The organism is Lactiplantibacillus plajomi (assembly GCF_005405405.1).
Lineage (GTDB): Bacteria > Bacillota > Bacilli > Lactobacillales > Lactobacillaceae > Lactiplantibacillus > Lactiplantibacillus plajomi.
Window position 1 is genome coordinate 1 of record NZ_BJDZ01000018.1, and the last position, 55128, is coordinate 55128.

General features: G+C 51.5%; 54 protein-coding genes, 2 pseudogenes, 2 riboswitches and 1 other annotated feature. Of the genes and pseudogenes, 20 read left to right on the forward strand and 36 right to left on the reverse strand.

Annotation, left to right across the window (positions count from 1 at the left end; genetic code table 11):
• Positions 1–526: 526 nt before the first annotated feature.
• The 3 genes and pseudogenes from FFM82_RS08410 to FFM82_RS13945 form a co-directional block, all read right to left on the reverse strand.
• Complete coding sequence (locus FFM82_RS08410) at positions 527–1042, reverse strand: ECF transporter S component (RefSeq protein WP_225425653.1); 516 nt, start codon at positions 1040–1042, stop codon at positions 527–529.
• A gap of 132 nt (positions 1043–1174) precedes the next feature.
• Positions 1175–2431 (reverse strand): tyrosine--tRNA ligase, encoded by a 1257-nt coding sequence (gene tyrS, locus FFM82_RS08415; RefSeq protein ID WP_137645398.1) that lies wholly within the window; start codon positions 2429–2431, stop codon positions 1175–1177.
• Positions 2432–2488: 57 nt separating this feature from the next.
• Positions 2489–2688: a binding site (T-box leader), on the reverse strand.
• Positions 2689–2724: 36 nt separating this feature from the next.
• Positions 2725–4106: pseudogene (locus FFM82_RS13945) on the reverse strand (MFS transporter).
• Positions 4107–4259: 153 nt separating this feature from the next.
• Between FFM82_RS13945 and FFM82_RS08425 the strand changes: the two are divergent.
• The gene (locus tag FFM82_RS08425) at positions 4260–4721 is read left to right on the forward strand and encodes a MarR family winged helix-turn-helix transcriptional regulator (protein ID WP_137645399.1); all 462 of its coding nucleotides are present in this window, start codon (positions 4260–4262) and stop codon (positions 4719–4721) included.
• 147 nt (positions 4722–4868) lie between these two features.
• On the opposite strand, the gene FFM82_RS08430 is transcribed toward FFM82_RS08425, so the two are convergent.
• Together FFM82_RS08430 and FFM82_RS08435 are read right to left on the reverse strand one after the other, a co-directional pair.
• Complete coding sequence (locus tag FFM82_RS08430; RefSeq protein ID WP_137645400.1) at positions 4869–5531, reverse strand: hypothetical protein; 663 nt, start codon at positions 5529–5531, stop codon at positions 4869–4871.
• Between the two features lie 229 nt (positions 5532–5760).
• Positions 5761–6576, reverse strand: coding sequence for a C39 family peptidase (locus FFM82_RS08435; protein ID WP_137645401.1), 816 nt, complete (start codon positions 6574–6576; stop codon positions 5761–5763).
• 268 nt (positions 6577–6844) lie between these two features.
• Between FFM82_RS08435 and FFM82_RS08440 the strand changes: the two genes are divergently transcribed.
• Complete coding sequence (locus tag FFM82_RS08440) at positions 6845–8119, forward strand: sensor histidine kinase (RefSeq protein WP_137645402.1); 1275 nt, start codon at positions 6845–6847, stop codon at positions 8117–8119.
• Positions 8120–8208: 89 nt separating this feature from the next.
• Complete coding sequence (locus FFM82_RS08445) at positions 8209–8709, forward strand: YueI family protein (protein ID WP_137645403.1); 501 nt, start codon at positions 8209–8211, stop codon at positions 8707–8709.
• A 123-nt stretch (positions 8710–8832) separates the two neighbouring features.
• Here the strand turns inward: FFM82_RS08445 and FFM82_RS08450 are convergent, their stop codons facing one another.
• The 3 genes from FFM82_RS08450 to FFM82_RS08460 all read right to left on the reverse strand — a co-directional run bounded on the left by FFM82_RS08450 (position 8833) and on the right by FFM82_RS08460 (position 11585).
• Positions 8833–9510: a DUF554 domain-containing protein gene (locus FFM82_RS08450; RefSeq protein ID WP_137645404.1), complete on the reverse strand. Its 678-nt coding sequence runs from the start codon at positions 9508–9510 to the stop codon at positions 8833–8835.
• A 33-nt stretch (positions 9511–9543) separates the two neighbouring features.
• Complete coding sequence (locus FFM82_RS08455) at positions 9544–10827, reverse strand: cation:dicarboxylate symporter family transporter (protein WP_137645405.1); 1284 nt, start codon at positions 10825–10827, stop codon at positions 9544–9546.
• 260 nt (positions 10828–11087) lie between these two features.
• Positions 11088–11585: a YagU family protein gene (locus FFM82_RS08460; protein WP_137645406.1), complete on the reverse strand. Its 498-nt coding sequence runs from the start codon at positions 11583–11585 to the stop codon at positions 11088–11090.
• 158 nt (positions 11586–11743) lie between these two features.
• On the opposite strand from FFM82_RS08460, the gene FFM82_RS08465 reads away from it, so the two are divergent.
• Positions 11744–12808, forward strand: coding sequence for an ABC transporter permease (locus tag FFM82_RS08465; RefSeq protein ID WP_137645407.1), 1065 nt, complete (start codon positions 11744–11746; stop codon positions 12806–12808).
• 13 nt (positions 12809–12821) lie between these two features.
• Positions 12822–13511, forward strand: coding sequence for an ABC transporter ATP-binding protein (locus FFM82_RS08470; RefSeq protein ID WP_137645408.1), 690 nt, complete (start codon positions 12822–12824; stop codon positions 13509–13511).
• Between the two features lie 54 nt (positions 13512–13565).
• On the opposite strand, the gene ribH is transcribed toward FFM82_RS08470, so the two are convergent.
• The 7 genes from ribH to FFM82_RS08505 form a co-directional block, all read right to left on the reverse strand.
• Entirely contained in the window at positions 13566–14027 is a 462-nt protein-coding gene (gene ribH, locus FFM82_RS08475; RefSeq protein WP_137645409.1) for a 6,7-dimethyl-8-ribityllumazine synthase, read from the reverse strand.
• A 12-nt stretch (positions 14028–14039) separates the two neighbouring features.
• The gene (gene ribA, locus FFM82_RS08480) at positions 14040–15239 is read right to left on the reverse strand and encodes a GTP cyclohydrolase II (protein WP_170178257.1); all 1200 of its coding nucleotides are present in this window, start codon (positions 15237–15239) and stop codon (positions 14040–14042) included.
• Positions 15239–15841, reverse strand: coding sequence for a riboflavin synthase (locus FFM82_RS08485; protein ID WP_137645411.1), 603 nt, complete (start codon positions 15839–15841; stop codon positions 15239–15241). The genes ribA and FFM82_RS08485 overlap by 1 nt, the downstream gene beginning before the upstream one ends.
• Positions 15842–16903 carry a bifunctional diaminohydroxyphosphoribosylaminopyrimidine deaminase/5-amino-6-(5-phosphoribosylamino)uracil reductase RibD gene (ribD, locus tag FFM82_RS08490; protein WP_137645412.1) on the reverse strand — a complete coding sequence of 354 codons (1062 nt, stop codon included), beginning with the start codon at positions 16901–16903 and terminating at the stop codon, positions 15842–15844. It lies immediately after the preceding gene.
• A gap of 149 nt (positions 16904–17052) precedes the next feature.
• A riboswitch (FMN riboswitch) is annotated at positions 17053–17183 on the reverse strand.
• Positions 17184–17242: 59 nt separating this feature from the next.
• Positions 17243–18004 carry a MerR family transcriptional regulator gene (locus FFM82_RS08495; protein WP_137645413.1) on the reverse strand — a complete coding sequence of 254 codons (762 nt, stop codon included), beginning with the start codon at positions 18002–18004 and terminating at the stop codon, positions 17243–17245.
• A gap of 111 nt (positions 18005–18115) precedes the next feature.
• On the reverse strand, positions 18116–18667 hold the full coding sequence (locus FFM82_RS08500; RefSeq protein ID WP_137645414.1) for an ECF transporter S component: 552 nt from the start codon (positions 18665–18667) through the stop codon (positions 18116–18118).
• The gene (locus FFM82_RS08505) at positions 18655–19647 is read right to left on the reverse strand and encodes a nucleoside hydrolase (protein WP_137645415.1); all 993 of its coding nucleotides are present in this window, start codon (positions 19645–19647) and stop codon (positions 18655–18657) included. The genes FFM82_RS08500 and FFM82_RS08505 overlap by 13 nt, the downstream gene beginning before the upstream one ends.
• 21 nt (positions 19648–19668) lie before the next feature.
• A riboswitch (PreQ1 riboswitch) is annotated at positions 19669–19713 on the reverse strand.
• 180 nt (positions 19714–19893) lie between these two features.
• Here FFM82_RS08505 and FFM82_RS08510 point away from each other — a divergent pair.
• Both FFM82_RS08510 and FFM82_RS08515 read left to right on the forward strand, forming a co-directional pair.
• The gene (locus FFM82_RS08510; protein WP_137645416.1) at positions 19894–22662 is read left to right on the forward strand and encodes a cation-translocating P-type ATPase; all 2769 of its coding nucleotides are present in this window, start codon (positions 19894–19896) and stop codon (positions 22660–22662) included.
• Between the two features lie 148 nt (positions 22663–22810).
• The gene (locus FFM82_RS08515; RefSeq protein ID WP_137645417.1) at positions 22811–23350 is read left to right on the forward strand and encodes a dihydrofolate reductase family protein; all 540 of its coding nucleotides are present in this window, start codon (positions 22811–22813) and stop codon (positions 23348–23350) included.
• Here FFM82_RS08515 and FFM82_RS08520 read toward each other — a convergent pair.
• Positions 23347–24525, reverse strand: a complete 1179-nt coding sequence (locus tag FFM82_RS08520) for a cation:proton antiporter (protein ID WP_137645418.1) — start codon at positions 24523–24525, stop codon at positions 23347–23349. The genes FFM82_RS08515 and FFM82_RS08520 overlap by 4 nt on opposite strands.
• A 203-nt stretch (positions 24526–24728) precedes the next feature.
• Here FFM82_RS08520 and FFM82_RS08525 point away from each other — a divergent pair, with 203 nt between their 5' ends.
• Together FFM82_RS08525 and FFM82_RS08530 are read left to right on the forward strand one after the other, a co-directional pair.
• Positions 24729–25400 carry a DUF6198 family protein gene (locus FFM82_RS08525; protein ID WP_137645419.1) on the forward strand — a complete coding sequence of 224 codons (672 nt, stop codon included), beginning with the start codon at positions 24729–24731 and terminating at the stop codon, positions 25398–25400.
• Positions 25401–25495: 95 nt separating this feature from the next.
• Positions 25496–26422 (forward strand): AEC family transporter, encoded by a 927-nt coding sequence (locus FFM82_RS08530; protein WP_137645420.1) that lies wholly within the window; start codon positions 25496–25498, stop codon positions 26420–26422.
• 58 nt (positions 26423–26480) lie between these two features.
• Here the strand turns inward: FFM82_RS08530 and FFM82_RS08535 are convergent, their stop codons facing one another.
• From FFM82_RS08535 to FFM82_RS13555, 4 genes are all read right to left on the reverse strand, one after another.
• On the reverse strand, positions 26481–27104 hold the full coding sequence (locus FFM82_RS08535) for a DUF47 domain-containing protein (RefSeq protein WP_137645421.1): 624 nt from the start codon (positions 27102–27104) through the stop codon (positions 26481–26483).
• Between the two features lie 12 nt (positions 27105–27116).
• Positions 27117–28094: an inorganic phosphate transporter gene (locus FFM82_RS08540; protein ID WP_137645448.1), complete on the reverse strand. Its 978-nt coding sequence runs from the start codon at positions 28092–28094 to the stop codon at positions 27117–27119.
• Positions 28095–29777: 1683 nt separating this feature from the next.
• Positions 29778–30971 (reverse strand): MFS transporter, encoded by a 1194-nt coding sequence (locus tag FFM82_RS08545; protein WP_137645422.1) that lies wholly within the window; start codon positions 30969–30971, stop codon positions 29778–29780.
• Positions 30972–31018: 47 nt separating this feature from the next.
• Complete coding sequence (locus tag FFM82_RS13555; RefSeq protein ID WP_225425654.1) at positions 31019–31156, reverse strand: hypothetical protein; 138 nt, start codon at positions 31154–31156, stop codon at positions 31019–31021.
• Positions 31157–31338: 182 nt separating this feature from the next.
• On the opposite strand from FFM82_RS13555, the gene FFM82_RS08550 reads away from it, so the two are divergent.
• Together FFM82_RS08550 and FFM82_RS08555 are read left to right on the forward strand one after the other, a co-directional pair.
• Positions 31339–32820 carry an MDR family MFS transporter gene (locus FFM82_RS08550; RefSeq protein WP_137645423.1) on the forward strand — a complete coding sequence of 494 codons (1482 nt, stop codon included), beginning with the start codon at positions 31339–31341 and terminating at the stop codon, positions 32818–32820.
• Positions 32817–33314, forward strand: a complete 498-nt coding sequence (locus FFM82_RS08555; RefSeq protein WP_137645424.1) for a DUF4811 domain-containing protein — start codon at positions 32817–32819, stop codon at positions 33312–33314. The genes FFM82_RS08550 and FFM82_RS08555 overlap by 4 nt, the downstream gene beginning before the upstream one ends.
• A gap of 37 nt (positions 33315–33351) precedes the next feature.
• Here FFM82_RS08555 and FFM82_RS08560 read toward each other — a convergent pair whose 3' ends face one another.
• Positions 33352–34359, reverse strand: coding sequence for a YeiH family protein (locus tag FFM82_RS08560; RefSeq protein ID WP_137645425.1), 1008 nt, complete (start codon positions 34357–34359; stop codon positions 33352–33354).
• 111 nt (positions 34360–34470) lie between these two features.
• On the opposite strand from FFM82_RS08560, the gene FFM82_RS08565 reads away from it, so the two are divergent.
• A complete protein-coding gene (locus tag FFM82_RS08565; protein WP_137645426.1) occupies positions 34471–35304 on the forward strand; it encodes a LysR family transcriptional regulator in 834 nt (277 codons plus the stop codon).
• Between the two features lie 63 nt (positions 35305–35367).
• Here the strand turns inward: FFM82_RS08565 and asp1 are convergent, their stop codons facing one another.
• Complete coding sequence (gene asp1, locus FFM82_RS08570; protein ID WP_137645427.1) at positions 35368–36876, reverse strand: accessory Sec system glycosyltransferase Asp1; 1509 nt, start codon at positions 36874–36876, stop codon at positions 35368–35370.
• Positions 36876–38417, reverse strand: a complete 1542-nt coding sequence (locus FFM82_RS08575; protein ID WP_137645428.1) for a glycosyltransferase — start codon at positions 38415–38417, stop codon at positions 36876–36878. Before FFM82_RS08575 ends, asp1 begins: the two co-directional genes overlap by 1 nt.
• Before the next feature lie 312 nt (positions 38418–38729).
• On the opposite strand from FFM82_RS08575, the gene apf reads away from it, so the two are divergent.
• From apf to FFM82_RS08595, 4 genes are all read left to right on the forward strand, one after another.
• Positions 38730–39803 carry an aggregation-promoting factor gene (apf, locus tag FFM82_RS08580; RefSeq protein WP_137645429.1) on the forward strand — a complete coding sequence of 358 codons (1074 nt, stop codon included), beginning with the start codon at positions 38730–38732 and terminating at the stop codon, positions 39801–39803.
• Positions 39804–39881: 78 nt separating this feature from the next.
• The gene (locus tag FFM82_RS08585) at positions 39882–40394 is read left to right on the forward strand and encodes a methylated-DNA--[protein]-cysteine S-methyltransferase (RefSeq protein WP_137645430.1); all 513 of its coding nucleotides are present in this window, start codon (positions 39882–39884) and stop codon (positions 40392–40394) included.
• Positions 40395–40437: 43 nt separating this feature from the next.
• A complete protein-coding gene (locus tag FFM82_RS08590) occupies positions 40438–41337 on the forward strand; it encodes an ABC transporter ATP-binding protein (RefSeq protein WP_137645431.1) in 900 nt (299 codons plus the stop codon).
• On the forward strand, positions 41330–42547 hold the full coding sequence (locus FFM82_RS08595) for an ABC transporter permease (protein WP_137645432.1): 1218 nt from the start codon (positions 41330–41332) through the stop codon (positions 42545–42547). Before FFM82_RS08590 ends, FFM82_RS08595 begins: the two co-directional genes overlap by 8 nt.
• Before the next feature lie 382 nt (positions 42548–42929).
• On the opposite strand, the gene FFM82_RS08600 is transcribed toward FFM82_RS08595, so the two are convergent.
• Positions 42930–43250 carry a carboxymuconolactone decarboxylase family protein gene (locus FFM82_RS08600; protein ID WP_137645433.1) on the reverse strand — a complete coding sequence of 107 codons (321 nt, stop codon included), beginning with the start codon at positions 43248–43250 and terminating at the stop codon, positions 42930–42932.
• 12 nt (positions 43251–43262) lie between these two features.
• Positions 43263–43664 carry a cupin domain-containing protein gene (locus FFM82_RS08605; protein ID WP_137645434.1) on the reverse strand — a complete coding sequence of 134 codons (402 nt, stop codon included), beginning with the start codon at positions 43662–43664 and terminating at the stop codon, positions 43263–43265.
• Between the two features lie 154 nt (positions 43665–43818).
• On the opposite strand from FFM82_RS08605, the gene FFM82_RS08610 reads away from it, so the two are divergent.
• On the forward strand, positions 43819–44253 hold the full coding sequence (locus FFM82_RS08610; protein ID WP_137645435.1) for a MerR family transcriptional regulator: 435 nt from the start codon (positions 43819–43821) through the stop codon (positions 44251–44253).
• A gap of 152 nt (positions 44254–44405) precedes the next feature.
• On the opposite strand, the gene FFM82_RS08615 is transcribed toward FFM82_RS08610, so the two are convergent.
• The 3 genes from FFM82_RS08615 to FFM82_RS08625 form a co-directional block, all read right to left on the reverse strand.
• Positions 44406–45641, reverse strand: coding sequence for an ArgE/DapE family deacylase (locus tag FFM82_RS08615; RefSeq protein ID WP_137645436.1), 1236 nt, complete (start codon positions 45639–45641; stop codon positions 44406–44408).
• A gap of 68 nt (positions 45642–45709) precedes the next feature.
• Entirely contained in the window at positions 45710–48286 is a 2577-nt protein-coding gene (locus tag FFM82_RS08620; protein ID WP_137645437.1) for an ABC transporter permease, read from the reverse strand.
• Positions 48287–48295: 9 nt separating this feature from the next.
• Entirely contained in the window at positions 48296–48997 is a 702-nt protein-coding gene (locus tag FFM82_RS08625; protein WP_137645438.1) for an ABC transporter ATP-binding protein, read from the reverse strand.
• Between the two features lie 139 nt (positions 48998–49136).
• Between FFM82_RS08625 and FFM82_RS13560 the strand changes: the two genes are divergently transcribed.
• The gene (locus FFM82_RS13560; protein ID WP_170178259.1) at positions 49137–49295 is read left to right on the forward strand and encodes a hypothetical protein; all 159 of its coding nucleotides are present in this window, start codon (positions 49137–49139) and stop codon (positions 49293–49295) included.
• Here FFM82_RS13560 and FFM82_RS08630 read toward each other — a convergent pair.
• Positions 49292–49903, reverse strand: a pseudogene (locus tag FFM82_RS08630) (sugar O-acetyltransferase). The gene FFM82_RS13560 and the pseudogene FFM82_RS08630 overlap by 4 nt on opposite strands.
• A 201-nt stretch (positions 49904–50104) precedes the next feature.
• On the opposite strand from FFM82_RS08630, the gene lepB reads away from it, so the two are divergent.
• A complete protein-coding gene (gene lepB, locus FFM82_RS08635; protein ID WP_137645439.1) occupies positions 50105–50719 on the forward strand; it encodes a signal peptidase I in 615 nt (204 codons plus the stop codon).
• Between the two features lie 105 nt (positions 50720–50824).
• On the opposite strand, the gene FFM82_RS08640 is transcribed toward lepB, so the two are convergent.
• From FFM82_RS08640 to FFM82_RS08670, 7 genes are all read right to left on the reverse strand, one after another.
• The gene (locus tag FFM82_RS08640) at positions 50825–51031 is read right to left on the reverse strand and encodes a hypothetical protein (RefSeq protein ID WP_137645440.1); all 207 of its coding nucleotides are present in this window, start codon (positions 51029–51031) and stop codon (positions 50825–50827) included.
• Positions 51018–51488 carry a hypothetical protein gene (locus tag FFM82_RS08645; protein WP_137645441.1) on the reverse strand — a complete coding sequence of 157 codons (471 nt, stop codon included), beginning with the start codon at positions 51486–51488 and terminating at the stop codon, positions 51018–51020. The genes FFM82_RS08640 and FFM82_RS08645 overlap by 14 nt, the downstream gene beginning before the upstream one ends.
• Positions 51489–51576: 88 nt before the next feature.
• Positions 51577–51828, reverse strand: coding sequence for a hypothetical protein (locus tag FFM82_RS08650; protein ID WP_137645442.1), 252 nt, complete (start codon positions 51826–51828; stop codon positions 51577–51579).
• Between the two features lie 16 nt (positions 51829–51844).
• On the reverse strand, positions 51845–52153 hold the full coding sequence (locus FFM82_RS08655; protein WP_137645443.1) for a hypothetical protein: 309 nt from the start codon (positions 52151–52153) through the stop codon (positions 51845–51847).
• A gap of 42 nt (positions 52154–52195) precedes the next feature.
• Positions 52196–52834: a histidine phosphatase family protein gene (locus tag FFM82_RS08660; RefSeq protein ID WP_137645444.1), complete on the reverse strand. Its 639-nt coding sequence runs from the start codon at positions 52832–52834 to the stop codon at positions 52196–52198.
• Between the two features lie 138 nt (positions 52835–52972).
• On the reverse strand, positions 52973–53416 hold the full coding sequence (locus tag FFM82_RS08665) for a universal stress protein (protein ID WP_137645445.1): 444 nt from the start codon (positions 53414–53416) through the stop codon (positions 52973–52975).
• A 75-nt stretch (positions 53417–53491) separates the two neighbouring features.
• Positions 53492–54061 carry a sugar O-acetyltransferase gene (locus FFM82_RS08670; protein ID WP_137645446.1) on the reverse strand — a complete coding sequence of 190 codons (570 nt, stop codon included), beginning with the start codon at positions 54059–54061 and terminating at the stop codon, positions 53492–53494.
• Between the two features lie 275 nt (positions 54062–54336).
• On the opposite strand from FFM82_RS08670, the gene FFM82_RS08675 reads away from it, so the two are divergent.
• Complete coding sequence (locus FFM82_RS08675) at positions 54337–55023, forward strand: YjjG family noncanonical pyrimidine nucleotidase (RefSeq protein WP_137645447.1); 687 nt, start codon at positions 54337–54339, stop codon at positions 55021–55023.
• Positions 55024–55128 lie beyond the last annotated feature (105 nt).

Consider the following 55128-nt stretch of genomic DNA (forward strand, 5'->3'; position numbering starts at 1 on the left):
CGTTCGTCCTGAGCCAGGATCAAACTCTCAAATTAATGATGAGTTCTAAAAAGCTCATTTAAAGTTGTTCAAAAATTTATTTGCTAGCGAATTGACTTCACAAATGTTTGCTCTTGATTCAAAATCGAGAGACCCTACACATTTGATTCGTCGAAACTTTGTTCAGTTTTCAAAGGTCTAATTCGTTACATCGATAACTCAATGCAGTTTAGTCATCATAGCATTTAAAGCGCTTACTGTCAATAACTTTTTTCAAAGCATCGAGCGCCAATAACAATGACGTTGTCGTTGCGACAACAGGAAATATCATAACAATTATCAAACAACCTGTCAACAACCAATTTCAAATTAATTAAATAATCATTTAACACTGGTCGAAACAACAACGTTTATTACTATATCAATTCGTATAGCACCCGTCAACACTTTTCTACCCGTTTTCCAAAATAAAAGTGCGTCAGTCTAATCACTGCCGCACCACTCTCTTACTTTAACCTACTAAGGAAATACCATTCAACCTTCAAACCTAAGCGTTCAATTCAGGACCAACGTGATGTTTGATCCGTGCAACAACGGGACCCGCAATCAGTGCACCGACCGCCGCTTGAAACGCGTTGGTTGGAATGCCGACTAACCCAGTCTGCACTGTATATAGTAATGAATCAGAAATAAAGTAGCCGACGACCATCACTAAGCAAGCTGCGCCCAGGGCAATCGCTTGACGCCCCTTACGCTGGTCCGCACCGAATTGGCCGGCCACCCAGCCCTCTAATCCGTGAACAATCAGTGAGAAAACCATGTACTGAGTATACCCGAGTAACAAATCCAATAATAATCCGCTAGCACCACCCACGATGGCACCCCCGCGCCGACCGAACGTCAACGCGGCAATAAAGATGCCCGCATCGCATAAGTTGATATAGCCCTGAGTCCCCGGAACTGGAATATGGAAGAATAGTGAAATCACAACCGTCACGGCAATTAAAATCCCTAAAGTCGTAACGGTTTTCGTTGTAAAGCGCGTTGTTTGCTTTTGTGCCACCCTAACCATCCTCTCTCAAACTTAACCTAATCAATGGCATCCCCTTATTGGCTTTCATTTTACTACAAATAACCGTTTAATTATTAAGAAAAAGGCCGACCCAATTAGGGTCCAGCCTCTTGAACAGAATATTTATTTAACGCGTGCGAGGAAGTAACGTTTCTTCCCGCGCCGAACAATCACAAACTTGCCATCAAACGCGGCTGATGGATCGATTTCAGCGTCAACATCGGTCACTTTCTCACCGTTGATCCGAATTGCACCGTTCTTAACGTCTTCACGCGCCTGCCGCCGCGACGGTTCAAACTTGGTTGCGTCTACTAACCACAGAACAATGTTTTGCTTTTCAGCTGACACTTCTGCGGACGGCACCCCTTTAAAGCCCTGTTCAATTTCTTCAGCGTTCAGGTTTTGGACATCCCCCGTGAATAACGCCTTGGTAATGTTTTCGGCTTCAACCACCGCTTCCTTACCATGCACGAATGCGGTCACTTCTTCAGCCAGCCGCCGTTGTGCTTCACGCTTTTCCGGCGCCGTCTTAACGGTTTCAGCTAAGCGGTCAATTTCTTCGTGACTCAGGAACGTAAAGTACTTGAGGTACTTCACAACGTCACGGTCATCCTGGTTGATCCAGAATTGGTAAAATTCATATGGTGACGTCCGTTCAGGATTTAACCAAACGGCACCACCGGCCGTCTTGCCAAACTTAGTTCCGTCAGCCTTCAACATCAACGGGATCGTTAACCCGTATGCCTTGGCGTCGTTACCTTCCAAGCGGTGAATTAAGTCGGTTCCGGCCGTGATGTTCCCCCACTGGTCAGCGCCACCGATTTGAAGGTGAACGTGTTCCGCTCTGTATAAGTGTAAGAAGTCAACTGATTGTAGAATCTGGTACGTAAATTCCGTGTACGAAATCCCGACTTCCAAACGACTGGCGACGACTTCCTTGTTCAACATATTGTTCACACTGAACAACTTACCGTAGTCGCGCAAAAATTCGAGCAGTGAAATCTTTGATAACCAGTCGTAGTTGTTCACAATTGAAAAGTTCTTATCCGAACCGAACAGCTTATGCATCTGCGCGTTCAGAGCTTCCTGATTATGCTTAACCTGGTCCATCGTTTGTAATTTCCGTTCAGAATTCTTACCCGACGGATCACCGATCGCACCAGTCCCGCCACCGACAACCACGTAAGGATGGTGGCCGGCTAATTGGAACCGTTTCAAGATCATGAACGGAATCAAGTGCCCAATATGCATACTGTCACCAGTCGGGTCAATCCCACAGTAGAGGGCGACTGACTGGTTCTCAGTCAATTCTTTTAAGCCGGCTTCGTCGGTCTGTTGGTTAATGGCGCCACGCCATTTTAAATCGTCAATAATGTTCATCCGTTTTCCTCCTCAGATTAGGACCGGATAAAATAAAAAACTCGCCCCTGTCATTACAACAGGGACGAGTTTTCCGCGTTACCACCCAAGTTACTACCAGCAAACTGGTAGTCGCTCATTGATTGGTAACGAAATCATCCGGCCGATTGGCAGTTCACTTTATGTAATTCACGTCCGACCACAGTCCGGTTTCCATCAACCACCGGCTCGCTGTGCTGTTGGATCGGCCGCTACTCATTAAAGATCACTACTTTTAATTATTACAATCATCATAAGCACCGAGCTACAAAAAGTCAATCACGTTTTCGGGTTTGCATCGCGCGCACCTGTGCAACTAGGTTCAGTAAAATCAAAATCATCAGTCCAATTAGGGCAACCGTCGAACCAAGGGCAACGGCGTGTGCTTGGGCGCCACCGACCCGCTCTTGAACCAGGGTGATGGTAGCGGAAACTAGCGAAGTACCGGTCGCGCCGGCAAACTGTTGTAAAGTGTTAAAGACCGCGTTACCATCCGCTTGCAGGTCGGTAGTTAATTGTCCCAGACCGCTAGTCATTGTGTTGCCCATTGTAATGCCCATTCCGAGCATCAGTAGAATATAAAAACCAATCACCAACGGCCCCGTTAGCCGCATGCCAAAAATCGTGAACAGCGTCACCGCCAACGCCAAGATAACTGAACCCGTCAAAATCGGTTTAGCAGCACCAAAGTTATCCAGAATCCGGCCACCAAACGGCGCGAGCACCGCTCCGATCGCGGCACCGGGTAAAATAAAAAGTCCGGCTAATAAGGCACTCTTACCATCAACCAGTTGTAAGTAGTTCGGTAAAATGAAAGCTAGCCCGAGTGCGTTGACCTGAACTAAGAAGAACCCCGTCAGGTGCCAGTTAAACGAACGAACTTTGAACAAATTCAGGTTGATCAGTGGCCGCCGCGAGTGGCGGGTCACGGTGATGAAGCCAATCATCCCCACGATACCAACCACCCGCAAACGAGCAACGGATTATTGAACAAATGCTGTAAATTGCTGAACGCAAAGGTGAAGCCAACAAAAATTAACATCACCATCAGCCAGGCCGGCACGTCGAAACTCGCTTTAACCGGCGGAGTTGCTTGACGAATCGAAAAAATTCCCATAAAAAGCGAGATAACGAGTAGCGGCAGCAGCAAGATAAAAATCCAGTGCCGATCCATATTGTTGACCACGATGCCACCAAACGTCGGTCCCAGCGCTGGAGCAATCGCGGTAATCAGGGTCCCAATGCCCATTAGCGTTCCCCGCTGATTATCGGGGACCCAATCCAAAATGATGTTAAACATTAACGGTAACGCGATCCCCGTACCAAGGCCTTGGACAACCCCGCCGGCCACTAATATCGGAAAGGCCGTCGCGGTTGCATCAATGACCAGTCCCGCAATAAAAAGTAAGTTAGCGGTCACAAACAGGGTCTTGGTTTTAAACCGTCGCTTTAAGAAGGCGGAAATCGGCACAATGATGGCCACCACCAGTAAATAGGCGGTCGTCATCCACTGAACGGTCGCCGTGTTCAGGTCAAACTCGTTCATCAGGACCGGGAACGTTATGTTCATCGCCGTTTCAACGATGACCCCGCAAAAGGACAGTAGCCCCGCTGCCAGTACGGACAAGATCAACTTCGCATCGACTTTTTTAGTCATTTAATCACTCCATTTTCGTAATAGTTCTAATACGAACTAGTTTGATAATCTAACACATAATCAGCGTAAAATAAACTATTTAAACAATTGACTTTATCTATTTAGCTCCCTATAATGCGAATTAGTTAGAACACGAACTAAAAGGAGAAAACCATGCAACATTCACTTGGCGTTGCCATTCAAAGAGCGAATAACGCGCTTGCTCGCGATACGGACCAGTTTGCCAAAACGCTGGGCCTGACCGGTCGACAAGTTAGCGCCATCAACTACATCGCCGACCACGAAACCGAACGCGACGTTTTTCAGCGCGACCTTGAACAAGAATTCAACATTCGTAAGGCCACGGCCTCCAGCCTAGTCACCGCCATCGTCGCCAAGGACCTGATCATCCGGGTGCCGGCTACTAACGATGCTCGTTATAAGCGGCTCTTGCTCACCCCTAAGGCCCACCAAATAGCCCAAAAAATCGCCGCTTTTTTCGCGGCCAGCGAACGCCGGATGCAGGCCCTGCTCGCCAACGACTTCGAACCGACCCGTCAGCACCTGCAACTAATTAGTCGCACCTTCACGGCCAATACCACGGCCGACCACGATAGCGACAACGATTTCAACTAGCATTAAAACACAAGGGGCGGTGACTAATGTCACCGCCCCTTGTGTGTCTCCGAATATTGGTAGTCGAAACGTGCGCCAAAAGTCAGCTGGCTCCGCTTAACCAACTTTTGTCACACGCTCTGTGCATCCTCGAAACGCAGCTTTTCTTTATTGATCAGCCTTCGCCGCAATCTTCAAAACGGTATTAGCTTGCTGGCCCTTAACCTGAGCAACTTGGTCAGCTTGTTGCCACTTCACCGAATTAGCCTGACCACTCTGGGTCTGGTTGTAAACGGTGACCGCACCAGTTGTGACTTTCTTAGCCGTCAACTTTTGGGCTTTGATCTGCTGATTAACGGTATTGGCAAACTTAGCCGGGTCGTTAGCAACGTCCGGCGTGTTGGCAATGGCGGTCACCGACCAGTTACCGGTATTCCAGTGAACATAGATTCGGCCCATAACTCCTTGCACGGTCGCCTTTTCGCCACCCCGCAACGTCACTTGATCGCCTTGGGTCGTGCCGAGGTGCTCAACCTTGGCTTGCGCGGTTTGGGTCGAATTATAATCCGTTTTTTTATACGTTGCAGTCTTTTGTGACTGCTGATCCGTATACTTCACGCTGTAATTCGCCTTCGTCCCACTGGCGGACTTAGCACTAACCGTTTGATTAGTTGCTTTGACCGTTAACGGGGCCGTCGTCTGACTGACCGACGTCACGTTGTTCGATGCCGCGTGTAACGTATTCGTCACTAGTGGTGTCACCGCTAACCCCACAACCACTGCACTGGCTGCTGTAACCAGTCCAAGTTTAACCTTCCGTTTCAACTGCATGAAACCATCCTCCTACAGCTAATCACCGGGATGCCCCGGCGATTGCTTTTTCAATCATTATGTAATAAAAAACAGTTCAATCATTCATAGCCATAATTATTAACCGATTATTAATTTGGCTATATTTTAATCATAACCGTTTTCATTTGTAAAAACGACCACATTTTCATTTCAATTTGGTTACAAGTCGAAAACACCCCCGCTCGAAACCGATGCGGGGGATGTTAGCTTATTTTGAATTGTGATTCAGGGTCAACACGATGGCTTGTTGCCCCATCTGGTTGTACGCGCCAACGAAGTTATCCCAATCAACGGCCTGTTGTTTCTGGCCATAGGGATTATTGACGTAAATTTTTTTCTGTTTGCGGTCAAAGCCCACGATGACAACACTATGGACGTCGTAAGTCACCTTCACGTCACCCTGCGGCGTATCCCACGTTTCCATCGTATTTACCGGTGCAAAGCTGGTCGTTGTCACGGTCCAAACCGGGCGTCCGGCTTCTAACTGCTTAACGACCTGCTTGAAGCTGGCCCCACTTAAATCCTTAACCTGGCTAGTTTCCGTCTTGGCGACCTTATAAATTGGCGTGTGGTACACACCTAGGCCCGGGTTCGCGCCAGTCACGTCACCAACAAAGCCAACGTTCGGGTTACCGCGCTGACCGTTATCGTAGGTCAACGGCACGCTCGTTAGTCGGTCAGCCAAGGTATTCTTACTTACATTAATCCCATAATAATTCATCATCATCGTTAACGACGTGATTTCACACCCGTTATACAGACGCGGCGCGGTCATCTGATTCACCAGTGGCACGTCTAGGAGCACCCGATTAACAGCCGGCGTTGTCTGCTTGTTCTTAGTGGCGGACTTCGACGCCCGCCCCTTTTTAGCCGTTTTATCCCGCTGAGCCCACGAAAACGACGCGTCGATCCAATCAGCATCCCGAATGGCGGATACCCCCATCACCATCAATACGACGGCGACAATAATGACCAGCGACAGGCGAATCCGCCCCCGCAATGAGCGTTTATGCTGCTTTGGCATGCTTGATTCCTCACTTCTGATTTTCTTCCAAAAATAAGACACTCTTAATTATGTATCATACCATGAATGGTTCTCAAATGGTGCTTTTTAATGATTTCCTACTTTTTAATTTTCAGCACGACTTTAGCAGCGCAAGTCCGGCCGATGGCTAAACATCCGCAACTTACTCCAACTACTATCAATCTTTAATGGCAATCAATCAAAAATGTTTTATGATAGTAATGTCAACTTACTAACTAAAATGATCAACTTTTAGGGGGGAGCCACTTTGCCAACTTTCACACCACAATTAATTCTGCTGACTGGTCTCGCAACCAGCCTGATCTTAGGCTTGGCTGGTCGGGAGTTCTTAACTTGGCGAGTCGGTTTACTTTGGGGAACGTTGCTTATCGGTAGCGGCTTGCTGATTACCGGCCCGTTGACGCCCCTAACTCACAGTATGCCAATAATGAGTGCCCTGGTGCCCACTTTAATGATCAACGGCTGGATAACTGGCCGGCTTGCCAGCCTGAGCTGGGGCGTTAGCCTGGTCACCAGCATGCTGGTCACCGCCCTCGGGAGTTTTCTCGCGACGCTTGCAACCAACGTTAGCCAATTACTCACGGGGACCACGCCGCTTGCTCTGATCAGCTTGCTTACACTACTACTCAGTTTATTAGCCGGAAACGCCTTGCACCGGTTAGTCCTTAAAAGTTGGGCCGTCGACTACCTCCAACAAACCTGGCTGACACGCCGCGACCAAACCAGCCTCGTCGCGTTAACGTTACTAACGCTCGGCTTTGCCCACGCCGGCTTGACCTGGCCCGCTATCGATCAGGTCCTGCTAATCGTCATCGCGGGGTGTGGGTGGGCCGGCTTACTCGGGTGGGGTCTTCGTCACCGCAGCGGGCGCGTGTCCGATGCCCGACTACTGGCCGACGTCGCGCAGTATAACCGCCTTTTAAGTAGCCGCAATCAAGAACTGCACCTGTTCAAGCATGACTATCAAAACGTCCTACTGAGCCTAGCCCAGTATATCGAAAACGAGGATATGACCGGCTTAAAGGCCTACTTTGAACGTGAAGTCGTGCCGAACAGCCAGTCGCTGACCCACACAACGGTCCCCGAACAGCTGCGCTACCTGCACGCGCCGGCCGTTAACGGACTGATTTATGCCAAATACGTTGCAGCGGCAGAACATCAAGTACAATTACAAATTGAACTGCTCGAAACCATCACGCTACCAAACGTGAACCAGTTACACGTTGTCCGAATTCTGGGTAACTTGTTAGATAATGCCATCGACGCCGCCATCCCGACCAACGGCCTGGTCCGGCTCGCAATCGAACGTCACCAACAAACGGTCGTTATAACGGTTCAAAACCAGCTACCGCCCGGAGGAGCAATCGACCTCGACCGGCTTAGCCGTCAGCACGTGACCACCAAACCCGGTCACCACGGTTACGGGTTAAGCAGCATCCGTCAACTAACCAATCACCAATTAAGTGTTGCCTACACGGTTCATCAGGACACGTTCACGGCCCGGTTGACGATTGAACGGTGAATGAACGTTTATCCCGTTCACCCTTGATTAAAACGCTTTCTTTATTACAATAAAGGTAAGTTTGTTATTTCTGAAAGGACCTGAAGCGCATGTCGCAATCTGAGAACCAAATGGATAAGCACTTACAGACCGCCATCTTTGGCGCGCCGGTTCTGCATCCCGATGAACAGCACCGCAACCTCGGAACGTTCCACGAACGAATCGACCTTGGCATCACGTTTACCCAGGCACTGACGCACGACTACTCGCACGCACTTGAAGCTGAAATGACCGCCCACCCCGATTACCAACTATTACTCCACGGGTTGCTCGATCAGGATATCTTGGACCGTTACGTTCACCTGGCTTGCCAGCAAGACGTTCGCTTCGCTATTCGGACCGACCTGATGTACCTGCACGCCCCGGACAGCTTAGCCATCGCGCTGGTGGCGGGCACCGCCATTTCCCCAACCAGTATTAACATTGACGAACGCTTTCCAATCGATCCGGCGCCAAGTACCGACGTCCCCCACGACTTACTCATTGAACGGATTCACAAACACATTGAACATAACCGGGCGGTCCTGCGTAAGCGCTACCACCTCGACTAATTAAAAAAGCGAAGCTGTGACTTTTATTACAGCTTCGCTTTTTTTGTTTCCTTATGATAACCATCAAAATGTGCGCCAAAGGTCAGCTAGCTAGCCAACTTTTGACGCACACCCTTTCTTTTTTTAAAACAGCTGCATGATGCCGATGACCACCGGTGGTACCACCAGCGCCGGCAATAAGTTCAGCGTGTTAATTTGCTTGATTTTCAATAAGCCAAGGCCGGACGCTAGGATCAAAATCCCACCAACAATCGTAATTTCGTCCAGGATGGCGGTACTCAGGGCACCTTGTAGAACGAGTGCTAGCAGGTACAGACCCCCCTGCCAGATAAACAGGATCCCCGCCGCAATCGCGATGCCAAAGCCAAAGGTCGAGGCAAGGACGATCGAGGTAATTCCGTCTAACATGCCGTTCGTAAATAAAAACGTGTAATCGTGTTTTAAAGCCGCCTGAATCGGGCCTAAAATCGACAGTGAGCCGATGCAATAAAGTAAGACCGCCGTGGCTAAGCCTTCAGCGAGGTTGCCACCGGAAAAGCGCCCAACCAGCCGGTCAAAACGTTGTTGCAAGTTCAGGGCCTGGCCGATGACCGCGCCCACGGCCAAACTGACGATAAAGAGCACCGGGTACTTGCTATTCGGCATCCGGCTGACGACCGCGTTGATTCCAATCATGCAGGCCGCTAAGCCGAGCGCCTGCATTAAAATGTCGTGATACGCCGGCTTAATACCGCGCTTAAATAAACTGCCGACCGTGCAACCAGCCAAAATCATGCCCACGTTAAAAATCGTCCCGATCATGCCATCCACTCCGTCTCATCAATTTGGTAGGAATTAGCGCCCACCCGCTTTAATCGTTTCCAAGTAACGTTCACTTTGCGGCGCATCGAACTCGTGCTCCGACTTGCCAATGATGACCGCCGCCAGCGAATTACCGACCACGTTGACCACCGTTCGACCCATGTCAACGAGCCGGTCAATGCCGGCAATGAAGGCTAACCCCTGAACCGGTACCCCGATGGTTGAAATCGTCGCGAGTAACACGACGAACGAGGCCCCCGGCACCCCGGCGATTCCCTTCGAGGTAATCATCAGCACGATCAGCAACGTAATTTGTTGGCTGATGGTCAAGTGAATCCCGTAGGCCTGGGCCAAAAAGAGTGCGGCTAACGATTGGTAAATCGCCGAGCCGTCTAGGTTGAAAGTGTAACCGGTCGGGATAACGAACGACACGATGCCTTCACTAACCCCGAACTTACCCATTTTATCAATAATCCGTGGCAGCGCGGCCTCCGAACTGGCCGTTGAAAAGCCGAGTACCATTTCATCGCGGATCACCCGCAGTAAGTGCCAAATATTGAGACCAAACAACCGCGCGACTAACCCCATCACGATGACGATAAACAGCGCCATCGTAACGTAAGCAAGAATGATGAAGAAGCCCAGCGGTGCTAGGGCTTTCAATCCCATTTCAGCGACCGTGACACCAATCAACGCACACACCCCGATCGGCGCGGTGTGCATGACCCAGTTTGTGACCTTAAACATTGTCTCGGCAACCGCGTTCATAAAGTCCAGGATGACCTGTCCCTGCTTGCCGATTGCCGCCGTGCCTAAACCGAAGAAGACCGCGAAGAAAATGACCGGGATCATGTCACCATCCGCCAACGACTTAAAGACGTTGGTCGGGATAATGCCCATCACGGTCGACCAAATGCCGTTATGCGAGACCGTCTTGGCAGTTTGCACGTACTGACTGATATTCGACGAGTGCAACTGGTGAATATTAATGTAATCACCAGGATGGAATAAGTTTCCCATCAGTAACCCAAGGGCAATCGCAATCGTGGTCATCACTTCGAAATAAATGATGGTTTTACCACCGATCCGGCCTAACTTTTTCAAGTCACCCATGTTAGCAATCCCGGTAATCAGGCACGCCACCACGATTGGTAACACAATCATTTGAATCAAACTAATAAACATCGTCCCGATATTTTGCATGGCGGTAATCGCCGGCTTATTGCCGTAAAAAACGACGCCTAAAATAATTCCGAGAACCAACCCAATCAGTATCTGCCACCCTAAGCTCAGGCGAAAGTGGTGATACCGTTTCATCTTTGTCTCTTCCTTCAAAACTCGTTCGCTCCGTTCCTATTAATGGATAATTTGGCTAAAATCGCCACGAATATAAATAGTTTAGCACAACCATTAGTTATATGAGAAGACTATTAGAAACTGCTAACGTTACTGAAAGCCCCGCCATTTGCGTCACCGTCCCTATTTTAACCGGTCATTTTTTCTGAACGCAAAAAAAGACACCCAGTGAAATTCCGAACGAAAAGTCACTGAGCGTACATTTTAAATAGTCGTTAATTTTACTTCGTCAGCCGGCGGTAAACCGTGTCGCTAACCCAATCAGCCGTCCACATCCATAAGACGTGGCCTAGCGCTTCGGAGACGTGCTCCGTCATTGGCTGGTCCTTCGCACTCGGTACCGTCTTTAAGGCTGGTAAGATCACTTGGTGAAACGCACTGAAAATTCCTAAACCGAACAGGGCACTGCTCCCCGCCTTGGCACGTGGGTGTTTGCGGGCCCACAAACTGTAACTAACCGCAAAGGTCGTTGAAAAGCCGAAGTGCATCATGTAACTGACCACCGGCAAGTCGTGGCCCGAATACGAATAAGTCGCGTGGGTGATGCTGGCCGGGACACCGACCTGTTGCAATAACCGCTGTGGCGGGTTAGTTTGATTCCGTTCCGGCGTCCGCGGCGGCAAAATATTTTCCCAGCCTAGCTTGACCAACCCGGAAATCACACCGCCGGTAACGCCCGCAATCACGGCCGCGCGGTGGTTAAATGGTTGTTTCGTCATAATAAAAGCCTCCCTATTTCACTACGTTTATCATACCAGTCCCGCCGGCGGAGCGGTATCAATTTACCTTGAGACAAATGGTTGCTTTTTTAAAATCAGCGTGCTACACTTTGGTCATTCATTTATCAGGTGATAAACGAAATTAGGAGGAATTTACCATGTATTTAGGCTTAAAGGAAATGTGGCACGAAAAGTTACGCTACGGGCTACTCAGTGGCGTCCTACTACTCATCGCACTCGTGGTCTTCATGCTCTCCGGCTTGGCGAACGGACTCTCGGTCGGGAACCGGCAGGCCGTTGACCAGTGGCGCGCTAAAACTGTTTATTTAAATAAAAACGCAAATCAATCGCTCGCCGCCTCGCAACTAAAAATCAGCGATCAAACGACGGTCAGTGGTACCCACGCCCCGCTGGCCAACCTGTCCGGTACTTTGCGGACCACGACCAACAAGTTAAAAACGTCGGCCAGTGCGTTCGGGACCAGCCGCGACAGCTTCATCATGCCCAAGGTTATTAAGGGCCACCGAATTAACGGGAAGGACCAGCTGTTGATTTCAGCCGGCTTATTGGATAAGGGCTACCACCTCGGTCAAAAGGTTCGAATCGGGACGACCACCCACAGTGTCAAAATCGTGGGGACTTACCAAACCAGCACGTACAGCATTGCGCCGACCGTCTATACCGATACCAGCACCCTGAACCGGTTAAAAGGCAGTCCAATCACCAGCGGCAAGGACCAACCAATCAACGCCATCGTTGCCAAGAACAGTCAGTTTAAGTCCAGCGACCACGACAACCTGGAACGACTGAGCATCACGACCTTCGTGTCAAGCTTACCGGGCTACAGTGCCGAGCAATTGACCTTAAACACGATGATTTACTTCCTATTCGTGATGGCACTGGCCGTCATCGGGATCTTTATGTTCGTCTTAACGCTACAAAAATCCGCGCTGTTTGGTGTCTTAAAAGTTCAAGGCATCGGGACGCGCCACATTATCGGCGCCCTGCTCAGCCAAAGTATCGCCATGGCCCTAATCGGGATTGGGCTTGGCTTAGCAATTACCATCGGGTTGGCACAAATTATGCCGGCCGGGTTACCGTTCGTTATTGACTGGAACGCGTTTGGTATTTATAGTGTCGCCCTACTAGCCGCCGCCGTCATCGGCGCGTTGCTATCGTGGCGGACGGTTGCTAACATCGACCCCGCCGTTGCCATTGGATAAGGAGGAAACAACCATGACAAATCCAGTTCTGAAATTAGACGCGATCACCAAGCAGTTTGGCAGTGGGCATACCGCGGTGACCGCCCTGACCGACGCCAACTTTGAAGTCAACGCCGGCGAATTCGTTGCCATTATCGGTCCATCCGGTTCCGGCAAGAGTACCTTTCTCACGATTGCGGCCGGGTTGCAGACGCCGACTAGCGGCCAGGTTTACCTCAATGGTCAGCCGCTGACCCACCAAAGCGAACGCCAACGCCTCGCTTACCGCTTTAACGACGTTGGCTTCATTTTACAAGCTTCCAATTTAATCCCATTTTTAACCGTCCGCGAGCAGTTCAAGCTGGTTGATAAACTGGCCAAGCGCCCGTTTCAAAAAGAGAAAACGGAAAAGCTATTAGCGGAATTGGCGCTCAGCGACGTCCAGAACGCCTATCCCAACCAACTTTCTGGCGGGGAACGCCAACGGGTCGCCATCGCACGGGCGCTTTACAACGACCCGAGCGTGATCTTAGCTGACGAACCGACCGCCAGTCTGGACACGCCGCGTTCAATCGACGTGGTCAAGCGCCTAGCTGACGAGGCTCACCACCACAATAAGGCCATCGTGATGGTCACCCACGACCAACGCTTGATCAGTCACTGCGACGTGGTTTACCGCATCGAAGACGGCCACCTCGCCCGTACGGAAACTACCAAGGCCTAATAAAAAGCGGTCGCGACTTTGCTGTCGCGACCGCTTTTGACTGTCCAAATCTAATTATAATTGGCGCTTCAAATCAATCATTTCCAACACGCTTTGCGCGCAGTCGGCCCCCTTGTTGCCGCTCTTAACGCCGGCACGGTTAATCGCCTGGTCAACGGTATCGGTCGTCAGCACCCCGAACATGGTCGGAACGCTGGTCTCCAAGCCTACCTGGGCGACGCCACGGCTAACGGCGCTGCAGACGTAGTCGTAGTGCGAGGTTTCCCCACGAATGACGGCGCCCAACGTAATAATGCCGTCGTAGCGGCCACTTTTCGCCAACTGGTTGGCAATCGTCGCAATCTCAAACGCACCGGGTACCCAAGCGACGTCAATGTCGTCGCTCGCCACCCCGTAGCGGACCAGGGCGTCCTGCGCACCATTCAATAACTGGGTGGTCACAAAGCTGTTAAACCGGGCCACCGCGATGGCGATTTTGCGTCCCTGACCAGTTACGTTACCATTAAAAGTTGTCATATTAAATTCCTCCTATAATTCTGCTGAAAGTTGGTGGTGGAAGCGGTCGCGCTTCGTCCGCAAGTAGGCGCGGTCAGTCGTAGTTGCCGGAATTTCCAACGGCACCCGTTCAACGACTTCGATACCAGCCGCCTTCAGTTGAGCCACCTTATCCGGATTATTAGTCATCAAGCACACCTTCGTAATGCCCAGTTCGCGCAAAATGGCAACCGCAGCGTCGTAGTGGCGTTCATCCGGTTGGAACCCGAGTTGCACGTTGGCATCGTAAGTATCCACGCCGTTTTCTTGTAAGTGGTAGCTCCGCAGTTTATTAGCTAAGCCAATGCCACGACCTTCTTGCCGTAAGTAGAGAATCAAACCGCGACCCGCCTGCTGAACCTTATCCATCGCTGCGTGTAACTGGGCGCCGCAATCACAACGCTGAGAACCAAAGACGTCACCAGTCAGGCATTCGGAATGCAAGCGGACAAGGACGGGTTCATCAGTCGTTAGGTCACCGGCAGTTAATGCGAGTTGTAGTTGGTCATCACCGGGCATCTGGTAGCCGGTCAACTTAAAGCGCCCCTGGTTGGTCGGCAAGTCGACCGTTGGTAAGTGAGTTAACTTAACGGCGTCTTGTTGTAACCGGTAGTTAGTAATGTCTTGGATCGTAATCATCGGAATATTGAGACCTTCAGCAAGGGCCTTCAAATCATGCCGGCGCGCCATCAAGCCGTTCTTCTTGACGACTTCGCAAATGTAGGCCGCCGGGGTCGCCCCCGCCAACTTGGCCAGGTCAACCGCCGCTTCGGTATGACCGCGCCGGTTTAGCACGCCACCTTCACGCGCAATCAACGGAAAAATGTGGCCGGGGTGGTAAAAGTCGTCGGCCTTACTCTGGCCATCGGCAATCGCCCGAATCGTGGCGGCCCGGTCAGCTGCTGAAATCCCGGTCGTCGTGCTGTGATGGTCAGTTGACACCGTAAAGGCCGTCCCAAAAGCGTCGTGGCTCTTAGTCGTCATCGGTTCAAAGTCTAGCCGTGTCGCAATTTCTGCGTCGATCGGCACGCACAACAACCCGCGCGCGCTGGTAATCATCCGGTTAACGGTGGCCGTAGTCGCGTATTGCGCTAAACCAAGCATGTCCCCTTCGGCTTCACGAGTTTCATCGTCAGCTACGATAATCAGACCACCATTTTTTAACTGCTTCAATGCATTTTCAACTTTATCCATCATGCGAACTTCCTTTCACGAACTAACTTAGCAACGTACTTTCCGATCATATCGGTTTCAATATTGACCGGCGCTCCGGGTCGTAACTGACTGAGGGTCGTCACGGCTTGCGAGTGCGGGATTAAATCAATTTCAAATTCGGTTGCGTTAACGGCCACAACCGTTAAGCTGACCCCGTCAACGGCTACTGCGCCCTTTTCAACAACGTAGGGTTGGTAGGCTTGCGGTAAGCTGAACCACAAGCGCAACGCATTTTGATCATGCTGCTTTCGGACAAAGCGACCACAATAGTCAACGTGCCCCTGAACAAAGTGACCATCCAGACCGTCTTCCGGTTTCAAGGCCGGTTCAACGTTAACGCGCGCTCCGGCCGTTAACTGGCCCAGGTTCGTCCGGCGAACACTTTCCGGCATGACGTCGGCACTAAAATCGGTTGCGGTTTTCGTCACCACCGTCAGGCAGGTCCCGTTGATGGCGATGCTGGCACCGATTGGCAACGTGGGGGTCACCACGGCTGGCGCATTAACGGTTAACCGCAACGCCTGACCGAGGTGGCGCACCGTGGTCACGGTCCCCACCGTTTTAATAATTCCGGTAAACATTTAAGCCACCCCCGTTCGATAAGCAACTAAGCGAAGATCCGCTCCCAGTTGGGTCACGGTCACCGGTTCAAACTGTAGGCTCGTCGGTGCCAACTTTGAATCAGCCACCGCCGGGAGCGCCGTACCGCCCCATAGCTGGGGGCTAATATAGCTGACCCAGGCCTCGACTAACCCGCTGGCGACGAACTGGGCCTGTAAATGGCTGCCGCCCTCAACGAGTAACGATTGCCAGCCGTGCTGGGCACAAAGGTCAGCGATGGCTGCTGGCGTCCAGTCGCCAACGACAACGTGAACGTTAGCCGCAAAACTCGAATCGGCCGCGTCGGCCTGGCGGGCTAACAGCCAAGTTTCTGCGGAAGGATCCGTCACAATCTGCTTGCCAACCGCCACCGCACTGCGGTTAACGGTTACTAACCGGACCGGTGGGTGGGCTAACGCCCGTAACCGCACCGTTAATTGTGGATCATCGGTGGTCAGCGTGCGTTCGCCGACTAAAATCGCGTGGTGGTGACTCCGCAATTGTTGACTATCCCGTTGCGCCGCTTCCTGACTCAAACGACTGCGCTTGCCGACCTGGTCGTTAATTTTCCCGTCCAAAGTCTGCGCGGTCTTCAACGTAATCCACGGCCGTTGATGCCGATAAAACCAGTTGTAGTGCCGGTTTAAGTTCTCAATCGCCGCACCACTTTCCTGCGTGACCTCAACACCGTAAGCCAGTAAATCATCGCGGCCCTTCCCTGCCACAATTTTGTGCGGATCCAGTTGACCGATAACGACGTGCTTAATCCCAGCCTGAATAATCCGTTGGCTACAAGCCGGCGTTTTACCAACGTGACAGCACGGTTCCAAGGTGACGTAAAGCGTTGCACCCACCGCTTGTTGCGGGCTCACCTTAGTCAAGCAGTCCACTTCGGCGTGGTTACCACCGAAACGGTGGTGGTAACCCTGACTGATCACCCGGCCACCTTTAACCAAGACCGCCCCAACTTGTGGATTTTGATACGTTGCGGGTCCGCCCCGTAACGCCTGTTGCACTGCTAATTGCATGTACGCACTTAACACGTTTGGCACCTCCATAAAAAAACACCCAGCTATCAAGATGCGATAACCGGGTGTTGATGAGTTGCTAAATCGATTTCGTCAGTAAGGTACGCCAAAAAGAACCCAGTCCGGGTCGCTTTTTAGCCACTACTGCCCAAAAACAAAGCAATAATTTTCTTCTCCCATCCAGACTTTACTGTCGGTCCCAGACTTGCACTGGGTCAACCGCTCACGCGGGTCACGGACTCCAACTTACGTTGTTACCGTCGGTCGGGAATTACACCCTGCCCCGAAGAAATCGTATTTAGTTTTCACGAATTAGTGTAATCGGATTCAACCAAACTTGTCAAGTCACTTTTTTCAATCGCGAGCGTTGCGGTCGATAATTTGCGCCAAGCACTTGGTCGCCCCAACCCCGGCCCGCTGGTCATAGTACGCGCTGAAGCGCTCGTCATTTAAATAAAGTTGGGCTAATCCGCGGTGGGCGGCCGCCGAGTAATTCGGCCAGGTGAAGCTCAACCACTCCCGGTGCAGGGCATAAACCCGTTGCTGTTGGTCAGCCGTCGGCGTAGCGTTTGCCACCACGGCGTGTAACGCTTTCATCAAGTTGGCTTCGACCGCTTGCATCCGCTGATAATCCGCAGCGGTCAACTGACCATACTTCTGATTGGCCTGCTCGACCACCGTTTCACCATAGCGTTTCCGGCTTTCTTGGCCGTAGCGTTGTTCGTTAGTTGCTAACTGGGCCGCTTTGAACGCGGCAAATTTACTTTCATCCGTCATCATGCTATCCCCCCGTTGATTTTGAATCGTCGTCTGCACCAACGTCAGTAGCTGATCCAGCCGCTGGCGCTCGGCGCGCAGCGTTTGGTACTGTCGTTGGAGGCTGATTAGTTGTTGAGCGGGCGATTGCGCAAGTAACGTTTTGATGGTCGCCAATGGCAGCCGCATCGTTTTATACAGGCAAATTTGTTGCAAGCGGTCGACCTGTTCCTGTTCATAAAGGCGGTAACCATTCGGCGCAACCCGGGCCGGTGTCAATAACCCGATTTGGTCATAGTACCGCAACGTGCGGACACTGACGCCCGCCAAAGCGGCTAACTGCTTAATTCGATAAGCCATCCGTCATCCTCCCTTTCAACCCCTTCAGCATACAGGCTGACGCAACGTTAGGGTCAAGTCTTTTGGTGTACAAAAAATGAGTTCACCACTGGTCAACTCATTTGAATTCATTTAATTATTTGCTTGCGGTAACCGGTGCCGTAACAAGCGGTAAGCCATCGCAACCACCGAAACCGTGATCAAACGGTCGAGGTAGTCGGTCGCGATTTGAATCACAAACACCGCCGCTACTTTACCGATACCGGTCGCCAACAATAATTGGACCAACATGCTGGAACCAGACGAGGTGACGCCGTGAAAGAGCGCCACGGTAATTAAGGTACTCACGACCGTGCTCGGTAAAGACACGACCAACGCAAGCCACCAGCTGGACTGCCACTGAAGCGGGGTGACCCGCCGGTAAAGCAAGCCGGCAACCAGCCCCGTCAGTAACTGAACGGGTAAGTAAAATAACGCGTACAAGTCGGTGGCTCCGGATAACAACGCGGATAGGCCCCCGGTCGCCATCCCACCCAATGGGCCGAGGAAGGCGGCGGCTAGGACCGTCCCGATGGCATCCAAATAAATTGGTAGGCGCAAAAGTAACGCCAAGTTAGCCCCGACCACGTTCAACGCAATGCAGAGTGCCATGATTGTCAGGGTGCGGGTCTTTAATCGGTGCATGCCGCCACCCCCAACTGTTGTAAGACTTGTGTCAAGTCCGGGTCCGTTGCGCCAGCGACCCGCGTTAGAAACAGGCGCCAAAACGCGTTGACGTCGACCCTGGTCATCACCCGACTGTTCGGCTGGGCGTGCCAAAAGTCGTGGTCGTCGACGATCGACTGCCCACGGGCAACACCGTCTGCAACCACCGTCGTGTAACTCGTAAAGCCACCCAGTAGTTTAGGCGCCAGTACCGCCGCCACGGCCAGCGGATCATTGATCACGCAACCAATGACGCGTTCATACTGCCAGTGAAAGTCAAAGTAGAAGCGGGTAATTTTTTCCATAAACCGGCCCATTTCGGGATTAACGTCCTTAATGTAAGTCAATAAGCTCGGCGTCAGCACAATTTGCCGGGTCACGTCCAACCCAACTAATTGAATCGGCACCGGCAACTGGTCAAAGACAAGCTTAGCCGCGTCCGGATCACACCAAAAATTATACTCGGCGACTGGTGAACAGTTACCATGGCTCTTATAACTGCCACCCATCAACGTAAACTGGTCAACTTCGGCAAACAACTGCGGGTCGCGTTGGAGCACCTGAGCGATGTTGGTCAGCGGTCCGAGCGCAATGACCGTGGTCGTCGGCGCCTCAGTCAGGGTGTCACAAATAAAGCCGACCGCGTCCTTAGCCGGTGCGACCGCGGTCACCGCCGGAATCGCACTGTTACCCAGTCCGTCGTCGCCATGCGTATCCTGGGCACTGGTATAAGCTACTTTTAACGGCTGGTTAGCCCCTAAATAAACCGGGATGTCGAGCCGGTCAACTAGTTTCAAAATTTTCAACGCGTTTTGCGCGCCGATGTGGGTCGGAACGTTCCCACACACAATGGTGATGCCGACCACGTTCAATTCGGGCGACTTGAGCGCTAACAGGAGCGCCAAGCTGTCATCAATACCCGGGTCGCAATCGATGATGACGTTACGGGGTGCATTCATATTTCCTACCTCCATGAAGTGAAGTTCTTGGTTTTTTATACTGGGAAGTTTCCGAACCAGTCAGTGGCAAAACGCGCCACTAGTGCATAAATGCCCCCTAAGTATACCTGAAAATCTGCCGTTTGAAAATCCACCGTTCTTTCATAAAACTTATAGTAGTATTTTTTTGACAATGGGACTATTCTAAGAATTGAGAGTGATAATCTGGCCGGTCGCCCGTGACGCCGGCTTGTGGGAGTGAACGTTATGTCAAAAAAAGTAATGACGAACGATCAGCTTTGCCAACTACCAACTGACCAATTTTATCAACAATTAGCCAGCCGCTCGAGCGGATTGACTAGTCAGGAAGCCCAGCAACGACTGGCGCAATACGGTGCTAACACGATCCACCAGGCGCAGCACCGCTCACAATTCAAAACTTTCATCAAGAACTTTACTAGCTTAATGGCCCTACTACTCTGGGTCAGCGGTCTGATTGCCATGTTCACTGGCATGGTCGAACTTGGTATCGCCATCTGGGCGGTCAACCTGATCAACGGCTGCTTCAGCTACTGGCAGGAACACGCCGCGCAAAAGGCGACCGATTCCTTAAAAAAGATGTTGCCAACTTACACCCACGTTCGCCGGGACGGCACGAGCCAACAAATCGACGCCACCAAGCTGGTCCCAGGCGACGTCTTCACGATTCAAGCCGGCAACAGCATTTCCGCCGACGCCCGCATCGTGGCAGCCACCGCACTGCAAATCGACGAATCCGCACTGACCGGTGAGTCGGTCGCCGTGGATAAAAAGCCGGCTTACGCGCACGGTGACGGCAAGTTCGCCGAGCAAAACGTCGTCTATGCCGGGACGGTCGCCGTTAACGGGACGGCCACCGCGGTCGCCATGCGGACTGGGATGCAAACCGAGTTCGGTCAAATTGCCAGTCTGACCCAACAACAAAAAACGACGGCTTCACCCCTGACGGCCGAACTCAACCGCTTGACCCGCCAAATTTCCCTAATTACGATTTTAATTGGCCTGGTATTCTTCGTGGCCGCGATTTTCTTTGTCCACTACCCGGTCGCTAAGTCGTTCGTATTCGCACTCGGGATGATCGTTGCCTTTATTCCCGAAGGACTGCTGCCAACCGTGACGTTATCGCTGGCCCAGGGCGTGACCCGGATGTCGAAAAAGCACGCGCTGGTCAAGGAACTAAGTAGTGTTGAAACTTTAGGCGAAACGACGGTGATTTGTTCCGATAAGACCGGGACACTCACCCAAAATCAAATGACCATCAACCACGTCTGGCTGCCCGACCGCGAGTACACCGTTAGTGGTCAGGGCTACGTCAATAACGACCACGTCCTTTTAGAAGGTCAGCCAGTCCAATTAGCCGACCACCCCGCACTCGCCCTAGTCGCACGGGTCGCCGCCCTCGATAATGACACCAAGTTGCAAGCCGAAACTTCGGACCACCCCAAAATTTTAGGGACACCGACCGAAGCCGCGCACCTCGTATTGGCTCAAAAATCCGGTTTAGATTTAGACCAATTAGCGCAGCGTTACCCGCGGCTCCAGGAACTACCGTTTGATTCCGACCGGAAACGAATGACGACCATCCATAGTCGGCCCGAAACGCAGGGCGCCGTCATCTACGTCAAGGGTGCGCTTGACGGGATACTGCCAATTTGTGACCACCTCCTGGTCGGCAATCAAGCACGACCAATCACCGCCGCTGACCGCGACCGCATCAACGCGGCCAATCAGCACTACGCGGCGCAGGGCCTGCGTTCCATGGCAATCGCCTACCGACCGTTTGATGGGAGCAATGGACTCCCCGCCGATACCGCGGATTGTACCGTGGCAAACACCGAGCAACACCTGACCTTCGTTGGGCTGACCGTGATGGCCGACCCGCCGCGGCCCGAAATTTACGACGCGGTCGACAAGTGTCACCGGGCCAACATCCGCATCATCATGGTCACCGGTGACAGTCCCCTAACCGCCAAGAGTATCGCGATGAAAATCGGGATCGATAGCGATAACGTCCGCGTGATCACCGGTGACGAGCTGGCCAAAATGTCCGATTCTGAACTACAAACTGCCGTTAAGGGTGAAGTGATCTTTGCACGGGTCGCACCCGAACAAAAGTACCGGATTGTTAAGGCCAATCAACATAACGGTGAAATCGTGGCCTCAACTGGCGACGGCGTCAACGACGCGCCGGCACTCAAGCAAGCCGATATCGGGATTGCCATGGGTGTGACCGGGACCGACGTTGCCAAGGACGCGGCCGACATGATTTTGACTGACGACAACTTTGCCTCGATCGTCGCAGCAATCGAAGAGGGTCGGACCGTTTACAGTAACTTACAAAAGTTCCTGCTGTACATTCTAAATAGTAACGTTCCCGAAACCGTTCCGTCCGTACTGTTCCTGTTTTCGCGCGGTTTGATTCCGCTACCGCTGACCGTCATGCAAATTTTAACGGTCGACCTGGGGACCGACATGTTGCCGGCACTAGGTTTGGGCGCCGAAAAGAGCGAGCCCGGGATTATGGACCAACCACCGCGGGCCCGTACCGCCCACCTACTGAACAAGTCAATTATTTGGAAAGCCTTCGGGTGGTACGGCATGATTGCCGCAATCCTGTCGACTTGTGCTTACTTCTTCGTCAACTGGCTTGCCGGCTGGCCAACCGTTCCACTGGCAGCCAACGGCAACACCTACGTGATGGCAACGACCATGACGTTGGCCGCAATCGTCTTTTGCCAAATCGCGGCGGCCATCAACTGTCGTGCTAAACTGACTTCCATTTTCAAAATTGGCCTGTTCAGTAACCACCGCGTCTGGTTCGGCATCGGCTTTGAAATTATCCTGATTTCACTGTTAATGTACGTGCCGATTTTACAAGAGCTGTTCAATACGACCGGGATTGCTGGTCGTGACTGGGCCTTTCTCTTCAGCATTCCGATTCCGTTGGTTCTTATCGAAGAAATTCGTAAGGCCGGGGTTCGCAAACGACTAAAATAAAGCGTCATAAAAAGTCCACTGGCCAGCATTAACGCTGACCCGTGGCCTCATTTTTTCCGTTACCTTACGTTCCCCGCCTTAGTAACGTGGCGCGCGTGCTAGTCATGGTACAATATGCCTACTTAAATTAGATTCGGGAGACGATAGCATGCGGAAAGTACAATTTTACGGCGCAGTGTCCATCGACGGCTACTTAGCCACCAAGGACCACCGCTTAAACTGGTTGTTTCAAACGGACGGGGCTGAAGACGCCCCCACTAAGGCCTTTATGCAAAAAGTCGACATGGCAATTATGGGCCGCCACACTTACGAATACACGATGGAACAAACCACCGATCAACTGATCAATCCCTTTAATCCGGACACTCAAAGCATCGTCATGACCAGTCAACCGCACCCGGGTGACGTCCACACTCACTTTACCAACACACCGGTCGCCGAACTCGTTAGTCAGTTACGGCAACTCAACGGCGGCAACATCTGGATTGTCGGCGGCGCCGGCGTTTTAATGCCGTTACTGCAAGCCGACCTGATTGACGACTTGTACATTCAGATTGCACCAGTCATTTTGGGCGACGGTCACCCACTGTTCACCGCCATTAATCATCAGCAACGCTTCGAACTGGTCGCAACCAACCACTACGGTCAACTCGCCGAACTGCACTTTCAAAAACTGACTGCCCGTTAAGCCGCCGTGTCGAGTGCCTTCATCCGTTTAACCGCGTGCCGTAACAGAATCGGGGCGATCAACGTGGTTAAAATAATGGCCGTAATCACCGCCGAATACCGGTCCTCGGACAGCAACTTACCCTGGTAGCCGATTTGGGCAATAATCAACGCCATTTCACCCCGCGAGACCATCCCGGCCCCGATTTCGTAACCACTTAACCAACTAAAACCGGCTAGTTTGGCGCCAATGCCGGCCCCCGCTAGCTTGGTCACAATGGCCGCAATTGTGATAACCACGATGAACCAGAAGTCCTGTAAGACACCGTCAAACGACATGTTCAGGCCGATACTAACGAAGAAGACCGGGATAAACACGGCGTTCCCGATTGGCTGAATATGCTCGTCGATAATCGTGTGGTAATCGGTCTGACCAACTGCGATTCCCGCAAAGAAGGCCCCAATAACGGCGCTCAGTCCGATCAAGTCGGCTAAGTAGGACAGGCCGAAACAGATGACCAACGACATTAACGTCACCGAGGTCGGCACCAACAGCCCATTCCCGATTTTCATCAGGAACGGCACCAGCCACTTCACGACGAAGTACAGCGCGATGAAGAACACCAGCTGAATTGCAAGCGACACGCCGAGGTTAGTTGAGGAATGGCTGCCGCCCCCGCTAACTTCACTACCGAACAGGCTGATCATCAGGCTTAAAATCAGCACCGCTAAAACGTCGTCCACGACGGCCGCCCCTAAGATGGTCGTCCCTTCCTTACCTTCGAGTGCGCCCAGCTCCTTTAGAACCGCGACCGAAATTGACACCGAGGTGGCGGCAAACGTCACACCTAAGAAGAGACTTTCAGTGCTGCCCAGGTGGAATAACTGACTACACCAATCAATCACCGCAACGGGTAAAATCACCCCAAGGACCGCGACGAACAAACTCGGCTTCCAATACTTTTTCAATAATTGCAAATCACTTTCCAAACCGGCCATAAACATCAAAATAATGACGCCGAGTTCCGCAAAGTCCTTAATAAAGCTAGTTGCGGTCACCCACCCCAATAAGGCCGGCCCCAGTATAATCCCGCTGAGCAATTGACCAATGACGGCTGGCAGTCCCATCCGCACACTCAGATGCCCCGCCACGGCCGTCACAATCAAAATTAAACTTAAACTACCCACATAACCCATTAATTAACCTCCTAAAAAACTAAAGAGAACACGCCAAGAAATAACTGCCCAACCCAAAAGCAGTCCCAATTCTTGAAGTGTTCTCCAACCGAATACTATTATTATTGAAACCAGTATAGCATATTTTCATGGATTTCGCCGTGACGGCTACTCCGTAAAACGGCTATAATAGGTGCATTACCGAATAGAGAGGATTCTTATGTGTGTTTAACATCGTTGATTTTCGCCAACGTTTTTGGTTTCTCGTTTTTTCAATCTTACTAAACTCCGCAATGAACGCCCTGACGATTGCGGCCAACCTCGGCAGCGCCGTTTGGACCGGGTCAAGCGTTAACCTGGCCAACTGGATTCACGTGCCGCTCGGAACAACGCTATTATTGTACGGCATTAGCGTCACCCTGTTGAACCAGTTACTACTGGGACACTTTGACCGCCGGCGCTTCATTTCCAACCTCCTGTACATCGTGCCGTTCAGCTACTTAGTCGAATTTATCGGTTATTTTTGGCAGTGGCTCGGCGTTCCCGACTGGTCGTTAGCGGTCCGGCTGATTGCCAACTTCACTGGCTTAATCGGGGTCGCGGCCGCCGTATCAATTTACCAACGCTGTAACCTGATTCAACACCCGAATGACGATCTATCATATATTTTACGGTTCCGTTTCCTCCACGGCTCGGCGATCATCGCCCAGTGGACGAGCTACCTGCCACCGGTGATCATTACCATCGTGGCCTTCTTGGCGACCGGGCAACTCCACGCTATCGGCATCGGGACGGTCTTTGCACTGGTAGCGCAGGGCGCCATTATGGGCTGGTCGGACACCCACGTCTTCCCGGGATTAAAGCACCACGTTGACGTGGCCAAAGCGGGCCATTGACGTGAGCGGGGACCCTAAGCCTACGAATAACCGTTGACTTTTAACTCACTTAGCCGCAATAATGAGCATATTCTAATTTAATGGACTGATTTATTATGAATTTATCACAATTAACCGGACAAATCGTCCTCATGTTCATCTTGATGCTAGTCGGGCTCCTGATTAACAAGCTGGGCTTCATGCACGCCCAAACGTCGACTGACCTGACCAACATCTTACTTTACGTGGTTTCACCCTGCCTGATTATTAACGCCTTTCAACAGCGTTTCTCAGCTAGCCGCCTGCAAACCCTCGGCCTGGTGATCGTGGGTATTCTGATTATCTACGCCGTCATGATCATCGTGACCCAGCTCGTCTTTCGCCGCGTCGCCGACCCTAATTTACGACGGATCATGCGTTACGGGTCGGTGTATTCCAACGCCGGTTTCATGGGCATCCCGTTAACGAGTTCGCTCTTCGGTTCGACCGGGGTCTTCTTCGCGGTCGCCTCACTCGCGGCGTTCAACATTTTCAGCTGGACCCACGGAATCAGCCTTTTCACCGGACGACAGGGCAGTCGCCGCGATAATTTGAAACAGATTATCCTTAACCCGAACATCATTGCCATTATCGTCGGTTTGGTACTGTTCGTCACGTCAACCCGGTTACCGGAAATTATTAGTAACGCGGTCACCTACGTCAGTGCCATCAACACACCGCTATCAATGATCGTGATCGGTAACAGCCTGGCCGCGGTCAAGCTTAACCGTGAAACGTTGGATAAGCGGCTCTGGGGCGTCTTGTTGCTCCGAAACCTGCTCTTCCCCTACTTAACAATTGTTGTCCTACAACTGATCGGAATCTCGGGGGTGCCGCTGTTTACGACCGTTTTAATGGCCGCCTGCCCGGTTGCCGGTATCGTCGTACTCTTTACCTTAAAGGTTCACGGCGAACCCGGTCCCGCCGTGGCGCTGATGAGTGTCTCGACCATTCTCAGCATCGCCACGATTCCGCTCGTCTTCGCCCTAACTAATTTACATTAAACTACAATGAAGCGCGCCTGCCATCCGCAAGCGCGCTTCATTGTAGTTCCAAGTCGTTTTAACTATTTTTAATCGTGAGACCGGTCATGACGTCCGCACAATCTTCACAGGCATCCAGCACCTTTTCAAAGCCGGAGTAAACTTTTTGCCAGCGAATGATTTCAATCGGATCAGTTTCTTCTTCGAACAGTAACCGTAAGTTTTCGGTATAAACGTGGTCACCCATCGATTCGATCCGGTTGGTGTTCTCAATATTTTTCGTCAACGTTTTAGAATTTTTGAAGTGGGCAAATTCGTGGACGGACTGTTGGACCGCCGTCACCGCCTGACAGGTCAAATCAATAAATTTATCGGTATTCGGGCGCATCTTCTGAATATGTAAATAATAAAATTCATAGGTGAGTCCGCTAATGCCATCGATAATGTTGTCCAACTTATCGACTAACTGAACAATGTCTTCACGATCGATCGGCGTGATAAATGAAATGTATAATTCGTGCATGATTTCCTTCACGTCGGCGTCACCGTCGCGTTCAATATTATGAATCACCTCACTGTCGGCCACCAACGTCTCCGCGTCAAAATCATTGATGATTTCCTTTAAAACGTTACTAGCCTGCAACGCATCGGTTGCCATGTGTTCCATCGCGCCAAAAAAGTCGTATCCCCGTTTTCGTGCCATTTTTGCTACCTCCTAAAAAATCACCATAAATAGTTTCGACATCAAATAAGCAATCAAACCGCAACCCGGAAAAGTCAGTACCCAGGCCCAAACCATATCACGCACGATTCGCCAGTCGACCGACGACGCCCGCTTAGCAGCACCGGCGCCCATAATCGCGGTCGTTTTCGTATGGGTCGTCGAAACCGGCACCCCGAAAATCGAGGACAGAAACAACGTGATCGCCGCCCCTAAATCAGCGGAAAAGCCCTGGTATTTCTCCAACTTAACCATGTCCATCCCGACCGACTTAATGATCCGCATCCCACCGACCGAGGTCCCGATTCCCATCGTGACCGAACACAACACCATCACCCAAATCGGGATGGCAAAGCCGTTCCCGGTTTTTTCAACTAACCCGTTATAATACAGCGTCAGCATGAAGACCCCCATAAATTTCTGGCCATCCTGCGCACCGTGTAAAAAGGCCATCGCCGTCGCACCCAGCGCCTGCCCCACCGTAAACAGCTTATTCGCAAAAATCCGGTTAACGCCGCGGAACAGAAAGATAACTAACTTAGTGATCAAGTAGCCCCCACCAAGTCCCAGAATCGTGGAGACCACTAACCCAATCAACACTTTCCACCACTCATCCATATTCACGGCATCCAACCCACCCAGCGCCATCGCGGCTCCAGTTAATCCAGCAATCAACGCGTGCGACTCACTCGTTGGAATTCCAAACCACCACGCCGCAACCGCCCAACTAACAATTCCAAACAGCGCGGCCGCTAGCGCAATCTGACTGGTATTCCCAGTCCCATCAAAACTAACAATGTTACTAATCGTCTCAGCAACCTGGGCGTTGAACAACGTCATGACCAACGCCCCCAAGAAGTTCATGACAACTGCCATCCCAATCGCAACGTTCGGTCGCAGCACCCGGGTCGAAACCGCGGTTGCAATAGCATTCGGTGCATCTGTCCATCCGTTAACAAAAATCACGCCCATTACCAGGACGATGGTTATAATTAAGGCAATATTCAAAATGGCGCCTCCTCTAAATCATGAGTTCCATAAATCTTTTTATTCTCTTTTAATTAATGATAGCGTATTCACAAAGCAATGTCTTTATGAAAATCAAGGAAAAAACTTTTCATTTTGATAAATTCTAGCTTTCGGCACGCCCAAAGTCTTCGTTGAACGACTTTACCTCAGATTTATCATTTTACTTACCCTTCCCCTGCAGGTTTAGGTTCGTCGTTAGCGGCTAAATTTCATTGATGAGAAGTAGTCAATAAACACGCTGTTAAATCTATCTGTTAAGAACACAATGTTAGACGTACTGAGCAGGCGAAAAACAACCCTTAATTCAATTGATTTAGCTCAATTCCAAGTTAGCATTCCCTTGTCAACCCTCCGGTCAGCGGGAAGTAGTGGTTGAACTTTATTGATGAGAATCAGCGAGAAAACTCGCTGCCAACAATATTAAGTCATGTTTTGGACTTAGTATTACTAAACCGAAGAAAGGCAATACTTAATTAAACAAATCTTGCTCGATTCCAAGCTAGCGTTCGCTTACCAGCCCTCCGGTCAGCTGGAATCAGTCCGGAACGCGGTGGCCGCGGGGTTAAGCCCACAACCCAGGTCTTAACCACCGGGCTTTCACTAACCCGCCACAAACCGGCGACCAAGTGAAACTTCACCGCTGGGACTGTTCCCGCTTTCCCTACTGGCTTGAACTGGTCGTTGGCGGGCATTAGTGGTTAAATTTTATTGATGAGAATCAGTGGGAAAACTCGCTGCCAACAACATTAAGTCGTGTTTTAGACTTAGCGTTACTAAACCGAAGAAAGACAATACCTAGTTAAATAAGTCTTGATCGATTCCAAACTAGTATTCCCTTGCCAGCCCTCCGGTCAGCTGGAATCAGTCCGGAACGCGGTGGCCACGGGGTTAAGCCCAAAATTCAGGTCTTAACCACCGGGCTTTCACTAACTCGCCAAAGGACGGCGACCAAGTGAAACTTCACCGCTGGGACTGTTCCCGCTTTCCCTCCAGGCTTGAATTAGTCGTTGGCGGGCACTAGTGCGCTAATTTGTATGAATGGATTGAGTTAGGCTGATAATTGATTATTGAATGGTGGTCACTATTTAGAGAAACAAACGTCTTAGAATCCGAATGATGGATAAGAGTACTATTTAGAGTTAGTTATCTACTAACTTCAATTGAATATGGGGGAGCGTGTACTAAAAATCAACGAATCACGTGAACACCCACGTGGCTGGACTATTAAATCTGAAAGGTTGTTAGTTGACGTGCGGTGAGCGAGGTCCCGGAGCCCTTCGAAACATGGCTGTGAAATTGTTGTTGGTCGCCGTACTTTGGCGGCTTACAACAAGGTCGACTTAGGAGACAATTCGGGCTGTGAATTGGCTACCAAGCGTGCCCACAGCCCTGCTTTCGTGTAGGCGGAGCGGACCGGCATGTTAACTAGTGCCTAGTCTTTTTAATAGTGGCAACTTTTTCGAAGCTAAAGGTAGTCGTTTTCAAAGCTAATTGGCTACCAAACGTACGACAACCTTGCTTTCGTGACAGCGTAGACGCCGCCAACTAGCCCGGATCGAGCCGGTTGATAAAAAGCGTCACCAGTCATCCGCGTACGTGGCGTGACTGGTGACGCTTTAAATCAATTTAGGAAGCTTGCTGGGTCCGTTTGCGGACAACGTGGGGATAGTGCACAAAGTGGGCGTAGAAGCCTGCGACGAGGACGATAAAGCCTAAGACGCAGACGCCTTGCCAGCCGGCGAAATCCCAGAGGAGGTTGCCGAAAAAGGAGCCGAGCGCCCCGCCCATGAAGTAGCCAAACATGAAGACGGAATTGAAGCGACTGCTGGCGCGCGGGTCGATACTTTGGACGCGGGCCTGGTTGGCAACTTGGCCGAACTGGGTCCCCAAATCCAAAATCACAATACCGACGATCAGACCGGCCAAGTGGGTGCCAAAGGTTAAGAAAACGACGTAGGCCACCGTAGACAAGACCAGGCCGAGGCCGATAATCGTTCGCGGTTTAAACTGGTCGGCTAACCGACCAATCAGCGGGGCCGCTAACACCCCCGTCACCCCAAGTAATGCGAGTAAGCCGGCTTCCCGACTCCCCCAGTGGTACTGGTGTTGGAGGTAAAAGACCAGCGTTGCCCAGAAAATATTGGAGACGCCGAATAAAACGAAACCGTTAACGGCTGAAGCTCGTAACACCGGGTATTTTTTGACTAGCCGGGGCACGGTTTTGATCATCGCACGGTAAGTGGTCTGGTGATTCGTGACCGGGTCGCGCGGTAGCTTTTTGACCAGGACTAATCCAAGTAACGCAATCATGACGGCCGCAATCAGGTAAACCGCTTGCCACGGTAAGACACTGGCAAGCACTCCACTGACGGTTCGTGAAAGCAGGACCCCAACGAGCAGCCCACTCAAGACGTTACCGAGGACCCGTCCCCGCTGACCATCAGGGGCTAGAAACCCAGCGTACGGAATGATAACTTGCGGGGCGACCGACGTAATCCCGATAAGCAAGCTGGCCGCGGCGTAGACCCAAATGTTAGGGGCGACAAACGCCAGCATTGCCGAAATAATTGCAAGCGATAATAGTCGCAATATCAGGGTGCGGCGGTTCATAATATCCCCCATTGGGACAATTAATAATAAGCCAAAGGCATAGCCCAATTGGGTCAACATGGCGACCGCCCCAACTACCGAATTGGCAAGGTTAAACTGTTGGGCAATGTCGGCTTCAATCGGTTGGATATAGTTAATATTAGCAACGATAATCGCTGCGGAAACCGCCATTAACAGGACGGTACTCGAATTCAAAGATTTAGTTTTCACAATTAGGTCCTTTCTCTCACGTCTAAGTAACTAAACACCTAGACGCTTTAAAAGGCCTGCTCAACGCGGATAATCAACCAGTGCTGGAGTTGGCAGTCGACCGGGACCAGCTGGCGACTCCCAGCCATGCAGTGGTCTAGATTCGCGCCCCGCCGCTTGATTGGGGTGGCGCCGTTCATTAACATGCTTTTCAATCACCTTTCAGTTATTGTCAGTATTATTTTAGCACAGCCTCCGGATTAATCAGCGCCATTTTTTAGTAACAGTATAAATGATATCTAAGTATAAATATTTCAATCGGTATAAGCATCGTGCTATACTAATAGATTGTGTATTATCAAATCTAAATTGATGAAAGGATCATATTATGCCAACTCATAATTCGGCGTTACCATTAGATGCTAACGGTCAGCCGTACCACCGGACTTGGTTAGTTTTAACCTTGCTGGTAGGGACCTTTAGCACTTTTATTACGCAAACTTTATTAACTACGGCATTCCCAACGTTGATGAACTATTTCCACATTTCCGCAACCGCTGTTCAGTGGTTAACGACCGGATTTATGTTGATTATGGGAATTATGATCCCCGTCAGCGCCTGGATGCTGACCCGGATCAATTCAAAATACTTATACCTCGCGGCGATGGTGATTTTTGGTGCCGGAACGATTCTGGCCTACTTTGCCGTCAACTTTCAGATGCTACTCGTTGCCCGCATGATTCAGGCGATGGGGGTCGGGATTTCCGCACCGGTCTTTCAGACGATCATGTCGTCGGTTTACCCGCCTGAAAAACGGGGCTCGGCAATGGGAACCGCTGGGATCGTTATCGGGTTAGCCCCGGCGATTGGCCCAACGTTATCCGGTTGGATCATTGATAGTTATAACTGGCGGGCGCTGTTCCTGTTCATTATGCCGATCAACTGGCTCGTCATTATCGTGTCGTTCTTCACCCTTAGAAAGGTGTTACCAACGTCCAAGCAGCCGATTGACTGGTGGTCCGTGCTGATCTCCACGATTGGCTTTGGGAGCATGCTCTACGGCTTTTCATCGGTTGGTGAATCCGGCTGGGGCGACCCAGTTGTTATCGCAACGCTGATCATCGGGGCCATCTTCATCGGCCTCTTTGGTCACCGCCAGTTGCACATGGACAAACCCTTATTGGAACTACGGGTCTTTAAAATTCCCGCCTTTACCCTGTCCGCAATTTTGACCGCCCTCGCCTACATGGCCATGATGGGGGTCGAAATGATCTTACCAATGTACATTCAAAGCGTACTCGGCCATTCCGCGATGGATTCCGGGCTGATTCTCCTGCCCGGTGCCATCATGATGGGAATCATGAGCCCGATTACCGGTCGGATCTTCGACCACATCGGTGCGCGCCGACTGGCCATGACCGGGATGCTGTTACTGACGGTCGGCACCGCGTTCTTCTTGTCGATCACCGCTTCGACCCCGATCATCTGGTTAATCGTCGTCTACGCAATCCGCATGTTTGGCTTAACGATGGTCACGATGCCAGTCACAACGACCGGGATCAACGCCCTGCCATTTAGCTTGATTTCCCACGGGACCGCGGCCAATAACACCCTACGTCAAGTTGCCGCTTCGATGGGGACCGCCGTCTTGATCAGTGTCTACTCAAGCGTTTCCAAGTGGCACTTACCGAGCCAATCGCTGCTCGCCAGTGCGCCGTTGAAATACAAGGCCGCGACCATTAATGCGACCCTGACCGGCTACCACATGGCCTTCATCGTCTCGTTGATTTTCTGTGCGTTCGGGTTCGTTCTGACCTTCTTCTTAAAGGCTAACCACTCCACTGAAGTTAAGGAGGGCGATTTGAAATGATTCTGATTCTACTGGTCATCGCTACCCTCGTCTTTTCCGGCGCCATGATTTTTGGCCGCAACGGGTTGGTGCGCAGCTTAACCGTCATCGTTAGTTTTCTGGTCATTGTCGGTGGGCTGATTGGGCTCGTCGGTAATGATAATTACCATTGGGGGATGCACCAAGTCACGACGACCCGCATTCAAGACCTGACGCCGGTCCGTTCTAAGCAGGCGGCGCTGCTGATTAAGCCGTTGGGGCACGGGTCGGAACGCGTCGTCACGTACCGCGTCAACGGCACGACCAAGTCTAGCCGGACGCCGAGCGATACGGTCACCACGACTAAGCTCACCCGCGGCCGCAACGCTCAGGTGCAGCTGGCAACCACCCGTTGGCAGTATGATAGTGCCTTGATGAAAAGACTCTTCGCACTGGGAACCGGTGCTACCGAAGTCGTTAACCGTCAATTTATCTTTACGATACCAACGACTTGGCAAACCGTCACCCTTAAATAGCAAAAAAAATCTGGATGCTGAGCATCCAGATTTTTTATTATCTTAATAATAACGTGATTAAAATCAAGGCACAAACTACTTGAATGCTGCCAACGCCCAGCCCGTATAGTGCGAGTCGTTTACCCGCTTTCAAGAAGTTCACCAAGTTCAAGCGTAACCCGATTGCGGCTAACGCGATGATTTCAAACCAGCTACTGATGGTATGCGCCGTGGCGCCCACGATGGCGGGTAACGTCACCAAACTATTTAGGGCGCATAAAATCAAGAAACCGGCAACGTACCACGGTAGCCAGTGGCCGTTCCCGTTACCACTGACCTGGGCGTCTTCCGCCAATTCAGTTTCAACGGTCCGGTTATGCATCCGACCAAAAATCAGCACCACGATCACCAGCATCATGATCCGCATGATTTTAAAAATCGTTGCGAACTGAACGGTCGTCTGGTTGACCATGCTGGCCGCGGCCACCACCTGTCCAACCGATTGTAAGGTCCCACCGATCAGGGCCCCCTTCAAAATGACGCTGCCACCAAAAATGGCGCCACCGAGTAGTGGCAAGGTGAGCATCAAGACGGTCCCCATCAAGTTGACTAGTGTGATCACCGTTCCCTTATCATCTTCATCAGCATCAATTACCGGGGCAATCGATGCAATCGCGGACGACCCACAAACGGCGTTCCCGCCGGCCATCAGCATCCGCATGTTCTGACTGAAGCCCAAGCGGTTACCCAACCACAGTGCGCCCGTAATCGTGACCGTCATCTGAATTAAGATAAAGCCGATGCCCCAACCACCGATTTGGCCAATGGTCTGAACCGTCATCGTGGCACCCAGCAGCATCACTGAATATTCCAATAATTTACTTTCCGCAAACTTGGTTCCGCGGCCTAACTGGGGTTGCTTAAAGACCGTGTTTCCCCCTAAAATACCTAACAAAATGGCAATTGTGGCCGCCCCGAGCGCCGGCACAAACTTGGCGAGTACCTGGCTGATCACCGCAATAATGACGCTCATCACCAATCCCGGCATAATTCCTTTAATTTTCACATGATCCTCTCCCGTCTCTTCAATAGCCCTAAGTATACGGAATTAGTTTACATTTGAGAAATAAATTATTATGATAGTTATTATTAATAATCCTAATAGTGAGGCCCGCCAATGTTCAAACAACTCCAAACGTTTTGCGTCGTCTACGAAACCCGCAACTTTTCGCACGCCGCAACCCAACTATTTATTTCACAACCCACCGTCTCGACCCAGATCAAGCAACTCGAAAGTGAACTGCACACCACCCTCTTCACCCGTAACGGACGCCAAGAAATTAGTCCGACCGCTAGCGGTAAGTTACTCTACCAACACGCGCAGATCCTCCTGGAAAGCTGGGCGACGACTAAAACCGAGATTCAGGCGACCCACCACCTAGTGAAATTACCTTGCCGGATTGCGGCGTCACACACCACCGCTAGCCTGGTATTACCGGGGCTGTTAACCGCGTTAGCGCCCCTCGGTAACCACTTCGACTTTCGCATTAAGCTGGCCAATTCGGCTGAGATTCTCACCGCAATGTCGCAACATAAGCTCGACTTCGGGTTAGTGGAAAAGCCGCTCGTGACCGACCAACTAGACCGCTGGGGGTTCGGCCACGACCAACTCGTACACGCCGGGGATTTCAATAGTCCGCTTTGGCTACTGCGCGAAGCCGAGTCCGGCGTGCGCCACTACACCGACGCCTTCTTAAAGGCGCAAAATATTCAACCGCAACAAACCATGACGATCCATAGTAACCAGGTGATCGCCGACCTGCTCGCCCGCGGCATTGGCCAATCGGTACTTTCAAAGGATGTCCTCAAGCCGACCGTACCGTTCGAAACGTTGGGAGACCAGTACCGCCGGCAATTTTTCCTGCTAACGCCAAGTGAAGCGAACCCGTTATTAGCCCCGGTTCAACAACTGGTCACCCCCTATTTACGCCGGTGGACGGTGGTGGATTAGTCCAAAAGTCAAAAAATGCCTAGTCAGCAAACCTGACTAGGTATTTTTTAGCTAAACAATCTCCTATTTCACAACCTGCGCCCATTGTTGCCAGACCTGATCCGAACTGTACTGTTGACTCGTCCGGTAAGCCGTATTGCTCAACTTTTGCTGGCGCTTCGGGTTTTCAATGACCTTGGTCATTGCTGTCACCAGTTGATTAACCGCGCCGGATTTAACCAAGTAACCGTTACGGCCATCCTTAACAACGTCGCGCGGACCGTAATTGATGTCATAAGCAATGACTGGTACCCCGTGACTGAGCGCCTCGACCAATGAGAGCGGCTGGGCGTCGCTATCACCAGTGTAGACGTAGGCACCGGCCTGGTCATAAGCCGCACTTAAATCCGGTTGATAACCGGCAAAGGTCACCACGTCGGTGAGGTTAGCGGTCTTGACCTGTTCTTGCAGCTTGGCCTTGGTCGCCCCGTAACCATAGATCTTCAGGGTCGCATCCTTAACCTTCCGCCGGACTTGGGTAAACGCCGTGATCAACTGGTCGACGTGGCGTTCATTATCCAACCGACCGGCGTAAATGATTTCGTGCGCGTGGCGGTCCGTCATGGCAATCGGCTGGCGGTCGGCTTGGGCCTTAGAGACAACCGCGGCCGAAATCGTCATAATCGGCCGTTTCGGCTGACCACCCATCCAGGCCGTTAAGTCCTGCTTTTGTTGCTCAGTACTGGTAATGACCCCGTCAAGGGAGGTTAAGTACTCGTGTAACCCGTACGTGTAGGCGTTGTTCAGGTTCGAATAGACCTGGTCGTTGGGATCGACCGCGTGGGGCGTCGGTAACCATAAGTACTTGCGGGCCTTCGTCTGCATATTAATAATCGGCCATTGCGATGCTAACGGCCGGTCACCGATAAAGACGTTGTCTTCATCAGTGGCACGGTTTAGTTCGTCTAAGAAGAACCGGTAAAACTCATTTTCACCATTAAAGTAGTAATCCTGCCCCTGATAATCAATCAACTTACATAGCGACACGTAGTTACCACCGTTGGCGTTGTGGACGAAGTAGGCTTCGATGACCCGCTGCCCATCCGGCCGGTAAAAAATATCGGTGACCGGTTCACCGTTCGGCGCGACGAAGCGGTCGCGGGCTTTGAACCCGCGGGCATCGTAATCGGTACGTTGAACCAGGTTGTTAAAGCGGTCGAAGATTTCCACGTAGTAGACGTGACCGACCGTGCCGGGAACAAAGTGTACCTTGGCTACTAGGCGGTCCCCCGCCAACACTTGGCTAACGTTGGGGTTCGGCTTAACGTCGTAGGCGTCCGGCCAATTCAAATCGGTCATTTTAACCACTTTCGGCGTCAACGCGGTCGTCCCGCGGAAGAAGTCGAACAGGTTGACTAATTGGTCATCGGCCAACTCAAAGCGGCGCATATTTTGATGAAGCAAGCCGTCGAACTGACGGGTGACCAACTTTGCCGGGACCCCGTGTTCTTTAAAGAGTTGTAGTCGCTTAAATTCCGCGTGTTCCACCCCGGAATTTAGGGCCATGATATATTGATTAACGAAATAATACATTAGGCTTCCTCACTTTCCGTTTGGTAAAACTTTTGTGCGGCGCTCATCAGTGGTTGCCAACGCGTCCACACCGCGTCGGTACTATAACGCTTAGCATCGACGTAGGCCTGTTCACTAAACGCCTGCAGTTGCTTAGGATCTTGCAAGAGCTTGATCATGGCGTCGGCCAAAGCCTGCTCGTCATTAACCGGGACTAACAGGCCGTCCTGTCCGTCACGAATAATGTCCCGTGGGCCGTACTTCACGTCGTAGGCAATCTGCGGTACCCCGTGAGCCTGCCCTTCCAGTAGTGCCAACGCAAAGCCCTCCGCCCGCGACGTTAACATCGCTAGTTGGGCGTGGTTGTAAACGCTGGTCAGGTCGGTGGTATAGTCGTTAAAGGTGACGGCATCCGTGAGCTGCAAGTCCTTAACTAACTGCCGGAGCTTCTTACCGGTATCCCCGTTAGCGTAACCCCAGAAATTCAGGGTAGCATGGGGGACGCTGGCCTTTACGTGTTTGAACGCGCGAATGACTTGATCCTGTTGCTTTTCTTCGGCTAGGCGGGCCACAAAAATGATGTTGCCGGGCGTCCGCGTCCGCCACGCCGGGTGCTTGGCGTTGATGACATCGTCGGGAACGATGCCCACTGGAATGGTATAAGTTGCCGGCGTCTGACCGTAACGTTCCACAAAGTCAGCCGTTTGTTGGGCCGTCGACGCGATCACGCCGTTCCATTGCTGCAAGTTATTCAACGCGTAGGCGTAGTTAAAGTTAAGCTCGGCCGTCTTCGGCTTGGCCGGGTCGTTAACGTGGTTACTATGCAGGTGCATGACCTTAAACGCCTTGGTCCGCATGTGTAACGCCGCGTAGGCCAACTCGTAGGTCCGGTCAATCACGAAGACCGCACCGGGCGTTCGCCGGTTCAGTTCATCAAGGAAGAAGCTGGTCATCGCCGTTTCACCGCTAAACGACCAGTCCTGCCCCTGATACTGAATAAACCGGTACAGTGAGTTCTGCACCTTTCCTTGGCGATCCGGCATGTGGAAAGTTTGGTAGACCACGTTGCCGCTTGGATCAAAGACCTGCTCGCTAGTCACCTTGCCGTCAAAGGTATAGAACTGTTCCAGCCCTTTGAAGCCGCGGGTGTCGTACCAGTCGGTCTTCACCAACTTACCGTTTTGATCATAATACTGAACATTATTCACTTGGTGTGCGGGCCGCTTGAACGTGTTGACGCGCATCACCAACTGGTCGTGCTGGTAAACCACGTAGTTAGCGCCCTCACTTTCGACGCGCAAGTTCGCCCCTAAATGCAGGTCATCAATGGTGAATTGGACCGGCTTAAAGGTTTCGGACTGCTGAATAAAGTCAAACAGGTTAACTTGATTACTTTCGGCAATCCCGGCGTCGGCTAACGTTTGATGTAACGATAGCGAAAAAAAGCGGGTTGCCATCTTAGCCGGCACTTGGTGCTGATTAAACAGTGCGAGCCGCTTCATTTCAGCGTGCTCAATTCCCGATTTTTTGGGATTAATACTCGTATTCACAAAATAATACATTTATTCTCGCTCCCTCATTGATTCATGTGCCTGACGCCTCTGATTATAGCAAATTTTAGTAGCGCTTTTTCTTTTCATGGGGTGATCTTAACCATTGCGTTGAGATTTTTAACTGAACTTATGGCTTTTAACCGTTCTTTCTAATTAGTGACCCCTAGTCATTAATTACGCAGGACTTGATTAATTCCACGCGTCTTTTTCCAAAAAAATCGGGTTGGCACCAAAAAATAATGATACCGCTTAACTATCCGCCTTCAACATGGTAGAATCAGGGGGTGAATTATTAACAATTTTATGGGAGTGAACATGCGAATGAAAGTTAGAAACGTCCTATTATCGTCACTAGCCGCAACCGGCGCGATTGGCCTCGGCACAACCGCTGCCAAGGCGGACACGGTAACAGTCAAAGCCGGTGACACGGTCAGCGAACTTGCCGTGACCCATAAGTCGAGTATCAAGCAAATTCAAAAACTGAACCACTTAAAAAACGTCAACTTAATTTACGTTGGTGACAAGCTGAAGGTCAACACCCGCACCACAACCGTTAAGGTAACCCGTAACCACACTGACGTTCCAATGGGGGCCGTTAACACTGCTAAAACAACGTCAGCGACTAACCAATCCCCGGTCAGTCAGACTAGTCAAGCTCAAATTAGTCAAGCAGTCACGACCAGCAGTTCCCGGGCCGAAAGTCGTTCAACCGACTCAACGGCAGTTTCGACAGCGACCGCCCCGGCTTCGCAGCAAGCTAGCCGGGTCCGCGTCGCTAAATCCTTACCGGCAGCCGCGCAAAGCTCCTCCGCAGCATCAACGGTTGCGAAATCAGCCACTAGCCAAGTCTTACGGCGCGCCACCAGTGCAAGTTCCCAACAGACTAGCCAAGCCACGAGCGCCACTAGTCAAGCAGCGATTCGCACCACTACGAAAACTGCAACCACGACAACCACTAGTGCTGCGAACAGTTCGGCCACAACCACGACCGTTGCTACTAAACCAGTCAGCACAGCCGCTAAGAAAACGACTAGCAGTACGACTGCAAGTCAAGCTGCAACGAGTAACGCCAGTACCAGCGTAAGTTCAAGCACTAGTGCTAGCACCGCACAGTCAACCACCAGCACCACGAGTTCGTCAACTGCTTCGACAAGCAGTAGCACCAGTACGACTTCCGAAACCAGCGCGCGTGATTGGATTTCCGAACGCGAATCCGGTGGCTCCTACACAGCGGTTAACGGTAACTACTATGGCAAGTACCAGTTAACGAAGTCGCTGCTGAACGGCGACTACTCACCCGCTAATCAAGAAGCCGTGGCGAACACCTACGTTATGAACCGTTATGGATCGTGGGCCAACGCCAAGACTTTCTGGGAAGCTAACGGCTGGTATTAACAGCAAGCAACCAAAGCTAAACGTGGATCCGGCGCAGCCCGTTGATCCACGTCTTTTTAATCAGGGGGGACTAATCTAATGAAGCTAACGTTAACTAAAACGACGATTCAACACCACCACTACTGGCTGGCTAGCAGTCCGGTCGGCCTCGCCTTTATCGGGCGTGTGGACGGGGCCGAAAACGAGTGGCAGCAGTTTTACCCAACCGCCACGGCAAGTATCGACCAGACCAGCAACCAGACCGCCATTCGGGCGTTACGGGCCTACCTTTCCGGCCAGCCGTTTGACCCCGCCGTTGTACTCGACCTCACCCCTGGGACCCCGTTTCAACAACGAGTCTGGCAAGCGCTACGGCAAATTCCTTACGGTCAGACCCGTAGCTATTCCGAGCTCGCAACTAGTATCGCGCGTCCCCGGGCCGTCCGGGCAGTCGCTAGTGCGGTCGCGCATAATCCCCTCCTAATGGCCGTGCCCTGTCACCGAATCATCCGCAAGGACGGTCAATTGGGCAACTACCGTGGCGGCGTGGCCATGAAACGGGCGTTACTGACCTTGGAGGACGCTCACTGTCACGCTTGCGGTCGCCCCTGAGTTATGGGATGATAAACGTATTCTAAGTATGGGAGGCGCCACTATGTTATCAGTTGTACATATCAGTAAAACCTTTGGTCAAGTCAAAGCGTTGGACGACGTGTCGTTTGACGTGCACGACGGCGAGATCTTAGGGCTGATTGGTCAAAACGGGGCCGGTAAATCGACCACCTTTCACAGCATTCTGAACTTTCTTTCGTTCGACGGTCAGATTACCTGGAACGGGCAGCCGTTCACCGAGGCCGACTACGATCAGATCGGCTACTTACCCGAAGAACGCAGCTTAATGCCCAAGTTAACGATCACCCAACAAATCGTTTACCTCGCTCGCTTAAAGAACCAACCCGCCAAGGTCACCAAGCCGAAAATTGCGGGCTGGATGGACCGCTTTGCGGTTAAGGGGCAACCGACCGACCAAATCAAAAAGTTATCCAAGGGGAACCAACAAAAGGTTCAGCTCATTTGCACACTGATCCACGACCCCCAATTAATTATTTTGGACGAACCGTTCAGTGGCTTAGATCCAGTCAACGCCGACCTGTTGAAGCAAGCCATCTTAGCGGCAAAGCAACGCGGCGCCACCATCATCTTTTCCAGCCACGATATGACCAACGTCGAAGAACTCTGCGATTCGTTGGTCATGTTAAAAAACGGTCGGGTCGTGTTGAAGGGGACGATTGACAGTGTCCGCGAGCAGTTCGGTCGCACCCAGCTTTACCTAACTACCGACTGGTCCAAGGAACGACTAGCGGCCCTCGACGGCGTTAAGCACGTTTACCACCTTGGCACCCATCGCTACCGGCTCCAACTAAACGACGAAGCTGCCGGCAAGACCATTTTTGACGCGGTTTCCGGTGGTCACTACATTACCGAATTCAGCCAACAACCACCGACCCTGGACGCCATTTTCCGGACTGAAGCGGGAGGAACCGACCATGAATAAAACCTGGATTGTGACCCTTGAAACCTACCTCCGCCAAGTCAAGTCGTGGAGCTTTCTGACCTTGGTGCTGATGCCGTTCCTGTTCGTCGGCCTGTCATTCGGGATTTCCTACGTGGCTACCCCCAGCTCGAGTAAAGATAAGACGGCGGTCGTTAGTAGCGACCCGCAACTCCGTAACACCTTCCTCAAGCAAAGCGACCTCACCACGACCAAGCGGTACGCCGCCAAAGCACAGGCCCAAAAGGCAACCGACCGCGGTGACATCAATGGCTACCTGACCTTAGGGGTTAAAAAGAACCGTTTAACGGCCACCTTTACCGGTCCCACCGAACTGAACAGCGGCGACCAAGCCAAGATCCAGCGCTTCTTAACGGCGACCCAGTCAGCACTCAACGTCCAGCAGGCCAAGTTAAGCCCGCAACAGACCCAGGCGTTGGCCGTCCAACCGCAATTTAAGCAGCGCTTGCAACACAAAACCGCTAGTGACAAGCTGGCCAAACAAATTTCCTTTTACATCGTGGTTTTCTTCGTTTACCTGATTTTAACGACCTACTCGGCGATTACCGCCCAGGAAATTGCCGCCGAAAAGGGCACCAAGATTATGGAAGTGATCTTCTCCAGTACGACGCCACGGAAATACTTTAACGGCAAAATCTACGGCGTTTTACTCGTGATTCTCACGCAACTGCTGGTATACCTGGTTGGTGGCATTGCGGTGGTTGCTTTCGCTCAACGTAGCCGCTTAACGGCCGACTTCTGGCAACAAAACCAGACGGTGATCAGCCAGATTCTGCACAACTTGCTGTCGGTTAACATGTTATTCGCGTTGTTAGCCGTGTTGCTCTACACGGTCATTTCCGCGTTTTGCGGTGCCCTAGTCACCCGGGTGGAAGACGCCGGCAAGGCCTCGCAACCAGCGATTTACCTGAACTTGATTACCTTCGCGGTCGCCCTAGCCTTTCAGAGCAACCCGACCAACGTGCTGGTCAAAGTGCTGTCCTACGTTCCGTTTTTCTCATCCTACCTGATGCCACTACGGTTGATCAATAGCACCGCTACCGGCGTGGAAGCCGGCATTTCGCTGCTGATTCTACTGGTCACAATCGTCGCCATCATGCTCTACCTCGGCCGTATCTATGGTGGTCTGATGCTGCAAACCGACGAACTGGGTTTCTGGAAGAACCTGAAACGTGGGTTGAGTCTGAAGTAACCTTTTTAACACAAAACGGCGATGCCCGTACACGCAGTATTTTCTGCTTTACTATTTGAATGATGATTTGCCAACAAACAGTAGTCCAACTCACATTGTTGATTACTAAAAAGCGTCCCCCAATGATTGAAATAATCATTGGGGGACGCTTTTTAATTGAGGTTCATTTAAGCCGTGAGGGCGGTCCTAAAGTGGCTCAGTGGTGTGGTTTGCGTTAGTCGGGGTTGTTTCCCGACTTACCCAAAGACCGAGCTTTAAGACAAGTGGGTTGCTTGGCTTAAAGTCGTGTCCACCACGTTCCAGCCGCTTTAGGACCAACCGGCAAGGCGAAAAGTTGCCACAATTCAGGCTCGACTAATCGTAGGACCGATAATAGACGAAACTAGTCACCATAAACTTCTCTAATGAGTGCCATTGCCGACCACGCTTTGGGCCAGCCGGCGTAAAAGGCCAGGTGGGTCACGATTTCGACCGCTTCGGCCTTGGTAATCCCGTGGTCCTTCCCCATTTTGAAATGCGCCTTTAACTGGGGAAAGCTCCCACTGGTCATCAGGCTTGCAATCGTGATCATACTGCGGTCACGGGGGTTCAACTGGTCTTCACGTGACCAGACTTCACCGAATAAGACGTCATCATTTAATTCTGCGAATTTGGGTGCTAAGTCGCCTAGGTTATCGCGACCGGCCGTTTGCTTTTTTGCCATATTTTTTACCTCCTAGTCTAACTTGGCGTACGCTTCATCATCCACCGGTTCCAACCATTCACTAGTTCCCTTGGTAATGGCAACGTGAGTGAACCAACTATCCTTAGTGGCACCGTGCCAATGTTTGACCCCTTCGTGAATCGTCACCGCGTCACCAGCGTGCAGTAGCTGAGCCGGTTTGCCAGCTTCTTGGTACCAGCCCGCCCCACTCGTCACCAGCAAAATTTGGTAACCGTCGTGATGGATATGCCAGTTATTACGGCACCCCGGTTCAAAGGTCACGTTCGAAACGTTGACGTCCACGCCGTCACCGCCAGCCAAAGCGTTTAAATAACTTTGACCGATAAAGTATTGTTGGTATGCTTCATTTTTTTGTCCTAGTCCGAAAAGCCCTGCTTGTGCGTCGTTTGCCATTGCTAAAAACTCCTTTAACTTGTCTTGGTTTCAATCAATGGTCATAGCATATAACTTCAAGTGCACTTTAAGTCAAGGACAAAGTTTAAACTTGCGAAAATAATTTTCCGTGCTATCATCAACCTAAAGTAACTTTAAGAAAGGTGGTCATCACTTGCCAACGAACACCAAGACTAACTATTCCATCGGCGCCTTTGCCAAGGCGGTCGGCTTAACTGCGCCGACGTTGCGCTACTACGAAGATCAGGGACTGATCGAGCCGCACCGCCACGCCAACGGTCGCCGTTACTACCAAGAAGACGACGTTAACTGGGTCAAATTTTTATTACATCTAAAGGGCACCGGTATGAGTATCAGTGACCTCAAGCAGTACGTCACCTGGCGCGCAGCCGGTGACGCCACGATTCCCCAACGACTGGCGCTCCTCCAACGGGTTAAAAGTGACTTTCTCGTTCAGTTCAACGAGGTCCAACACCACCTGCAGATTTTGAACGATAAGATCAACTGGTACGAAGAAAAAGAAGCTGGAATTATGACCGCGCCGGAGGACTTTGCGAGTTACCTTAAGCGCTTCGGCCACCACGAGTAAGTTTTAAGGGGAGCCACATTGCAACGATAGCTTGTTTGGAGACGAAAGGCGCCGTGACAAGGGTCCCGGCGTCTTTCACGTGCCCGTTGAATAATATAAAGCGTGCGCCCAAAGTCGGTTGACTTTGGGCGCACGCTTCGTGTATTTGACGGCTAAGCAAGTAGCTTAGTCATAAGTTGCTCGTATAACGTAATGAATCGCTGATACATATCAAGATCAACGTACTCGTTCACCTGGTGGGCGGTAATGTTCCCCGGCCCAAAGACGATGATCTGCATATCCTCGTTTTTAACAATGTAGGACGACGCATCGGTTCCGCCCGGTGCACCAAAGTACGGTAAGCGTTGTTCGAGAACCCGTTCACCGACTTCCTTGGCCAGCTGAACCAGCGGCGCGTCTTCCGGCGTGTGAACCGGATAGAAGCTGCTGGAGATGTCCATCGAAAGGTGGGCGCCCGCCGCGTTGCATTGGTCAATGATGGCCTGTAAGTCAGCAATGATCTTATCATTGCGCAGTTCCGGAATCGTCCGGATCTTGACCCCCATCTCGGCGCTGCCGGGAACGGTGTTAATTTGTTCGCCACCATTGATCAGCGTGACGACCGGAATCGTGGGACCTAGCACCGGGTTAACGGTCGTCTTGAACCGGTTAAAGTAGGCGTTTTGCTGCTGATAGTAAGTCATCAGCATGTCAATCGCATTTTGTCCCAACTGCGGCATCGAGCTGTGGGCGGCGACCCCCTGAGCACGCACCGTGAAGGTTAGCGAGCCCTTATGTGCCAACTCGATAAAGTGTTGTTCGTTCGTCGGGTTCGCCGCGGCCATCTTTTTAGCGGTGGCGGCATCCGCGTTCAGCATCGCCTGAATCGTCGGTTGCGCTAATAGCCGTTTATCAGCGCCACTCGGTTCGCCCACGATCACCGCCTGCATGTCGTCGGCGTATCCCAGGTCAACGAGTTGTTCGGCGCCCAAATGGCCATTTTCTTCACCCACCGTCGCCATAAAGCGCAACGTACCGTGTAGTGGCACCCGCTGGTCGTGTAAATGAATCAACGCAAAGGCGCCGGCTAGTAACCCGGATTTCATGTCGGTCGCACCGCGGCCGTATAACCGACCAGCTTGCACGGTCGCACCCAACGCCGGCGTTTGCCACTTGGCTTCATCGCCCAGCGCCACCGTATCGGCGTGGCCGTCAAAGCCAATCAGCGGTCCGTGACCGTCCCCGATTTCGGCGACCAAGCTGACCCGGCCGGGCGCGTAGGTGATTTTCTTGGACTCGATTCCGTGCGCCGCAAACAACCGTTCTAAATAGTCCGCCACGAGGCCTTCGTGGTCGTTGACCGTGTTCATTTTAACGATATCGGCTAACGCTTGTACCGTTTCATCCATCTTGTCATCCCCAATTAATTTTAATCTTATCAGTTAAATTAGAGCACTTTTACCCGATAGGTTCAACTTTAGTCCACTGATTTCAACGCAGCTAACATGTCGACCCGCTTTAACTTGCGGTGCATGACGGCCATCACTAGTAAACTAAACGCTAGCGTTAACAACGCTGAGTAGACGTAACTTAGCGGGTGGATCTCCGGTGAGAACATCAACGCGTTGGTCTCGGCCGTTTGTAAGATGTAGGCGTGCAACCAGTTGCCGAGGAAGCACCCCAGCCCAATTCCGAGTACGGTCAAAATCAAGTTTTCCCGGAAAATGTACATCGTGACTTCGCCATCGTAAAAGCCGAGCACCTTGATTGTTGATAATTCGCGAATCCGTTCGGACACGTTGATGTTCGTTAAGTTGTAGAGCACCAGCAACGCTAACGCTCCGGCCGAAATGACGAAAATCAAGACAACTAAGTTCATCGTGTCGAGCATCTTAAAGTTGGTGTTTTTCTCAGTTGCCATCAAGGTGACGTTCAAAATTCCCTTAGTTTTCAACAAGTGGTCGGCAAAGTGATTGCCACGGGTTTCGTTCGTAGATTTAAGCTGAACCAGGTTGGCGTTATAGACTGGTTGGCGCTTAAAAGCCTGCTGGTAAGCCGTCGGGCTCAGGTACAAGAAGTGGTTCACGTAGTTTTCCACAATCGCGCCAACGCGAACGTGGCGGACTGGTTGCCCAGCCAGCTTAACGTTCAGCCGGTCGCCCACCCGAACGTCATATAATTTCGCCAATTTTTCATCAATGACCGCGCCGTGCTTGGGCAAGGGAATCGCGCAGTGACTTTCCCGCTCACGGAGCGTAACGAAGTGCGGCAACGCCTTGGGCTGATTCGGGACGTCCAGGGTCACGGTTTGTTCCGCGACACCGGACTTCTTGATGGTCGCCTGTTTTGAGAGCAGCGTTAGGTCGGCTCGATACAACTTAGTGGCCTTAAGCGCACGCCGTTGTGCCGCCGTCTGATTACCGTTCCGGGTCACAATGGCGTCGTAGTGCCACAGTTGGTCGAACTGCTTGGTACTGATATCACCGATCGAATCTTTCAGTCCGAAACCGGTGATCATCATCGCCATACAGCCCGCAATCCCCAGCACCGTCATCAATAACCGCTGCTTATAACGGAACAAGTTGCGAAGCGTGATCTTATGGTTAAAGCTCAGCCGGCGCCATAAGCCGTGCCAACGTTCTAACCAGAGCGTCTGCCCCGCCTTAGGTGCTTTCGGCCGTAACAGCGCGGTCGGGTTGCTGCGCAGGTCGACCCGTAACACCACTAGGGCGGTGCCCAACGTGCACAGTAGCGCAATCGCTAATGCAATCAAGATATCCGACCACAAGTACTGAACGTTAATGGCCGGCAAGTTATACATACTGCCGTATGCTTGGGCAATGAAGCGCGGGAAGAAGTTGACCCCGAAAGCCACCCCTAAAACCGTCCCCAGTAGCGCGGCTAGGCCACCATAAATCAGAAATTCACTACCGATGGCGGCGTTACCGTACCCAAGCGCTTTTAAGGTCCCCATCTGTAACCGCAGTTCTTCAACCATCCGCGTCATCGTTGTCAAACAGATCAGGGCTGCGATTGCGATAAAGAATAGCGGAAAGACGGTCGCTAAGGCCTCGATTCGTTGGGTGTTTTCGTGGTATTCGCTGTACCCCGGATTATCGCTTCGGTCGCTGTATAAGTAGGTCGGCGCTTTGATTGCTGCCACTTGAGCTTGAGCAGTTTTAAGCTGCTTTTGCAAGGTCGTTAACTGCAGCGCATTCGCCGGTAACTGTTGTTGCGCTGCCGCGACCGCTTGTTTAAGCGGCGCGACTTTCTTGGTCGCCTGCGCCCGTAAACTTCGTTGCCGTTTTTTGGCTTGCGGCTTCAACCACCGCTTTAGGGCCGCCGTATTTTGGCGGTTTAACCGGCGGTACTTTTTAGAATACGGTTGAACGTTCGTCAGATTCTTAAAACGCACGTCAATTTGCGAGTAAGCCGGCGCCTTCAACGTCTGCGGCCGGACGTAGACTAAATAATCGAGGGTCCCCTTACCAATGTTGGTCACACCACGACTCGAACTTTCAACGTAGACCGGTGAATTGACAAAGCCAACCACCTTAAACTGGCGGCGCTTGAACTGCGCGTTGAGCTTCTTCGAGCTGACGATTCGGTACGTCGCCCCCAGCTTCAACTTCGGGTCCAACTTACGGGCGTACTGATCTAAAACCACTTCGTTGGCTTTTTGCGGTAAGCGGCCGCTGACCAACCGTAACCGGTTCAGCCGTTGCGACTTCGGCAACTCGGTTACGCGTACGACCCGGTTGTTATTGACCTGGTTGACGTCCAAGTACTTTACGGCCTGATAGCTAATTTGGTCGCGGTGGCGATCTAAAACGGCGGTATCGGCCTTCGTCAGTCCGAGCGTCGACTGGACGCTGTTCGTTGCTAAACGCTGCTTTTGATAATAATCAGCTGCGGCTTGTGACATATCGGGGCCGGTCGCCCGAATACCGGTATAAAAGGCGACCCCTAAAAAGATAATCAGTAGGATCGACGTAAACCGGGCCTTCGACGACCAAATTTCACGAAAAATCGTTTTTAAATAAGCTTTTGTCATCGCAACCCCCTACCATTCAATGTCGGCTAGTGGCGTCGGGTGCGCGTTATGGCTGACCGACTGGACGCGGGCGTCGTTGATCCGGATCACCTGGTCACCCATCTGCGCAATCGCACTGTTATGGGTCACGATGATAACCGTTGTCTGGGTTTGCCGGGCGGCATCCTGAATCACCTGTAACACCTGCTTCCCGGTTTGATAATCCAACGCCCCGGTCGGTTCATCGCACAGTAACAACTTCGGCTTTTTCGCGACCGCCCGGGCAATTGCGACCCGTTGTTGTTCCCCACCCGATAATTGAGCGGGAAAGTTACCGGCTCGCTTGGTCAGCCCCACTAGTGCCAAGGTCTCGTCGACGTCGAGTGCGTCCTTCGTAATTTGTGACGCCAACTCGACGTTTTCACGGGCAGTCAGGTTCGGCACTAAGTTATAAAACTGAAAGACGAAACCGACATCCTGGCGCCGGTACGTTGTCAGTTGACGAGCCGATAACTGGGCAATGTCTTGCCCGTCGATCAATATTTGGCCACTAGTTGGGCTGTCCATCCCGCCTAAAATATTTAGTAAGGTCGACTTGCCGGCCCCACTCGGCCCCAAAATCGTGACCACGCTGCCCCGGTCGACTTCGAATGAAATATCCGCGTTAGCAACCGTCGTTTGATCCCCGTTTTTGAAAGTCCGGGTCGACTTGATTACTTCAATGTACGCCATTTCGGCACCCCCCCCATGTATCCGTTTACAATTAATCATACCTTATTTTACCGTTTTACGGGCACTTGACGCTAGGGTTGAAGAAAACGAACCTCCGCGCTAAAATAAATCCAATCACATCAGTTAAGGAGGTGGGCGCTTGGTCACCCAAACCGTTGCCACCATTTTATTACTGGCTGTTTTTATGATCGCGTTCGTTTACTACCTCAATTCCCTCTTTTTAGGTCGGAACGAAAAGCACGCACAACCGACTAAAAAACACGCTGATCATCAAAATGATCAGCGTGATTCACACTAGCGGTCCGCTTCGTAGGCCGCTTTTTGCGCTTGCCAATAATCTTTATCCTGCTGGCTAAGTTCGCGCAGGACCCGGCACGGGTTGCCAACCGCCACCACGTTATCGGGAATGTCGTGGGTCACAATCGAGCCCGACCCAATCACGACGTTGCTGCCAATGGTGACGCCCGGGTTAACAACAACGTTGCCGCCAAACCAGACGTTATCACCAATCGTGATGGCCTTGCCGTATTCCAACTGCTCGTTGCGAATCGCGGCGTCGAGCGGATGCCCGGCCGTATACAGGCCGACCCGCGGGCCAAACATGACGTTGTCACCAATTGTAATCGGACCAACATCGACAAAAATGGCGTCGTAGTTGGCGTAAAAGTTCTTTCCAATCGTGGTGTTGGTGCCGTAATCGGTGTGAAACGGCGGCTCCAAGTAGCCGCCCGACCCAATCTGCTTGAACATTTCGCTTAACAAGCGTTGCCGTTCCTGCGGCTAGGCTTCCGTCGTTTGATTATATAGGCGGGTCAGCCGTTTCGCACGGTGATTCTCGCGCCGCAGTTCCGGATCATTGGCGACGTATAATTCGCCGGCCAGCATTCGTTCTTTTTGTGATTTCACTTTCTCGCACCCCTTCTGACTTAATTACACCACTTAGTTAACCAAACCGGTGCGGGCTTTGCAACCAAATTCCCGCCCATTTTCAAAAGCACCGGGTCCCATTTTGAAAAATTCGTCAAACTTAATCCTTTCGGGCTCACTAATGACCTGCTATCGTATATAATATAGATTATCAGAAGACAAAACTAAGGGAGTATTACCGTGAAAACAGCTAAAAGTATTTTGAGTTGGGTCATTCCGATTGCCATCGGTTTAATTTTGGCCCTCCTGATTCGTCAATTTTGGTTCACCATGGTGCGGGTTGATGGGAGCTCAATGCAACCGAACTTGCAAAATAACGAACGGGTCGTCGCGTTCAAGACGAGTAAGATCAAGGCCGGTTCGGTCGTCGTCTTCCACGCAAACGGCGTTGACCCCCAAGCGGCGCAAAAGGACGTTTACGTCAAGCGGGTCATCGGCATGCCGGGGGATTCCGTTCGCTATACCGCCAAGGGGCAGCTTTACGTGAATAACAAGCTGGTCAAACAAAGCTACCTAAAAAATAATTATCAACAAACTACCGGTTCCTTCATGGCTAACAGCCACAGTAAGTTTACCGGTTGGACGTTAACCAGCCTGAGTCACGACCAGGGCTGGCAGAAACCGGTGACGACCAATAAAGTGCCAAAGGGTTACTACTTCGTCATGGGGGATCACCGCAGCGTCTCTAACGACGGTCGCTACTGGGGCCTCGTGCCGAAGAGCAAGATGATCGGGGTCGTTAAGGCTTGGCCGTGGCAGAACCGTAAACAGTACGTTAACAATTTCCAACCATAAACACTAATAAAACCGGCGTCGCAAGTATGCGGCGCCGGTTTTTTGGACTTGATTTCAAAAACATTTGTGGATAATCCACTAAGCAAGTTATCCACAGTTCATAACTCATTTCTTACGGGTGGATAAGTGGACAACTAAGTGGTTTAGGGCCCGTCCCGGGCGACACTGGTCAACTAGGATCAAGCCAATCAGCAAGATCACGAACTGCCACCCCTGACTACGGTGTACCAGCACTAGCGCCAAAATAACGAGAACCGTCATTAACGGAACGAGCCACAGGGCAACCCGGCGTTGACGTTTAATGGCGATCACCCGCCCGCCAGTCTTTTAGCCAGAAATAACCACAAAACAGTGGACTGAGCGGAACGAAAAACATCGCAACGACGATGTTCTTAAAGAAGTTGATGAAGCCGTCCATGAAGTCGCTCTTCGCTTCAACCTGCGGTGTTAACGCCGTTGGTTTCGGCTTGGGCTTCGTCCGCTTGACCGTCACCGACCACGGCCGACCAGAATCCTGAATGATCTGGTCATCATCCGGCCGCTCACTCGGCGTTTCCTTAGGCGTCTTACGCCAAATTTTGAACACCCGCGCCCACCGAAATTTGACGATGGGGAAGAATAGCAGCGCACAAACGATGCAGTAAATCACAAACGGGTTAAATTGCATAACAATGTGATTTACAGCCTGTTCCGCAGTAAAAAACAGCCATAGAAAAACCGCAATGGCACCGTAAAACCAGCTACTAACTAAATTTTCCATTTTCCACATGCTTAGCGCCCCTCTCCAACCGTTAACCTTAACCGCACCATATTTTTACCTTGAATTCCGGAACAGGCCGCCGCTACCACCCGCGTCATCATCGGTGCGTGCGATGGTCAACACCGCGCTGGTAACCGTTTCCCCAACAAACGTAGGGAATAATCACCGCAATGATCAACAAGAAATAGTCCGGAACGGTTAGCCGCGCCACGTTTTGTAGGACGACTACCGCTAACACGACCGTCCAACTCACCGGGATAACGCCCCCCAACCAGAAATAACGACTTCTGGCCAGTAGTAACTGCTCTAGGACCGCGAGGACGATGGTGACGATACCTAACCCTAACACCCGCTTCGCTCCCTTTCTACTTCTTCGGGTTCAACTGCTGAATCGTATCCACAAAGCGGTGGGTCGCTAAGTTATGCACATCTTCATCCGAAAAGAAGATGATCATTTGTGACCGTTGCTCCGGGGATAAGTTGGCTTGTGAGCCAAAGTAGACCAGGTAAACGTCTGCTTGCCCGTCCGTTAAGCTCTGCCCGTAGTCCGTATCCAAACTAAGCGTGTAATCGTTGCCCAGTTGTTCTCCTAAAGCATCGATAAAAGCCTGAACATCCGCCGTTTTAAGGGTTTCCTGTCCGGCCACCACACTCGTAATTACGTTAATTTGCATGTTGATAACACTCCTCATTTAAAACTTGTCCACAGTGGATAACTAATTTTCCTGCTTAATCGTCAAGTTATCCCCATCGTAGCCGACTTGTACCCAGCTATTCGGCCGTAACTGGGCCTTGGTTGGATTTTCACCGGTTGCTTGGTGGATAACTGCACGTAAATTTGCACTATCCACAATCACCAGCGCGGTTTGTCCGGCTGGCGTTGCTTGCAAGACGTGCTGCAACCCCTGAAGGTAGCGGGTCCAAAGATCCGGCCCGTCTTCGGCCAAGCTGGTCTGGTCGTGGTCGTGCAGCAACGTCTGTAATTCATTCGGCGTTTGGTCACTAGCAAAATCGGCGACGCTGGCATATCCCAAGCGGGTCGCAAAGCTCGACCAAGTATCGGCGCGGTCAGCACCTTCAAAGCCACCAAAAAATGGCGCCCGTAACGCCGCGTCTAGTTGTAACTTAGGCCGGTGGTCACCCACGGCTAAAATTTGTTCAGCGGTTTGCACACTACGACTCGTATCGGCCGCAAACGCGGTGGCAAAATCCACCGCGGCTAACTCATCACCGACCGCTGCGCTGGCCCGTTTACCGGCTTCGGTTAGCGGGGTTCCGCTCCACCCTTGGAACCGGTCGAGCTGGCTAAAATAAGTGGCGCCCGCAACGACTAAGTATAAATTAATTGATTTCATGGTGAACGTTTCTCCGTTATTTTTATCTGTTAAGTTTTTACGCCGGAACCCGTTCCGGCCATTCCTCTATTCTAGCATATCCCCAGACAGCAATACGAAAAATCCCCGGAAAAGCTTCCGGGGATTTCATCAACCAATTTATCGAATCACTAAAACTGAAATCGGTGCGTGCTTGGCCATGTAAGCAGCCTGTGAACCGAAGTAGCGGCGAACGCCCTTCTTAGAAATTGATCCGATAACTAATAAATCGGGTTTTACGGCAGGAATAACGTCCTTAACAATCGTTTCGCCAGGATCGCCCTCGTCAACCACCACGTGGACGTCGGTAATCCCGAAGTCGAGCGCCAACTTACGGTAACTTAACACGTGGTCTTCCAAATCTTTGCGTTGACCGTGGACGTAATCCTTGCTCATCGCTTCGTAGACGTTCATATTATCGTGTTCCAAAATCGATACGATCGTCAACTTAGCGCCGTCCGTCTTTGCCCGGTTCATCGCGTAACGAAACGCTAACTGGGCATCATCCGAGTCATCAACCCCAACTAAGATGTGCTTGAATTCTTTAGGACTCATGTTTGACATTTTGATCCACTCCCATTTTGAAAAAAACTAGTTAGATCTTAACCTTATTTTCACCGCTAAGCGGTCCGTTGTCAATTAGTCTTTTGGCGGATTTTTCTTCAAAACGCGGGCCGGGTTACCAACAATCACCACGTTGTCTGGAAACGAGTGCGTCACTACTGAACCGGCACCAACAACCACGTTATTGCCGAGCGTCACGCCGGGTAAAATGACCGCGCTACCGCCGACCCAAACGTCGTTACCAATCGTAATTGGCGCCGTCCGTTCCGCTTCGGTCCGCCGTTCCGCTGGATCAAGCGGGTGTTGCGGGGTGTAGAGCCCGACTTTGGGGCCGAACTTACAGTCATTACCAATTTTGACCAACCCCTCGTCACAAATCGTGACACCGTGATTGGCATAAAAGTGGTTCCCAATCGTGATGTTGACGCCGTAACTGAATTCAAAGGTCGGTTCAACGAAGAAGCGGTCGCCCGCCGAACGTAACAAACTTTTCATCTTCGTATTGCGTTCATCATTATCCGCGATTTGATTATACTGCATGATCTTCTCACGAACCTCGCGACGCCGTTGTTGCAAGATTGGCGACTCCAAGTATAGTTCACCATTGATCATTTGCTGGTACGCTGGATCGTTATCGATAGTCATTAATTTTTAACTTCCTTTAATCATTAATAATATAAGGATACCACATTTATAATTTTTGCTGTATGATGAGCGTATTAACAAAAAGATTGGGCCAAAAGTCGGTTAGTTGGTAAGCGTTAACGGCGTGAGGCAAATAATCCTGGGCTTGGATTGTTGGACTTACGCCGTTAAGCGGAGCCAGCTGGCTTTGGGCGCACGTTTCGACTCTTATCCTACGGAGATACAAGGGAGGCCGTGGCTTTTACCACAGTCTCATTAACAAAGGCGGTGATGGCATGCTCCAATACGTAATTTTTGACTTAGACGACACGTTGCTCGACTTCCATGCCAACGAACAGGCAAGTCTAACAACCATTTTTCAGCGGTACCAGGTACCCGATATTGAACGGGCCCGTCAAGTCTACCGCGACCATAACCGCCACGTCTGGCAACAAATTGAACACGGCGCGCAACGGACCCCGTTGCTCGACCACCGCTTTGAAGTCGTCTTCAAACGTTTAGGCCTGACCGTCAACGGCCCCAAAGCTCAACGGGAATACAACGACTTAATTGCCAACGGCTTTCAAATTTTTCCCGGGGCGAAGGCCCTACTTGAACGGTTGGTTGACCGCGGCCTGACCCTGCTCGTTGGTACCAACGGCGTTCAGGACGCCCAGTTGAACCGAATTAAGGGCGCCGGGATCGCGCCGTTATTTGACCACGTTTTTATTTCCGAAGCAGTCGGCTTTGCCAAGCCCGACCCGCACTTCTTCAACGCCATAACCGAACGGTACCCATTAACGAAAACCAATGCAGTGATGGTCGGCGATAGTTTGGTCTCTGACATTGCGGGCGCCCAGGCGGCCGGACTGCCCAGTGTGTGGTTCAACCCACACCAGGCCCCGCTAACGGGACCCGCGCGGCCAACCGCCACCGTGACGTCGTTGGCGGCGTTACAAACCCAGCTGTTAACGTGGGCTTAACTAAAAAGGCTCTTTGTCAACCGGTGTTGATGAGGACTAATTTGAGAATCCAATTCATTTACGAATTGGGTTCTTTTTTGTAATTTTGATTTTAAATGAGACTTG

Coding starts and splice junctions, on each gene's coding strand:
- tyrS (WP_137645398.1), bottom strand. CDS start 2,431: ATGAACATTATTGACGATTTAAAATGGCGTGGCGCCATTAACCAACAG.
- FFM82_RS08425 (WP_137645399.1), top strand. CDS start 4,260: ATGCAACATTCACTTGGCGTTGCCATTCAAAGAGCGAATAACGCGCTT.
- FFM82_RS08430 (WP_137645400.1), bottom strand. CDS start 5,531: ATGCAGTTGAAACGGAAGGTTAAACTTGGACTGGTTACAGCAGCCAGT.
- FFM82_RS08435 (WP_137645401.1), bottom strand. CDS start 6,576: ATGCCAAAGCAGCATAAACGCTCATTGCGGGGGCGGATTCGCCTGTCG.
- FFM82_RS08445 (WP_137645403.1), top strand. CDS start 8,209: ATGTCGCAATCTGAGAACCAAATGGATAAGCACTTACAGACCGCCATC.
- FFM82_RS08450 (WP_137645404.1), bottom strand. CDS start 9,510: ATGATCGGGACGATTTTTAACGTGGGCATGATTTTGGCTGGTTGCACG.
- FFM82_RS08455 (WP_137645405.1), bottom strand. CDS start 10,827: ATGAAACGGTATCACCACTTTCGCCTGAGCTTAGGGTGGCAGATACTG.
- FFM82_RS08460 (WP_137645406.1), bottom strand. CDS start 11,585: ATGACGAAACAACCATTTAACCACCGCGCGGCCGTGATTGCGGGCGTT.
- FFM82_RS08465 (WP_137645407.1), top strand. CDS start 11,744: ATGTATTTAGGCTTAAAGGAAATGTGGCACGAAAAGTTACGCTACGGG.
- FFM82_RS08470 (WP_137645408.1), top strand. CDS start 12,822: ATGACAAATCCAGTTCTGAAATTAGACGCGATCACCAAGCAGTTTGGC.
- ribH (WP_137645409.1), bottom strand. CDS start 14,027: ATGACAACTTTTAATGGTAACGTAACTGGTCAGGGACGCAAAATCGCC.
- ribA (WP_170178257.1), bottom strand. CDS start 15,239: ATGGATAAAGTTGAAAATGCATTGAAGCAGTTAAAAAATGGTGGTCTG.
- FFM82_RS08485 (WP_137645411.1), bottom strand. CDS start 15,841: ATGTTTACCGGAATTATTAAAACGGTGGGGACCGTGACCACGGTGCGC.
- FFM82_RS08495 (WP_137645413.1), bottom strand. CDS start 18,004: ATGGCTTATCGAATTAAGCAGTTAGCCGCTTTGGCGGGCGTCAGTGTC.
- FFM82_RS08500 (WP_137645414.1), bottom strand. CDS start 18,667: ATGCACCGATTAAAGACCCGCACCCTGACAATCATGGCACTCTGCATT.
- FFM82_RS08505 (WP_137645415.1), bottom strand. CDS start 19,647: ATGAATGCACCCCGTAACGTCATCATCGATTGCGACCCGGGTATTGAT.
- FFM82_RS08510 (WP_137645416.1), top strand. CDS start 19,894: ATGTCAAAAAAAGTAATGACGAACGATCAGCTTTGCCAACTACCAACT.
- FFM82_RS08515 (WP_137645417.1), top strand. CDS start 22,811: ATGCGGAAAGTACAATTTTACGGCGCAGTGTCCATCGACGGCTACTTA.
- FFM82_RS08520 (WP_137645418.1), bottom strand. CDS start 24,525: ATGGGTTATGTGGGTAGTTTAAGTTTAATTTTGATTGTGACGGCCGTG.
- FFM82_RS08530 (WP_137645420.1), top strand. CDS start 25,496: ATGAATTTATCACAATTAACCGGACAAATCGTCCTCATGTTCATCTTG.
- FFM82_RS08535 (WP_137645421.1), bottom strand. CDS start 27,104: ATGGCACGAAAACGGGGATACGACTTTTTTGGCGCGATGGAACACATG.
- FFM82_RS08540 (WP_137645448.1), bottom strand. CDS start 28,094: ATGGGCGTGATTTTTGTTAACGGATGGACAGATGCACCGAATGCTATT.
- FFM82_RS13555 (WP_225425654.1), bottom strand. CDS start 31,156: ATGTTAATGAACGGCGCCACCCCAATCAAGCGGCGGGGCGCGAATCTA.
- FFM82_RS08550 (WP_137645423.1), top strand. CDS start 31,339: ATGCCAACTCATAATTCGGCGTTACCATTAGATGCTAACGGTCAGCCG.
- FFM82_RS08555 (WP_137645424.1), top strand. CDS start 32,817: ATGATTCTGATTCTACTGGTCATCGCTACCCTCGTCTTTTCCGGCGCC.
- FFM82_RS08565 (WP_137645426.1), top strand. CDS start 34,471: ATGTTCAAACAACTCCAAACGTTTTGCGTCGTCTACGAAACCCGCAAC.
- asp1 (WP_137645427.1), bottom strand. CDS start 36,876: ATGTATTATTTCGTTAATCAATATATCATGGCCCTAAATTCCGGGGTG.
- FFM82_RS08575 (WP_137645428.1), bottom strand. CDS start 38,417: ATGTATTATTTTGTGAATACGAGTATTAATCCCAAAAAATCGGGAATT.
- apf (WP_137645429.1), top strand. CDS start 38,730: ATGAAAGTTAGAAACGTCCTATTATCGTCACTAGCCGCAACCGGCGCG.
- FFM82_RS08585 (WP_137645430.1), top strand. CDS start 39,882: ATGAAGCTAACGTTAACTAAAACGACGATTCAACACCACCACTACTGG.
- FFM82_RS08590 (WP_137645431.1), top strand. CDS start 40,438: ATGTTATCAGTTGTACATATCAGTAAAACCTTTGGTCAAGTCAAAGCG.
- FFM82_RS08595 (WP_137645432.1), top strand. CDS start 41,330: ATGAATAAAACCTGGATTGTGACCCTTGAAACCTACCTCCGCCAAGTC.
- FFM82_RS08600 (WP_137645433.1), bottom strand. CDS start 43,250: ATGGCAAAAAAGCAAACGGCCGGTCGCGATAACCTAGGCGACTTAGCA.
- FFM82_RS08605 (WP_137645434.1), bottom strand. CDS start 43,664: ATGGCAAACGACGCACAAGCAGGGCTTTTCGGACTAGGACAAAAAAAT.
- FFM82_RS08615 (WP_137645436.1), bottom strand. CDS start 45,641: ATGGATGAAACGGTACAAGCGTTAGCCGATATCGTTAAAATGAACACG.
- FFM82_RS08620 (WP_137645437.1), bottom strand. CDS start 48,286: ATGACAAAAGCTTATTTAAAAACGATTTTTCGTGAAATTTGGTCGTCG.
- FFM82_RS08625 (WP_137645438.1), bottom strand. CDS start 48,997: ATGGCGTACATTGAAGTAATCAAGTCGACCCGGACTTTCAAAAACGGG.
- FFM82_RS08645 (WP_137645441.1), bottom strand. CDS start 51,488: ATGTGGAAAATGGAAAATTTAGTTAGTAGCTGGTTTTACGGTGCCATT.
- FFM82_RS08655 (WP_137645443.1), bottom strand. CDS start 52,153: ATGCAAATTAACGTAATTACGAGTGTGGTGGCCGGACAGGAAACCCTT.
- FFM82_RS08660 (WP_137645444.1), bottom strand. CDS start 52,834: ATGAAATCAATTAATTTATACTTAGTCGTTGCGGGCGCCACTTATTTT.
- FFM82_RS08665 (WP_137645445.1), bottom strand. CDS start 53,416: ATGTCAAACATGAGTCCTAAAGAATTCAAGCACATCTTAGTTGGGGTT.
- FFM82_RS08670 (WP_137645446.1), bottom strand. CDS start 54,061: ATGACTATCGATAACGATCCAGCGTACCAGCAAATGATCAATGGTGAA.
- FFM82_RS08675 (WP_137645447.1), top strand. CDS start 54,337: ATGCTCCAATACGTAATTTTTGACTTAGACGACACGTTGCTCGACTTC.